General features: G+C 64.9%; 54 protein-coding genes (2 of these 54 cut by a window edge). 27 read left to right on the plus strand and 27 right to left on the minus strand.

Annotated features, from left to right (window positions below):
• Nucleotides 1–371, plus strand: the final stretch of a protein-coding gene (locus RFN30_RS17030) for a glycoside hydrolase family 5 protein (RefSeq protein WP_320263242.1). The gene continues 739 nt to the left of window position 1, outside the view; the window shows 371 of its 1110 coding nt (coding positions 740–1110); the start codon falls outside the window, past its left edge; it ends in the stop codon at nt 369–371.
• A gap of 65 nt (nt 372–436) precedes the next feature.
• A complete protein-coding gene (locus RFN30_RS17035) occupies nt 437–1960 on the plus strand; it encodes a hypothetical protein (protein ID WP_320263243.1) in 1524 nt (507 codons plus the stop codon).
• A 42-nt stretch (nt 1961–2002) separates the two neighbouring features.
• On the opposite strand, the gene RFN30_RS17040 is transcribed toward RFN30_RS17035, so the two are convergent.
• Complete coding sequence (locus tag RFN30_RS17040) at nt 2003–2887, minus strand: GNAT family N-acetyltransferase (protein WP_320263244.1); 885 nt, start codon at nt 2885–2887, stop codon at nt 2003–2005.
• A gap of 542 nt (nt 2888–3429) precedes the next feature.
• On the opposite strand from RFN30_RS17040, the gene RFN30_RS17045 reads away from it, so the two are divergent.
• The 3 genes from RFN30_RS17045 to RFN30_RS17055 are packed head-to-tail and all read left to right on the plus strand — an operon-like array spanning nt 3430 to nt 6289.
• A complete protein-coding gene (locus RFN30_RS17045) occupies nt 3430–3981 on the plus strand; it encodes a MaoC family dehydratase (RefSeq protein ID WP_320263245.1) in 552 nt (183 codons plus the stop codon).
• Entirely contained in the window at nt 3981–5138 is a 1158-nt protein-coding gene (locus RFN30_RS17050; protein ID WP_430699056.1) for a CaiB/BaiF CoA transferase family protein, read from the plus strand. The genes RFN30_RS17045 and RFN30_RS17050 overlap by 1 nt, the downstream gene beginning before the upstream one ends.
• Nucleotides 5139–5158: 20 nt before the next feature.
• Nucleotides 5159–6289, plus strand: a complete 1131-nt coding sequence (locus RFN30_RS17055; RefSeq protein ID WP_320263447.1) for an extracellular solute-binding protein — start codon at nt 5159–5161, stop codon at nt 6287–6289.
• Nucleotides 6290–6322: 33 nt separating this feature from the next.
• Here the strand turns inward: RFN30_RS17055 and RFN30_RS17060 are convergent, their stop codons facing one another.
• Together RFN30_RS17060 and RFN30_RS17065 are read right to left on the minus strand one after the other, a co-directional pair.
• Nucleotides 6323–7159, minus strand: coding sequence for an amidohydrolase family protein (locus RFN30_RS17060; RefSeq protein ID WP_320263448.1), 837 nt, complete (start codon nt 7157–7159; stop codon nt 6323–6325).
• A 120-nt stretch (nt 7160–7279) separates the two neighbouring features.
• Nucleotides 7280–8065, minus strand: coding sequence for an IclR family transcriptional regulator (locus RFN30_RS17065; protein ID WP_192254852.1), 786 nt, complete (start codon nt 8063–8065; stop codon nt 7280–7282).
• Between the two features lie 158 nt (nt 8066–8223).
• Between RFN30_RS17065 and RFN30_RS17070 the strand changes: the two genes are divergently transcribed.
• The 10 genes from RFN30_RS17070 (at nt 8224) to RFN30_RS17115 (ending at nt 17536) form a co-directional block, all read left to right on the plus strand.
• On the plus strand, nt 8224–9537 hold the full coding sequence (locus RFN30_RS17070; RefSeq protein ID WP_320263247.1) for an ABC transporter substrate-binding protein: 1314 nt from the start codon (nt 8224–8226) through the stop codon (nt 9535–9537).
• Nucleotides 9538–9643: 106 nt separating this feature from the next.
• Nucleotides 9644–10540, plus strand: coding sequence for a carbohydrate ABC transporter permease (locus RFN30_RS17075; protein ID WP_320263248.1), 897 nt, complete (start codon nt 9644–9646; stop codon nt 10538–10540).
• A 2-nt stretch (nt 10541–10542) separates the two neighbouring features.
• Nucleotides 10543–11409 (plus strand): carbohydrate ABC transporter permease, encoded by an 867-nt coding sequence (locus RFN30_RS17080; RefSeq protein WP_320263249.1) that lies wholly within the window; start codon nt 10543–10545, stop codon nt 11407–11409.
• A 4-nt stretch (nt 11410–11413) separates the two neighbouring features.
• A complete protein-coding gene (locus RFN30_RS17085) occupies nt 11414–12511 on the plus strand; it encodes an ABC transporter ATP-binding protein (protein ID WP_320263250.1) in 1098 nt (365 codons plus the stop codon).
• A gap of 2 nt (nt 12512–12513) precedes the next feature.
• The gene (locus tag RFN30_RS17090; RefSeq protein WP_320263251.1) at nt 12514–13635 is read left to right on the plus strand and encodes a mandelate racemase/muconate lactonizing enzyme family protein; all 1122 of its coding nucleotides are present in this window, start codon (nt 12514–12516) and stop codon (nt 13633–13635) included.
• A gap of 1 nt (nt 13636) precedes the next feature.
• Nucleotides 13637–13966: an L-rhamnose mutarotase gene (locus RFN30_RS17095; protein WP_320263252.1), complete on the plus strand. Its 330-nt coding sequence runs from the start codon at nt 13637–13639 to the stop codon at nt 13964–13966.
• Nucleotides 13959–15032, plus strand: coding sequence for a Gfo/Idh/MocA family protein (locus tag RFN30_RS17100; RefSeq protein WP_320263253.1), 1074 nt, complete (start codon nt 13959–13961; stop codon nt 15030–15032). Before RFN30_RS17095 ends, RFN30_RS17100 begins: the two co-directional genes overlap by 8 nt.
• Before the next feature lie 8 nt (nt 15033–15040).
• Nucleotides 15041–15493 (plus strand): MaoC/PaaZ C-terminal domain-containing protein, encoded by a 453-nt coding sequence (locus RFN30_RS17105; RefSeq protein ID WP_320263254.1) that lies wholly within the window; start codon nt 15041–15043, stop codon nt 15491–15493.
• 20 nt (nt 15494–15513) lie between these two features.
• A complete protein-coding gene (locus tag RFN30_RS17110) occupies nt 15514–16245 on the plus strand; it encodes an SDR family oxidoreductase (RefSeq protein ID WP_320263255.1) in 732 nt (243 codons plus the stop codon).
• A 13-nt stretch (nt 16246–16258) separates the two neighbouring features.
• Nucleotides 16259–17536 (plus strand): L-fuconate dehydratase, encoded by a 1278-nt coding sequence (locus tag RFN30_RS17115; protein ID WP_320263256.1) that lies wholly within the window; start codon nt 16259–16261, stop codon nt 17534–17536.
• Between the two features lie 85 nt (nt 17537–17621).
• On the opposite strand, the gene doeB is transcribed toward RFN30_RS17115, so the two are convergent.
• The 10 genes from doeB to ehuR all read right to left on the minus strand — a co-directional run bounded on the left by doeB (nt 17622) and on the right by ehuR (nt 27429).
• Nucleotides 17622–18623, minus strand: a complete 1002-nt coding sequence (gene doeB / locus RFN30_RS17120) for a N(2)-acetyl-L-2,4-diaminobutanoate deacetylase DoeB (protein WP_320263257.1) — start codon at nt 18621–18623, stop codon at nt 17622–17624.
• Between the two features lie 5 nt (nt 18624–18628).
• Nucleotides 18629–19807, minus strand: a complete 1179-nt coding sequence (gene doeA / locus RFN30_RS17125; RefSeq protein ID WP_320263258.1) for an ectoine hydrolase DoeA — start codon at nt 19805–19807, stop codon at nt 18629–18631.
• A 133-nt stretch (nt 19808–19940) separates the two neighbouring features.
• On the minus strand, nt 19941–20933 hold the full coding sequence (locus RFN30_RS17130; RefSeq protein WP_320263259.1) for a cyclodeaminase: 993 nt from the start codon (nt 20931–20933) through the stop codon (nt 19941–19943).
• A complete protein-coding gene (gene eutB, locus RFN30_RS17135) occupies nt 20930–21916 on the minus strand; it encodes a hydroxyectoine utilization dehydratase EutB (RefSeq protein ID WP_320263260.1) in 987 nt (328 codons plus the stop codon). Before eutB ends, RFN30_RS17130 begins: the two co-directional genes overlap by 4 nt.
• 20 nt (nt 21917–21936) lie before the next feature.
• Nucleotides 21937–22713: an ectoine utilization protein EutA gene (eutA, locus tag RFN30_RS17140; protein ID WP_320263449.1), complete on the minus strand. Its 777-nt coding sequence runs from the start codon at nt 22711–22713 to the stop codon at nt 21937–21939.
• Nucleotides 22714–22718: 5 nt separating this feature from the next.
• Nucleotides 22719–23378 carry an ectoine/hydroxyectoine ABC transporter permease subunit EhuD gene (gene ehuD, locus RFN30_RS17145; RefSeq protein ID WP_320263261.1) on the minus strand — a complete coding sequence of 220 codons (660 nt, stop codon included), beginning with the start codon at nt 23376–23378 and terminating at the stop codon, nt 22719–22721.
• Between the two features lie 16 nt (nt 23379–23394).
• A complete protein-coding gene (gene ehuC / locus RFN30_RS17150; RefSeq protein WP_320263262.1) occupies nt 23395–24054 on the minus strand; it encodes an ectoine/hydroxyectoine ABC transporter permease subunit EhuC in 660 nt (219 codons plus the stop codon).
• Between the two features lie 118 nt (nt 24055–24172).
• Nucleotides 24173–24973, minus strand: coding sequence for an ectoine/hydroxyectoine ABC transporter substrate-binding protein EhuB (gene ehuB, locus RFN30_RS17155; RefSeq protein ID WP_430699060.1), 801 nt, complete (start codon nt 24971–24973; stop codon nt 24173–24175).
• Nucleotides 24974–25121: 148 nt separating this feature from the next.
• On the minus strand, nt 25122–25907 hold the full coding sequence (gene ehuA / locus RFN30_RS17160; RefSeq protein WP_278074438.1) for an ectoine/hydroxyectoine ABC transporter ATP-binding protein EhuA: 786 nt from the start codon (nt 25905–25907) through the stop codon (nt 25122–25124).
• Between the two features lie 136 nt (nt 25908–26043).
• On the minus strand, nt 26044–27429 hold the full coding sequence (gene ehuR / locus RFN30_RS17165; RefSeq protein ID WP_320263264.1) for a MocR-like ectoine utilization transcription factor EhuR: 1386 nt from the start codon (nt 27427–27429) through the stop codon (nt 26044–26046).
• A gap of 81 nt (nt 27430–27510) precedes the next feature.
• Between ehuR and RFN30_RS17170 the strand changes: the two genes are divergently transcribed.
• The 4 genes from RFN30_RS17170 (at nt 27511) to RFN30_RS17185 (ending at nt 32552) form a co-directional block, all read left to right on the plus strand.
• Nucleotides 27511–27999: an Lrp/AsnC family transcriptional regulator gene (locus RFN30_RS17170; protein WP_320263265.1), complete on the plus strand. Its 489-nt coding sequence runs from the start codon at nt 27511–27513 to the stop codon at nt 27997–27999.
• Between the two features lie 377 nt (nt 28000–28376).
• Nucleotides 28377–29870 carry an NAD-dependent succinate-semialdehyde dehydrogenase gene (locus RFN30_RS17175; protein WP_320263266.1) on the plus strand — a complete coding sequence of 498 codons (1494 nt, stop codon included), beginning with the start codon at nt 28377–28379 and terminating at the stop codon, nt 29868–29870.
• Nucleotides 29871–29905: 35 nt separating this feature from the next.
• On the plus strand, nt 29906–31285 hold the full coding sequence (locus RFN30_RS17180) for an aspartate aminotransferase family protein (protein WP_320263267.1): 1380 nt from the start codon (nt 29906–29908) through the stop codon (nt 31283–31285).
• Nucleotides 31286–31451: 166 nt separating this feature from the next.
• Nucleotides 31452–32552 carry an alcohol dehydrogenase family protein gene (locus RFN30_RS17185; protein ID WP_320263268.1) on the plus strand — a complete coding sequence of 367 codons (1101 nt, stop codon included), beginning with the start codon at nt 31452–31454 and terminating at the stop codon, nt 32550–32552.
• Nucleotides 32553–32577: 25 nt separating this feature from the next.
• On the opposite strand, the gene RFN30_RS17190 is transcribed toward RFN30_RS17185, so the two are convergent.
• The 3 genes from RFN30_RS17190 to RFN30_RS17200 all read right to left on the minus strand — a co-directional run bounded on the left by RFN30_RS17190 (nt 32578) and on the right by RFN30_RS17200 (nt 35096).
• A complete protein-coding gene (locus RFN30_RS17190; protein WP_320263269.1) occupies nt 32578–33339 on the minus strand; it encodes an SDR family oxidoreductase in 762 nt (253 codons plus the stop codon).
• A gap of 36 nt (nt 33340–33375) precedes the next feature.
• Nucleotides 33376–34146: an SDR family NAD(P)-dependent oxidoreductase gene (locus tag RFN30_RS17195; protein WP_320263270.1), complete on the minus strand. Its 771-nt coding sequence runs from the start codon at nt 34144–34146 to the stop codon at nt 33376–33378.
• 119 nt (nt 34147–34265) lie between these two features.
• Nucleotides 34266–35096 (minus strand): GNAT family N-acetyltransferase, encoded by an 831-nt coding sequence (locus RFN30_RS17200; protein WP_320263271.1) that lies wholly within the window; start codon nt 35094–35096, stop codon nt 34266–34268.
• Between the two features lie 307 nt (nt 35097–35403).
• On the opposite strand from RFN30_RS17200, the gene RFN30_RS17205 reads away from it, so the two are divergent.
• Nucleotides 35404–36270 (plus strand): hypothetical protein, encoded by an 867-nt coding sequence (locus tag RFN30_RS17205; protein ID WP_320263272.1) that lies wholly within the window; start codon nt 35404–35406, stop codon nt 36268–36270.
• Between the two features lie 4 nt (nt 36271–36274).
• Here RFN30_RS17205 and RFN30_RS17210 read toward each other — a convergent pair whose 3' ends face one another.
• Entirely contained in the window at nt 36275–37477 is a 1203-nt protein-coding gene (locus RFN30_RS17210; RefSeq protein ID WP_320263273.1) for an ROK family transcriptional regulator, read from the minus strand.
• Nucleotides 37478–37699: 222 nt separating this feature from the next.
• On the opposite strand from RFN30_RS17210, the gene RFN30_RS17215 reads away from it, so the two are divergent.
• The 6 genes from RFN30_RS17215 (at nt 37700) to RFN30_RS17240 (ending at nt 43772) form a co-directional block, all read left to right on the plus strand.
• Nucleotides 37700–38938 (plus strand): extracellular solute-binding protein, encoded by a 1239-nt coding sequence (locus tag RFN30_RS17215; protein WP_320263274.1) that lies wholly within the window; start codon nt 37700–37702, stop codon nt 38936–38938.
• An 84-nt stretch (nt 38939–39022) separates the two neighbouring features.
• Entirely contained in the window at nt 39023–39907 is an 885-nt protein-coding gene (locus RFN30_RS17220) for a carbohydrate ABC transporter permease (protein WP_320263275.1), read from the plus strand.
• The gene (locus RFN30_RS17225; protein WP_320263276.1) at nt 39907–40752 is read left to right on the plus strand and encodes a carbohydrate ABC transporter permease; all 846 of its coding nucleotides are present in this window, start codon (nt 39907–39909) and stop codon (nt 40750–40752) included. Before RFN30_RS17220 ends, RFN30_RS17225 begins: the two co-directional genes overlap by 1 nt.
• 2 nt (nt 40753–40754) lie before the next feature.
• Nucleotides 40755–41771 (plus strand): SIS domain-containing protein, encoded by a 1017-nt coding sequence (locus RFN30_RS17230; protein ID WP_320263277.1) that lies wholly within the window; start codon nt 40755–40757, stop codon nt 41769–41771.
• Nucleotides 41771–42709: a PfkB family carbohydrate kinase gene (locus tag RFN30_RS17235; RefSeq protein WP_320263278.1), complete on the plus strand. Its 939-nt coding sequence runs from the start codon at nt 41771–41773 to the stop codon at nt 42707–42709. Before RFN30_RS17230 ends, RFN30_RS17235 begins: the two co-directional genes overlap by 1 nt.
• Nucleotides 42696–43772 carry an ABC transporter ATP-binding protein gene (locus RFN30_RS17240; protein WP_320263279.1) on the plus strand — a complete coding sequence of 359 codons (1077 nt, stop codon included), beginning with the start codon at nt 42696–42698 and terminating at the stop codon, nt 43770–43772. The genes RFN30_RS17235 and RFN30_RS17240 overlap by 14 nt, the downstream gene beginning before the upstream one ends.
• A gap of 49 nt (nt 43773–43821) precedes the next feature.
• On the opposite strand, the gene amaB is transcribed toward RFN30_RS17240, so the two are convergent.
• On the minus strand, nt 43822–45336 hold the full coding sequence (gene amaB / locus RFN30_RS17245; RefSeq protein WP_320263280.1) for an L-piperidine-6-carboxylate dehydrogenase: 1515 nt from the start codon (nt 45334–45336) through the stop codon (nt 43822–43824).
• Nucleotides 45337–45649: 313 nt separating this feature from the next.
• Between amaB and RFN30_RS17250 the strand changes: the two genes are divergently transcribed.
• Nucleotides 45650–46087: a VOC family protein gene (locus RFN30_RS17250; RefSeq protein ID WP_320263281.1), complete on the plus strand. Its 438-nt coding sequence runs from the start codon at nt 45650–45652 to the stop codon at nt 46085–46087.
• A gap of 44 nt (nt 46088–46131) precedes the next feature.
• Here RFN30_RS17250 and RFN30_RS17255 read toward each other — a convergent pair whose 3' ends face one another.
• From RFN30_RS17255 to RFN30_RS17295, 9 genes are all read right to left on the minus strand, one after another.
• On the minus strand, nt 46132–47406 hold the full coding sequence (locus RFN30_RS17255; protein WP_320263282.1) for an RNA polymerase sigma factor: 1275 nt from the start codon (nt 47404–47406) through the stop codon (nt 46132–46134).
• Complete coding sequence (locus RFN30_RS17260; RefSeq protein WP_320263283.1) at nt 47403–47777, minus strand: YciI family protein; 375 nt, start codon at nt 47775–47777, stop codon at nt 47403–47405. The genes RFN30_RS17255 and RFN30_RS17260 overlap by 4 nt, the downstream gene beginning before the upstream one ends.
• A gap of 111 nt (nt 47778–47888) precedes the next feature.
• Entirely contained in the window at nt 47889–48980 is a 1092-nt protein-coding gene (locus RFN30_RS17265) for a DNA topoisomerase IB (protein WP_320263284.1), read from the minus strand.
• 73 nt (nt 48981–49053) lie between these two features.
• Nucleotides 49054–49692 carry a glycosyltransferase family protein gene (locus tag RFN30_RS17270; RefSeq protein ID WP_320263285.1) on the minus strand — a complete coding sequence of 213 codons (639 nt, stop codon included), beginning with the start codon at nt 49690–49692 and terminating at the stop codon, nt 49054–49056.
• A gap of 101 nt (nt 49693–49793) precedes the next feature.
• Nucleotides 49794–50666 (minus strand): glycosyltransferase family 2 protein, encoded by an 873-nt coding sequence (locus tag RFN30_RS17275; RefSeq protein WP_320263286.1) that lies wholly within the window; start codon nt 50664–50666, stop codon nt 49794–49796.
• Nucleotides 50666–51601, minus strand: a complete 936-nt coding sequence (locus RFN30_RS17280) for a glycosyltransferase family 2 protein (protein WP_320263287.1) — start codon at nt 51599–51601, stop codon at nt 50666–50668. The genes RFN30_RS17275 and RFN30_RS17280 overlap by 1 nt, the downstream gene beginning before the upstream one ends.
• A gap of 106 nt (nt 51602–51707) precedes the next feature.
• Nucleotides 51708–52583, minus strand: a complete 876-nt coding sequence (locus RFN30_RS17285) for a transglutaminase family protein (protein WP_320263288.1) — start codon at nt 52581–52583, stop codon at nt 51708–51710.
• A 5-nt stretch (nt 52584–52588) separates the two neighbouring features.
• The gene (locus RFN30_RS17290; protein WP_320263289.1) at nt 52589–55000 is read right to left on the minus strand and encodes a circularly permuted type 2 ATP-grasp protein; all 2412 of its coding nucleotides are present in this window, start codon (nt 54998–55000) and stop codon (nt 52589–52591) included.
• 6 nt (nt 55001–55006) lie between these two features.
• Nucleotides 55007–56008, minus strand: partial view of a transglutaminase family protein gene (locus RFN30_RS17295; protein WP_320263290.1) — the 3' end only. It continues 2349 nt past the right edge of the window; 1002 of the gene's 3351 nt are visible here — the last part of the coding sequence; the start codon falls outside the window, past its right edge — the gene reads right to left on this strand; it ends in the stop codon at nt 55007–55009.

Here is a 56008-nt window from a genome sequence, read left to right on the forward strand (position 1 = left end):
AGGAAACGGCGGCGGTGAACGGGCTGCTTTCCAAATTACGCGCGGCGGGCGACGAAGAGGCAGCCAAGCTCGTTGAGGACGAGTTGTCGGCGCCTTGGACGGCGGCGCGGATCGCCCAGGACTTTGCCGATCTGGCGCGCTGGTCCGCGACCCACGGCTGCCCGGTCATGCTGAACGAGTTCGGCGTGCTCAATTTCTGCGTGGACGCCGAAAGCCGCGCCTCCTGGGTGCGCGCCGTGCGCGAGGCGGCTGAGGCGAACCATGTGGCATGGACCTATTGGGAGCTCGATCAGGGCTTCGGCTTCATCAGGAGCAGGCGGAGCGTCGAAGGGTTCGACGGCTCGATGATTGCCGCGCTGCTCGGAGGCTAGCGGGACGTGGACGACAGGCGTCATGAACGCTTGCTGGGGCAGGCAATGACCGGAGCGGGCCAGCGATGAGCACGACGCAGGCCTATTCGCCTGCCCAACCAGGCATGCCGCGCCGCGACACGCCCGAAGCCCTGCTGCATGTCGGCACGGCCTTGCTCGTCGTTGCGCTCGCCGTCTCCTCCTTTGCTGTGTGGACTCCCTTCGGGGTTGCCGCGACCTTCGTGCTGACGCTGATGATTGCGAACGCAATGCCTTCGGGCGTTCCCGTGCTGATCATCTGCGCCTTCCTCTACCAGAACCTCGTAGTCGCCTGGTTCACCCCTTACATCCCCGACAACGACACTTTCGACGCGCTGCGCGGCACCAATTTCATCATCCTGATGACCGCGTTCGGCATTTTTCTGGCTGCCTCTTTTCAGTACCGCGTCCGCGCGCTGACCGAATTGCGTCCGTGGCTGCTTCTCAGCATGGTGCTGTGCGGCACGGTTTGCTTCTATTTCGCCCTCGGCGTCGTGCATGGCGGCCCGAAGGACGCGGTCGTCTATTTCCGCAATACCATCACGCCGCTCGCCTGCTTTCACGTCGCGGTCCTCGCCGCCAGCCTTTATCCGCTCGATCTGCGCAAGAGCATGCTCTGGCTCGGCGCCGGCGCGATCGTCTATGGCTATGCGGAACTGACCTTCACCATGGATTTCCTCGGCCTCTTCCATGGCGACCAATATGTCGAGCGCAGCATATCGCGGCAGGTCGAGACCGGCGTGTGGGAAAAGGCGCTCCAGGAAACGGGTTTCGTTTACCGCGGGATCGAGGACGTGATGACCACGACCTTCTTCAACACGCCGCTGTTCAACGACATCCTGCCCAGCGTCTTCCGCATCGGCGGACCGAACTTCCATCCAATCAGTTACGCTTACGCCTTGAGCATCATTTCGGCCTGGCTGCTGTTCAAAGGACGATGGTTGCTGCCTCTCGCCGCCTTGCCGCTCCTGCTGGTCATCGGCTCCAAGGGAGCGACCTTCCTGCTCTTCGTTGCGATTGCCGTGCGGCTCATCTACCGCCCTTCCCGCGCCGGTCTGGCGCTCCTGGCCGTGATCGCCCTGGCCGTGGTCTGGACGACCGCGGCGATCGCCTATGGCGCCACGCATGGCGACTATCACGTCCTCGGCCTGATCGCCGGCATGCGCGACTTCCTGGCTAACCCGCTCGGCCAAGGACTGGGTCTCGGCGGCAACCTGTCGAGCACGAGCATCAATCTCAATTGGCAAAGTGCTCAGGCCGAGGGCGCCGCCTCCGTGCCGGTCGAGAGCGCGGTCGGCGTCATGCTTTACCAGATGGGCGTAGGCAGTCTCGTCTTCTTCGGCTTCCTGGCGGCGCTGGCCGTGGCATTGCGGCGGCAGCTCATCCAAACCGGCGACCCTGATTTCCTGTTCGGCTTTGTCGGCATCGTCACCATATCGGCCAACGCGGTGCTGCAGGAGGAGGCGTTTTACTCCCCTCTCGCCCTCGCCTTCTGCCTTTTGCTCGTGGGCATCTCGCTCGGAACACGCTGGCGCATGGCCGCGGCGGCAAGAGCCGAAGCAGCGGGCTGACGTTCGGATCGGCTGGATTCCAGGCCAGCTTCGCGACTTCGTTCAGGAACCGAACAGCACCATCTCGGTGAACGTCAGGTCTCCCGGCGAAGGCGATTTCGGGCCCTTGAAATACTTGATCCCCTTCTTCGGAAAATACCTGCCGGAGAGACCCGGAACCGGGGCCATCGCATCGACGAGGCAAAGCAGCTGCCCGCGCCGCAGGAGAAAGCGCCCCACGGCCCCGGCGCAGCGGACCAGATCCGCGTGGGAGCGGCAGTAGACGACCTGGCAGCACGGCATGATGCCATGCAATATCCGGCGCGGCTTCAGGACAAGCGGCAACGCCAGGCCGTCGCAGATGCAGATCAGCGACAGGCAGCCCAACGCGGCATGCTCGAGCAGTATGTATTTCTCATTGTCGGTGAGCTCAGCCATTTCGGCGAGGTCCGCATGGGCTTCGAGCACACGGTCCGGGCGCGGCATCGCACTCAGAACGGGAAAGAAGGCCATCTGGCCGCCGGAAAACAGGCGAAACCCGAATGCCTTGTTGAGCTTCACCGTCCCCGGCGATGGCGAAATATTGGTGTAGACCACGTCCTTGCGCATGATGACCGTGGCGATCATCCTGCTGGCATAGGGTCGGAACTCCGCATCCACGGACCAGCTCGAGAGATTGCAGCGGATTTCGTCGCCATCCACGCCCCTGTGCCTGGCATAGAGCGTCAGCACGGCGCCGACGATCCGGCCCGACTTCTCGAGGACGAAACCGTAGCGCGGAAAATCGGCGACGGCGGGCCGCTGCGACAGGCGGGTCAGCGCCTCGATCCAATAGCCGTGGCTGCGTTCCGGAAAGCCCCTGTGCAGGCAATCCGCCACGCCCGCCCAATCTCCCTCGTCGAAGGGTCGGCAGCCGACACCGGGAGGAAATGCACCGAGAACCGCCATAGTCGACTCAAGAAATAAGGCACCGGATATGATCTGTGTCCGTATTATCCTGACGATCGATTACTAACGAATTACACTGCCGTCGACGCGAATTTTATTGGCCGTATTCGGCGATGCCGCGTCGCGCTCCCTGCGCACAACCAGCAAGCCAAGCTTTACAACCGTTACGGCAGATAAGAGTTGTAGAATCAACTAATATTTCTTCCCGGGTATTTCTGGACAGAACCTCCACACGGTTTCCTGGATCGCCTGAAGGCAGGCCCGCGGCGAACCTTCGCGCACCAATGCAACAGCCGGCACCCTGGCGCCGGAGCCCTACTGCAGTCGGCTGCGGGGCGGGGGCCGGAGCCTTCGCAGTGCTTCGCGCAGCCGAGCAAACCGGTTTGGCTCAACGGGCAAATTTCTGCATGATACCGCTTGTACCGAAATCTCATATGTGAACATAATCTTCACAAGAGAAAATTTGGGGAGGATCGATCGCGTCCGGCTCCGGCCCTGCCCGGACGGCGCGGCCTATTCTCCGGCAGCGGACGACCAGGATAATGACCAGCTTCCCGCCGACCGTCGGCGTCGCTTCGACACGCCCTTCAGACATGCCGGCCGATCACGCCGAGCTGCCGGTGTGGAACGCCGAAAACTGGTTCTACGAGGATTGGCCGGTCGGCCAGAAGATCCGCTCGCTCCGCCGCACCATGGCCGAAGGCGACAGCCATCTCTTCAACACCCTGGTGCTCGACATCCACCCCTACGTGCAGGACCAGATGTTCGCCGAGCGCGAAGGCATTTTCGGCAAGCGTCTTGTGGCGGGCGCGTTCGTCTTCTCCGCCGGCCTCGGCCTCGTCGCCACCAATTGCGTCAACGCCTTTTCCTACGGCTACGACAAGCTGCGCTTCATAAAGCCGGTCTTCATCGGCGAGACCATCTATTCGATCCGCACCAACATGGAGAAGAAACCCCGTTACAAGGACATGGGGCTGATCCGCGCCAGCTACGAAGTGTTCAAGGGCGAAGGCGAGTTGGTGCTCTACTGCGAGCATCTGCAGACGGTGAAATACAAGAATCCGGCCGACTTCGCCGGCAAGACGGAGAAGTGATGATGGCCGCCGACCTGCCGCTGTCCGGCCTTGTCGTTGTCGACATGAGCCAGTTCCTGTCGGGACCTTACTGCTCGCTGAGGTTGCTCGACCTCGGCGCCCGCGTCATCAAGATCGAGCGGCCCGACGGTGGCGACCTGTCGCGCCGGCTCTATCTCAGCGACACCGAGATCGGCGGCGATTCCACCATCTTCCACGCCATCAACCGCGCCAAGGAAAGTTTTGCCGCCGATCTGAAGAACGAGGAAGACCTGAAAGCGCTGCGCGGGCTGCTTGCGAAAGCAGACGTGCTGATCCAGAATTTCCGTCCCGGCGTCATCGAGCGGCTCGGCCTCGACTATGAGCATGTGCGCACGCTCAACCCGCGCCTGGTCTATGCCTCGATCAGCGGCTATGGCGAGGAAGGCCCGTGGGTGAAGCGTCCGGGCCAGGACCTGCTCGCCCAGGCGCGCTCCGGCGTCATGTGGCTGAACGGCGACGAGGATCAGGGTCCGGTGCCGTTCGGCCTGGCGATCGCCGACATGCTGGCTGGTGCGGCCTGCGCGCAAGGCATCCTAGCGGCACTTGTCCGGCGCGGCATCAGCGGCCAGGGCGGCCATGTCGAGACCAGCCTGCTCGAGGCCTTGATCGACTTCCAGTTCGAGGTCCTGACGACGCACCTCAACGATGGAAGGCGCCTGCCGCGCCGCTCGTCCTTCCGCAGCGCTCATGCCTATCTCGCGGCGCCCTACGGCGTCTATCCGGCAAAGGACGGTTTTCTGGCGATCGCCATGACGCCGATCCCGAAACTGGCCGACCTGCTCGAGATCGAGGCGCTGGCACCCTACCGCGACCAGCCGTCGACCTGGTTCACCGCGCGCGACGAGATCAAGGCGATCATCGCGCAACGCATCGCGCAGAAATCGGTCGACGAATGGCTGGCGATCCTCGAGCCGGCCGACATCTGGTGCGCCAAGGTGCTGAACTGGAAGGAGGTGCTGGAGAGCGACGGTTTCAAGGCGCTCGACCTGCTGCAGACCGTGACGCGCGAGGACGGCGTTACGATCCACACCACCCGCTCACCGCTCAGGGTCGACGGCGTGCGCGCCAGGGTCGAGCGGGCAGCGCCACTGGTCGGCGAGCACAGCGCAAAAATCCGCGCGGAGTTTGGCCTGTGAGTGGTGTGTCGTTGAAAGGCATGACCTGGAACCATCCGCGCGGCTACGATCCGATGATCGCCTGCTCCAGGCTTTGGCAGGAAAAGACCGGCGTTTCGATCGAATGGGAGAAGCGCTCGCTGCAGGATTTCGAGTCCTTTCCGGTGGAAGAACTCGCTCGCGCCTATGACCTGATCGTCATCGATCATCCGCATGTCGGCCAGATCACCGCTGAAAAATGCCTGGCGCCGCTCGACGTGCCGGGCCGCGAGGCGGAGCGCGAGGCGCTGGCGAGGGCAAGCGTCGGCCGATCCTATCCGAGCTACAACTGGCAGGGGCGCCAGTGGGCCTTTCCGATCGATGCCGCGACCCAGGTGGAGGCCTGGCGGCCCGACCTGATCGAGGCCGCGCCGACGATCTGGACCGAAGTGCTGGAGCTTGCTGAGCAGGGCCGCGTGCTTCTGCCGCTCAGGCCGCCGCATTCGCTGATGTGCTTCTTCACTTTAGCCGCCGATCTCGGTCGGCCTTGTGTTGTCGAAGGCCCGGACGATCTGGTCGATCCCGAGACCGGCGAAACTGTCGTCGAGATGCTGCGTGAGATCGCGGCACTCGTCGACCCCGAATGCCTGACGATGGACCCGATCGCGGTGTTCGAGAAAATGGCCGAAGCCGGCTCGCGCATCGCCTGCGCGCCGCTGATCTACGGCTACGTGCCCTATGCGAAAGCCGGGTTCCGCCCCAACCGGCTGGCCTTTTGCGACATGCCGTCCGTGGGCGGCAACGGTCCGGTCGGCTCCGCCCTCGGCGGCACCGGCATCGCCGTCTCGGCCTTCTCCGCGGCCGGCAAGGAAGCGATCGACTTCGCCTACTGGATCGCCAGCGGCGATGTGCAACGCGGCCCCTATGCCGCCGGCGGCGGCCAGCCCGGCCATGCTGCCGCCTGGGAGGACGCTGCCGTCAACGCCGCGACCGGCGACTTCTATCGCGGCACGCGGGCGACGCTGGAGGGCGCCTGGGTGCGCCCTCGCCATGACGGCTACATGGCGTTCCAGCAGGCGGCATCCGACCGCCTCAACGCAGGCCTTGCCGACCGGCAGGACGCAAGCTGCGTCGTCGCCGATATCAACCGCCTTTTTCGTGAGAGTTTCGCGCCGGCCGTTGCGGCCGGCTAATGCATATACCTAGCCTGCTCGGCGGTGGGGGCCTTACAGTCGCCAGAGCTTCTTCGCGTTGCCGGAGAGCAGCTTTGTGCGCTCGGTCTCGCTCGCGCCGACGATGAGCGCATGCGTCGCCGCCACCCAGCCGAGCAGTCCGCCGCCCAGCGTGCAGACGGGCCAGTCGCTGCCCCACACGACGCGATCCCAGCCGAAGCTTGCGATCGTGTGCTCGACATAGGGCCGCAGCGTCTCCGCGGTCCAGGTCGCGGGATCGGCATAGGCGACGACGCCCGAAATCTTGCCGACGACATTGGGGCGCCGCGCGATCGCGTCGATCTGCTCGCGCCATGGATGCTCGTCCTTGCCCTTGATGTCGGGCACGCCGCAATGATCGAGGACGAACTGCACGTCCGGCGCCAGATCGACGAGCGCAATGGCCTGCATCATCTGCCTCGGCAGGACGCAGAGATCGAACGTCAGCCCGCTGCCGGCGATACGCTTGATGTTTTCACGAAAAAGCGTGCCCTCGGAAACGTCGTCGGGCACGACATGCAGCACGCGGCGAAAACCTTTGACGAAGGGATCGGCCTTCACCTTGTCCAGCCAGGCGGCGAAACCGGGTTCCTCCGGCCGGCACGACACGATCGCGCCCCTCACCAGGCTGCCGGGCTTCTTCGACAGTCCTTGGACATGGACCGTCTCGGCCTCGATATCGGCAGGGTCGACGTCGACCTCCATATGCAGCGCCAGGTCTATGCCCGCGCGGCGCGCCTCTGTGGCATATTCATCGTGGGAGAAGTTGCGATCCAGCGCCGGCACGCCGGACAGCCAGGGATAGCGCAGCGCCGCCTTATCGATGAGGTGCAGATGCGTGTCGACGATCATGGCTTCCTCCCTTGTCGCGCTCATGCATGCCGCCCAAACCCTACAGCGGTTTGAGAAAACGACATGCATCAAAACATGGACTCGATCCTCTCACGGGAGAATTCATCATTCAAATAAGAATTACTCCTTCGACCTCACATCCGATCCAGCGAGTTGCGACAGACGGGCCGCGGCGGCCTGGAGCAGCGTGATGGTCCTGGTGATATCGGGCGCGGCCGGCGCATTGACCAGGGTAATATAGGGTATCGTGAGCGCGGCGATGCCGCGTCCGTCGGGACCGAGCACTGGCGCCGACAGATTGTAGACGCCAGCCGTCTGCAGCGAAGCCATCATCTCATAGCCGCGGTCGCGCACCTGGTCGAGGCGAGCAAAGAAGTCGGGCGACAGCTTCATCTCCTCGTTGCTGCGCAGATGCTCGGCGATCATCATCTCGCGTTCTTCCGGCGAGCGGAAGGCCAGCAGCACATGTCCCGATCCGGTGTCGAACAGGCTGATATGCGAGCCGACGCGGATCGAGATACCCCAGTATCGCGGCGCTTCCTGCTGGGCGATGACCACGGCGCTGCCGCGGTCGAACACCACGAGCTGGTTTGCCTGCCACGACGTCTCGGCCAGTTCGCGCATGATCGAGGTGGCGTAGGAGACCAGCCTGCGCACCGGCGCGTGCAGCTGGCCGAGCCCGAAGAGCTTCAGCGTCAGCGAATAGCGGTCGCCGTCGGGGCGTGTGACGTAGCCGCGTTTCACCAGCCGGTCGAGCATCCGGTAGAACTCGTTCGGGCTGCGGTCGAGCCGCTTGGCGATCTCGGCCTGGGTCAGGCCGCCATCGACGCTGGCGAGCAGCTCCAGAATGTCCAGCCCCTTGTCCAGTGCCGGTGCGCGATAGCGGTCTTCCTCGTCGTCCTGCACCGGGTGCCCCTCTGGTGAATTTCCATCTTCATATACGCAAGAGCGCCTTCATTGGGAAGAAGTTTCGGCTTGACGACTTATGAATATTTTGTTTGCATATGAATGAAGCGGCTGAGCTTCAGGTCATGACGGCCCATGAGCCGTCCAGGGAGGAATTCATGAACAGATTGCTCTCCGGCGTCGCCGCCGGCGCATTGCTCATGGCATCGGGCGCTGCATTCGCGGCCGACCTGCCGGGCAAGTTTCCCGGCGTCACCATCGACGCCAAGCTGATTGGCGGCCAGCAATACGAAAAGCTCTACGAGCGCATTGGCGAGTGGGAAAAGGCGACCGGCGCCAAGGTCAACGTCATCTCCAAGAAGAACCACTTCGATCTCGACAAGGAGATCAAGTCGGACATCGCCTCCAACTCGATCACCTGGTGCGTCGGCTCCAACCACACGTCGTTCGCGCCGCAATATCCGGGCATCTACACCGACCTCGCCAAGCTCCTGCCGAAGGAGGAGATCGATGCCTTCGTTCCGGCCAACATCGCGGCCGGCACGCTCGACGGCAAGCTCGTGATGCTGCCGCGCGCGCAGTTCGACGTCTCGGCGCTCTACTACCAGAAGAGCCTCTACCAGGACGAAGCCAAGAAGAAGGCCTATAAGGAAAAATACGGCGAGGACCTCGCGCCGCCGGACACCTTCGACGAGATGGCCCAGCAGGCCGAATTCTTCGCCAGCCCGCCCGATTTCTACGGCACGCAATATGCCGGCAAGGAAGAGGCGATCAACGGCCGCTTCTACGAGATGCTGATCGCCGATGGCGGCGAATATCTCGACAAGGACGGCAAGCCGGCCTTCAATTCCGAGGCCGGCGTCAAGGCGCTCGACTGGTTCGTCAAGCTCTACAAGGCCAAGGCCGTGCCCGCCGGCACCACCAACTATCTGTGGGACGATCTCGGCCAGGGCTTCGCTTCCGGCACCGTGGCGATCAACCTCGACTGGCCGGGCTGGGCTGGCTTCTTCAACGACCCGAAGTCGTCGAAGATTGCAGGCAATGTCGGCGTCAAGGTTCAGCCGAAGGGCTCGTCCGGCAAGCGCTCGGGCTGGTCCGGCGCGCACGGCTTCTCGGTGACCGAGAACTGCGCCAACAAGGAGGCCGCCGCCTCGCTGGTCTGGTGGCTGACCAATGAGGACAGCCAGAAGCTGGAAGCCGCCGCCGGCCCGCTGCCCACCCGCACCAAGGTCTGGGAATGGGACCTCGAGCAGGCGAAGTCCGACCCTTACAAGACCGAGGTGCTGCAGGCCTTCCAGGAAGCCGCCAAGAACGCTTTCCCGGTGCCGCAGACGCCGGAATGGATCGAGATCTCCAACGCCGTCTATCCGGAACTGCAGGCCGCGATCCTCGGCGACAAGACCTCCAAGCAGGCGCTCGACGACGCTGCCGCCAAGGCGACGCAGATCCTCGAGGACGCCGGCAAGCTCTAAGGACTATCCTCCCTGCGGCGCCAGCCGTCACGGCTGGCGCCGCTTTGACCGATGCGGCCGCCATGCGATTGGATCGCCGGCCGCGCAGATATCTTTGGGACATTGCATGACGGCCAAGCGGCTTTCCGCGCCAACCCTTCTTCTGCTGCCGGCCGTGCTCGTGCTGGCGGCCGTGGTGGTCGTGCCGCTCTGCCTGTCTTTCTACTCCAGCTTCACGCCGTTCAGGCTGACGCGGCCGGAGACCTTCTTCACCGTCATCGGCCTGCGCAACTATCGCAACATCCTCTCCGACGCGAATTTCTGGTGGGCCTTCGGCCGCACCGTGCTCTTGCTCACCATCGCGCTCAATCTCGAGATGCTGCTGGGACTCGGCCTCGCGCTGCTGGTCGAGAAGGCGAGCCGCGGCCAGCGGCTGCTGCGCACCATCATGATGTTCCCGATGATGTTCTCGCCGATCCTGGTCGGCTTCCAGTTCAAGTTCATGTTCAACGACAATATCGGGCTGGTGAACAACGCGCTGCAGTCGCTGGGCATGACGCAGGACGCCATCCCCTGGCTGATCGAAGGCCGTCTCGCCTTCATCGCCATTTCGATCGCCGAAATCTGGTCCTCGACCTCGATCTTCGCGATCCTGATCCTCGCCGGCCTGCTCGCCATGCCGAAAGAGCCGGTCGAGGCGGCGCGCGTCGACGGCTGCACGCCGTGGCAGACCTTCCGCTATGTGACCTGGCCCTTCATCATGCCCTTCGCCTACATCGCCATGACCATCCGCTCGCTCGACGTCGCGCGCGCCTATGACATCGTCAAGATCATGACGGACGGCGGCCCGGCCGGCCGCACGGAACTTTTGTGGACGCTGGTCGCGCGCACCGCCTACAGCGACGCGCGCATGGGCGTCGCCAACGCGATGGCCTATTTTTCGATCCTGCTGTCGATCGTCTTCACCGTCTATTTCTTCAAGAAGCTCGCCGCGGCGCGCACCCAGATCGGCGCGGAGTGGTGAGAATGGACGCCAACGCATCTGCCCGCCTGAAGCGCCGCGCTGCAACCGTCGCGCACCGCGTCGGCCTGTTCCTCGCCATGCTTTTCATCTGCCTGCCCGGCATCTGGATCGTGCTGCCCTCGCTGCGGCCGACGGTCGAGATCCTCGCCAAGCCGCCGGTCTGGATCCCGCAGCAGGTCTCGCTAGACGCCTACGTCGCGATGTTCAGCGGCGTCGGCAAGGGCGGCATTCCCGTCCTCGACTATTTCCGCAACTCGCTGATCATCTCGGTGACGTCGACCGTCATTGCCATCGCCATCGGCATGGCCGGCGGTTACGCCTTCGCGCGCTACCGCTTCCGCGGCAAGTCGGCGATGTTCCTCGGGCTGATGCTGACGCGCACCGTGCCCGGCATCGCGCTCTCCCTGCCGCTGTTCTTCGTCTATGCGCGCCTCGACATCATCGACACTCATTTCGGCCTGATCCTGGCCTATGTCGCGCTCAACGTGCCGTTCACCATCTGGCTGATCGACGGCTTCTTCCGCCAGGTGCCAAAGGATCTCGCCGAGGCCGCGCAGATCGACGGCTGCACACGCTGGCAGGCTTTTTGGCAGGTCGAGTTTCCGCTCGCCGGACCGGGCATCGCATCCGCCGGCATCTTTGCCTTCCTCACCTCCTGGAACGAGTTCGCGCTGGCCTCGCAGCTGACGCGCTCGATCAATTCGAAGACTCTGCCCGTTGGGCTGCTCGACTACACCGCCGAATTCACCATCGACTGGCGCGGCATGTGCGCGCTGGCCGTGGTGATGATCATTCCGGCACTTATCCTTACCTTCATCGTGCAAAAGCACCTCGTCGGCGGCCTGACCTCCGGCGCGGTGAAAGGTTGATCCGATGGCGATTGTCTCGCTCAAGAAACTGACCAAGCGTTACGGCAACATGGAGATCGTCCACGGCATCGACCTCGACGTCGCCGACCGCGAGTTCATCGCGCTGGTCGGGCCGTCAGGCTGCGGCAAGTCGACCACGCTGCGCATGATCGCCGGGCTGGAGGACATCTCCGGCGGCACGATCGAGATCGGCGACCGCATCGTCAACGACCTGCCGCCGCGTTCGCGCAACATCTCGATGGTCTTCCAGTCCTACGCGCTTTATCCGCACATGACGGTGCGCGAGAATCTCGGCTTTTCGCTGAAGATCGCCGGCGCGCCGAAGGAGGAAATGGACCGTCGCGTCGCCGAGGCATCCGCCATCCTCGGCCTCGACGCGCTGCTCGAGCGTCGCCCCTCCCAGCTTTCCGGCGGCCAGCGCCAGCGCGTCGCCATGGGCCGCGCCATCGTGCGCGATCCGGACGTCTTCCTGTTCGACGAGCCGCTCTCGAATCTCGACGCCAAGCTGCGCACGCAGATGCGCACCGAGATCAAGAAATTGCACGCCAAGGTCAAGTCCACCGTCATCTACGTCACGCACGACCAGGTCGAGGCGATGACGCTGGCCGACCGCATCGTCATCATGCGCGACGGCCATATCGAGCAGGTTGGCACGCCAGACGAGGTTTTCCAGCGGCCGGCGACGCGCTTCGTCGCGGGCTTCATCGGCTCGCCTCCGATGAACCTGCAGGAGGCGACCGTGGAGGATGGCAAGGTCGTCTTCGCCGGCGGCCAGAGCCTGCCGCTGCCCGGCCGCTTCAAGGCCAAGGTCAGCGCCGGCGACAAGGTGGTGTTCGGCCTGCGTCCCGACGATCTTTATCCGGTCGGCCACGGCTTGCATTCAGGCGATGCCGCGGACGTCCATGAGATCGAGCTGCCGGTGACGGTAACCGAGCCGCTCGGCAACGAGACGCTGGTCTTCGCCGAATTCGACCGCCGCGACTGGGTCTCGCGCATGCTGAACCCGAAGCCGCTGAAAGCGGGCGACCGCGTCGCGATGCACTTCGACCTGTCGCAGGCGCATCTCTTTTCCGCGGAAACCGGCAAATCCTTGAGGAGCTGACGATGGCGAAGATCGAGAAAGTCGAGCTTGCAATGGTCGATCTGGTGCCGAAGGTGAAGCGTACCGACGCCATCCAGAGTTTTGTCAGCCAGGAGACGCCGATCGTTACCATCACCGATGCCGACGGTGCGGTCGGCATGGGTTACTCCTACACGATCGGCACCGGCGGCTCGTCTGTGATGCGGCTTCTCGCCGACCACCTCGCACCGCGCCTGATCGGTGAGGACGCTGACCGGATCGAAGCCATCTGGCACGATCTCGAATTCGCCACCCATGCCACCACCATCGGCGCCATCACGGCAATCGCGCTCGCGGCCATCGACACCGCGCTCTGGGACCTTCGGGCACGGAAGCAGAAGCTGCCGCTGTGGAAGCTCGCCGGCGGCGCCAAGGATCGCTGCCCGCTCTATACCACCGAAGGCGGCTGGCTGCACATCGAGACGGAAGCACTTGTCGAGGATGCGCTGGCCGCCAAGGAGAAAGGCTTCATCGGCTCCAAGGTCAAGATCGGCAAGCCGCATGGCGCAGAGGACTTCGCCCGGCTGTCGGCGGTGCGCAAGGCCGTCGGCGACGGCTACGAGATCATGACCGACTGCAACCAGGGCTTTTCCGTCGATGAAGCCATCCGGCGCGCCGAACGGTTGCGCGATCTCGATCTCGCCTGGATCGAGGAGCCGCTGCCGGCCGACGACATCGATGGTCATGTGCGGCTGTCGAATGCGACCGCGACGCCGGTGGCGGTCGGCGAGTCGCTTTATTCGATCCGCCATTTCCGCGAATATATGCAGAAGGGCGGCTGCAACATCGTGCAGGTCGATGTCGGCCGCATCGGCGGCATCACGCCCTGGCTGAAGGTAGCGCATATGGCGGAGGCCTTCGACATGCCCGTCTGCCCACATTTCCTGATGGAACTGCATGTCAGCTTGGCCTGCGCCATCCAGAACGGCAAATATGTCGAGTACATTCCGCAGCTGGATGAGTTGACGGGCAAGAAGATGGTGATCGAGAACGGCCATGCGCTGGCGCCGAGCGAGCCGGGCCTCGGCATCGATTGGGATTTCGATGCCATCAAGGCGCGCAGCATTGCCGAATTCAGCGTGACCGTCACCGAACGGAGGAACTGAGATGCAGCGAATGGGCATGGTGCTCGGCCTGAAGCCGGAGAAGGTCGAGGAATATGTGCGACTGCACGCCGCCGTCTGGCCGGATGTGCTGAAGATGATCTCGGCCTGCAACATCAAGAACTATTCGATCTATCTGAAGCGGCCGGAGAACCTGCTGTTCTCCTATTTCGAGTATCACGGCAGCGATTACGCTGCCGACATGGCCAGGATGGCCGCGGACCCGAAGACCCAGGAATGGTGGGCGGTGTGCATGCCTTGCCAGGAGCCTTTGCCGACCAGGCAGGAAGGCGAATGGTGGGCGATGATGGACGAAGTCTTCCACCATGACTGATGCTTTCGATCCCGCATCGCTGGTGCAGTCTTGGCCGAGCCCTGACAAGCCGCGCCCGATCGTAACCTTCGGCGCCGGCTCGATCGTTGGCGACGCGCATTTCCCGGCCTATCGCAAGGCCGGTTTTCCGGTCGCGGGCCTCTACGATCCGGACCAAGCCAAGGCGCAGGCACTGGCCGCGAAATGGGGCGTGACGGCCTTCCACTCGGTGGATGAAGCAGCGGCAGTCAGAGACGCGATCTTCGATCTGGCGACGCCGCCGGGCCGGCATGCCGAGGTGCTGAAGGCCCTCCCCGATGATGCGGTTGCATTGATCCAGAAGCCGATGGGCAACTATCTCGGCGAGGCTACCGAGATCCTTGAAATCTGCCGCGCTAAAAACCTCAAAGCTGCGGTGAACTTCCAGCTCCGCTTCGCGCCGATGATGCTGGCGCTGAAGGATGCGATCGCCAAGGGCTGGCTCGGCGAGGTCGTCGATTTCGACGCCTGGCTGGCGCTCGCCACGCCGTGGCAGCTCTGGGAATTCCTGCTCAAGGCGCCGCGCGTCGAGATCGCCATGCATTCGATCCACTATCTCGACCTGATCCGGCAGCTCCTCGGCGACCCGAAGGGCGTGCATGCCAAGACGCTCGGCCATCCCAACCACAAGGTTGCACAGACCCGCACCAGCGCCATTCTCGACTACGGCGACACGGTGCGCTGCGCGCTCTCGATCAACCACGACCACAAGTTCGGGCGCCGGCATCACGCCTGCGAATTCCGCATCTGCGGTACCGAAGGCGCCGCCTACGTCAAGCTCGGCCTCAATCTCGACTATCCGCGCGGCGAGCCGGACGTTTTGGAAATCTACCCAAAGGGCGGGTCGGACTGGGTGAGCGTGCCGCTCGCCGGCGAATGGTTCCCCGACGCCTTTGTCGGGCGAATGGCCAATGTCCAGCGCTTCGCGTCTGGAGAGGACAGCGAACTGATCAGCTCGGTTGAGGATGCCTGGAACACGATGGCGCTGGTGGAGGCAGCCTATCGATCGAGCGCCGCGCCCGCGACGCCGCTGGCCAAAAATCCGTAGGGAACGGCATGGAACAGGTCACCTATTTCGAGGACTACGAGATCGGCTCGTCACGGCTCACCAGCGGCCGCACGATCACCGAGGCCGACTTCGTCGTCCATGCCGGCCACACCGGGGATTTCTTCCCGCACCACATGGACGCCGAGTTCATGAAGACGACCCCTTTCGGCCAGCGCATCGCGCATGGCACGCTGGTCTTCTCGGTCGGCGTCGGCCTGACGGCGAGCGTCGTCAACCCGGTCGCCTTCTCCTATGGCTATGACAGGCTGCGCTTCATCAAGCCGGTGTTCATCGGCGACACGATCCGCACGCGCACGACGATCGCCGCGAAGGAGGACGATCCGAAACGGCCGGATGCAGGGCGCGTCATCGAACGCGTCGAAGTTTTGAACCAGCGCGACGAAGTCGTGCTCGCCGCCGACCACATCTATATCGTCGAGCGGCGCCCCCGGCTCGGCTGAAAGACGGAGACAAAAACAATATGGCTGATCTGACAGGCAAAGTCGTTGTCGTTACCGCAGCGGCGCAGGGCATCGGCCGGGCAAGCGCGCTTGCCTTTGCCGAGGCTGGCGCGACTGTTCACGCCACCGACATAAACGAAGCCGCGCTGGCCGAGATCAACGGCCATAAAGGGATCAAGACCCGCAAGCTCGACGTTCTGAACGACGACGCCGTGAAGGCCGCCTTCGCCGAGATCGGCCGTGTCGACGTGCTGTTCAACTGCGCCGGCTTCGTCCATTCCGGCTCGATCCTCGACATGAAAGACGAGGACCTCGACTTCGCCTTCAATCTCAATGTGCGCGCCATGATCCGCACCATCCGCGCCGTGCTGCCCGGCATGCTGGAGCGCGGCGATGGCGCGATCATCAACATGGCCTCGGTCGCCGGCGCCCCGAAAGGCGTGCCGAACCGCTTCGCCTATGGCGTGACCAAGGCAGCCGTCATCGGCCTGACCAAATCGATCGCGGCCGACTATGTCGCCAGAGGAATCCGCTGCAATGCGATCTGCCCCGGCACGGTGGAGAGCCCGTCGCTCGACAGCCGCATGCGCGCCCAAGGCGACTACGAGGCCGCCCGCGCGGCCTTCATCGCCCGCCAGCCTATGGGAAGGCTCGGCACGGCAGAGGAGATCGCCGATCTTGCCGTCTATCTCGCCGGCGCCACCTATACGACCGGACAGGCCTATAATATCGACGGCGGCTGGTCGATCTGATGAGGCACAGAACATGACCCGCATTACCGATCTTCGCACCTTCGACCTGCGCTTTCCGACGTCGCAAAGCCTCGACGGATCGGATGCGATGAACCCCGATCCGGATTATTCCGCGGCTTATGTCATCCTCGACACCGACGTGCCGTCGCTGAAGGGTCATGGGCTGACCTTCACCATCGGCCGCGGCAACGAGATTTGCTGCGCGGCCATCGAAGCGCTGCGTCACCTGGTCGTCGGGCTCGACCTTGACTGGGTCAAAGAGGATCCCGGCCGTTTCTGGCATCACGTCACCGGCGACAGCCAGCTGCGCTGGATCGGCCCGGACAAGGGCGCCATGCACCTCGCCGTCGGCGCGGTGGTCAATGCGGTCTGGGACCTGTGGGCGAAGGAGGCCGGCAAGCCGGTCTGGCGCCTGGTCGCCGAGATGAGCCCGGAAGAAATCGTGCGCATTGTCGACTTCCGCTATCTCACCGATGCCATCACGCCGGCCGAGGCATTGGAGATTCTGAAGAAGGCCGAGGCTGGCAAGCCCGAGCGTATCGCCACGCTCGAGCGCGAAGGCTATGCCTGCTACACCACCTCCGCCGGCTGGCTCGGCTATCCCGACGACAAGCTGCGGCGCCTCTGCCAGGAAGCGGTCGACCAGGGTTTCAATCACATCAAGCTGAAAGTGGGCCGCGACCGCGCCGACGATATCCGCCGTCTCCGGATCGCTCGCGAGGTGATCGGTCCGGACCGCTACCTCATGATCGACGCGAACCAGGTCTGGGAGGTCGACCAGGCGATCGACTGGCTGCGCGACCTCGCCTTCGCCAAACCCTTCTTCATCGAGGAGCCGACCAGCCCGGACGATGTTGCCGGCCATGCCAAGATCCGCAAAGCTGTGGCGCCGATCAAGGTCGCGACCGGCGAGATGTGCCAGAACCGCATCATGTTCAAGCAGTTCATCGCCGGCGGCGCGATCGACGTCGTGCAGATCGATTCCTGCCGCATGGGCGGGCTGAACGAGGTGCTGGCCGTCCTGCTGATCGCCGCCAAGTTCGGCCTGCCGGTCTGGCCGCATGCCGGCGGCGTCGGCCTCTGCGAATATGTCCAGCATCTCTCGATGATCGACTATGTCGCCGTGTCAGGCACCAAGGATGGTCGGGTGATCGAATATGTCGATCACCTGCACGAGCATTTCGTCGAGCCCTGCATCATCGAGAATGCGGCCTACATGCCGCCGGCGGCCCCGGGCTTCTCGATCGAGATGAAGCCGGACTCCATTGCCGCCTACCAATTCCGTGGTTGAACGCTACCCGCACGCAGAAGGCCTGCGTACGGCTTTGCTTCTTCAACCGCTCAGCACGACGCCCGATCTGGCGCCGTGATCGGCATCAATCGACCTCGACGGCCAGCACCGAGACGCAATCGCCGGCCTTCACCAGGCCCGGGAAATGGCGCGCGGCCAGCAGGCCCGACATCCCGGCCTTGATCTCCTGCGGTGCGACGCCGGTGCGGCCGGTCGAATGGATGCGGGCGACGACCTGGCCCTCGCTCACTGTCTCGCCGAGATCGATCATGGTCTCGATCATGCCGTCACCCTCGGCGAACGCAAAACAATCGCCCGAGGGCATGTCGAGCCATTGAGTTGGAGTCTTCTCGACCGCACCATCAACGATGCCGGCATGGCGCAGCACGTTGAGGATGCCGCGCCGGGCGATGCGCACCGTCTCGGCACGTGACGTGCCCCCACCGCCGAGCTCGGTGGTGACGAAGACCTTGCCCATCTCCTCCGCCGCCGTGTCATACATGCCGACGGCATCGATCTCGGTCATGCGCACCGAGAACGGCGCCGAGAAAGCCTCGACCGCGGCGAAAGCCTTCTTTTCCTGCGCCTTGTCCGGCAGCGTGTGCGCCGCGCAGAACGGCACGAAATCCAGCGTCTTTCCGCCCGAGTGGAAGTCGAACGCGATGTCCGCCCGCGGCAGCAATTCACGCTGGAAATAATCGGCGATCTTTTCTGTCACCGTGCCGTCGGGGCGGCCGGGGAAGCTGCGGTTCATGTTGCCCTTGTCGATCGGCGAGGTGCGCGTGCCGGCGCGGAAGGCCGGATAGTTCATCGCCGGCACGATGATGACCGTGCCGGAGACATTTTTCGGGTCGAGCGTGCGGGCAAGCTCGTAGAGCGCCAGCGGCCCCTCATACTCGTCGCCGTGGTTGCCGCCGGTGAGCAGCGCCGCCGGCCCCTTGCCGTTGCGGATCACGCAGATCGGGATCGTGACCGAGCCCCAGGCGGAATCGTCGCGGCTGTAAGGCAGGCGCAGGAAACCGTGCTGGACGCCGTCGCGCTCGAAGTCGACGGTCGGCGTGATCGGCGATGGACGCAGAGCTGACATCGGTCTCAGTCCTTCACGAACAGCTTGCGCGGCACGTTGGCGAGGCACTCGACGCCGGTCTCGGTGATCAGGATCGACTCGGTGATCTCAAGTCCCATCGTCTCCAGCCACAGGCCGGTCATGAAATGGAAGGTCATGCCGGGCTTGAGCTCGGTACGGTCGCCGGGGCGCAGGCTCATGGTGCGCTCACCCCAGTCCGGCGGATAGGAGATGCCGATCGGGTAGCCGGTGCGGTTGTCCTTGACGATGCCGTACTTCTTCAAGACGGCGAAGAAGGCATTGGCGATGTCCTCGCAGGTGTTGCCAGGCTTGGCGGCGGAAAGGCCTGCTTCCATACCTTCCAGTGTCGCCTTCTCGGCGTCGAGGAAGGCCTGCGTCGGCTTGCCGAGGAAGACGGTGCGCGACAGCGGGCAATGATAGCGGTTGTAGCAGCCGGCGATCTCGAAGAACGTGCCCTCGCCCGCTTTCATCGGCTTGTCGTCCCAGGTGAGATGCGGCGCCGAGGCGTCGGCGCCCGACGGCAACAGCGGCACGATCGCCGGATAGTCGCCGCCGATGCCTTCCACGCCGCGCGTGCCGGCATCGTAGATCTCGGCGACCAGATCGCATTTGCGCATGCCGACCTCTATTCTGTCGACGATGCGCTTGTGCATGGCCTCGACGATGCGCGCGGCCTTGCGCATGTAGTCGATCTCGGTCGGGCTCTTCACGGCGCGCTGCCAGTTGACCAGCGCGGTGGCGTCGACGAAACGGGCGTTGGGCAGGTGCTTCTGCAGCGCGGCGAAAGCGGCGGCGGAGAACCAGTAATTGTCCATCTCGACGCCGATGGTCAGCTTGTCCCAACGGCGCTCTGCCAGCACGCTGGCGAGGTAGTCCATCGGGTGCCGTTCGGTCGACTGCACGTAATGATCGGCGTAGCCGATGATGTTGTCGTGAGCGAGATAGGCGGTGCGCTTGGCGCCATTGGCATCCTGGCCGCGGCCGTACCAGACCGGCTCGCCCGAAGGCGGCACGATGACTGCCTGATGCACATAGAAGGACCAGCCGTCATAGCCGGTCAGCCAGGCCATGTTGGAGGGATCACTGACGATCAGCAGATCGACCCCCTTGGCCTCCATGGCCTTCCGCGTCTTGGCGAGGCGATCGGCAAATTCGCTTCGCGAGAATTTAAGGTTTGGCTGCATTGTTCTTGGTCCTCGTTGTTGGGCCCAGAGCCTGATTCAACCTCGTTGAATCAGGCTCGTCGCCTATTTCTGTTTGAGCGTGATCTTTTCGGAAAACCGGTTCCCACTTTTCCGGATCACGCTCTGGCCAGCATCAGCTTTCGAAAATGGTTCCGGCCTTCACCGCCCCCGCACGGTCGCGAGCTAAAGTGGCGATTGCGGTGTCCTGCACGCCGGTGCCGGTGAGGTCGGCGATGGTGACGTCGCCGGCCGAGCGCCGTCCGTGCTTTTTGCCGGCGATGATCTGGCCAAGCTCGGTGACTTCGGCGTCGGCGGCCATCACGCCTGCCTCGATGGCGTGGTGAAGCTCGCCGAGACGCCGCGTCTGCTTCGCGCTGTCGGCGACATAGAGATCGGCCATGCGAATAATGGCCGGCGCGATCTCGTTCTTGTGCTCGGCGTCCGAGCCCATGGCGGTGATGTGCTGGCCGGCGGCAACAAAGCCGGCCTTGATCAGCGGTTCGGTCGAAGGCGTTGTGGTGACGATGATGTCGGCGCCGGCTGCCGCGTTCGCCGCGTCCGGCTCGGCGCGCACCATGATGCCCAGCCTCTCGCGCAAGCGCGCGGCGGTTGCCTCGGCCTTGGCTGCATCGCGCGCCCAGATGCGCGCCTCCTCGATCGGCCGCACGAGGCGCAAGGCTTCCAGTTGGAGGCCGGCCTGCAAACCGGCGCCGAAGATCGCGGCTACGCTGGAGTCCTCGCGCGACAAATGCTTGGCCGCGACCGCGCCGGCGGCAGCGGTGCGGACATCGGTGAGATAGCCATTGTCGAGCAGCAGCGCCTCGACCACACCGGTCTTGGCCGAAAGCAGCACCATCATGCCGCCGCCGCTGGGCAGACCGAGCGCCGGGTTGTCGAAGAAGCCGGAGCTTATCTTGACGGCGAAGCCGTCTATGCCGGGCACGTAGGCGGACTTCACATCGACCTCGCCGCGATGCTCGGGAATGTCGAGCCTCAAGATCGGCGGCATCGCCACCGGCATTGTGGCTAGAGCCCGAAAGGCATTTTCGACGCAGGCGACCGCATCGAGATCGAGCATCACGATCTTGCGCAGTTCCGCTTCGGTGAGGATTGTCATGCGGCTCATGCGGCGCTCTCCTCCTGTGCAGGATCGCCGCAGACGATGCGGCGATGCAGGCTCATGTCGATATTGCGGCCGGACAGGATGAGGACGGTGGGGCCTTTCGCCTTCACCTTTCCGGAAAGCAGCGCGCCGATGCCGACGGCGCCCGCGCCCTCGACGATCTCGCGCTCTTGTTCATAGGCATGACGGATGCCGGCGGCGATCTCGTCCTCGGAAAGCAGGATCACGTCGTCGAGCAGGCCACGGCACATGGCAAAGGTCAGCCGGTTGTCGAGACCGATGCCGCCGCCGAGCGAGTCCGCCAGCGTCGGCACTTCCTCGACCTGCACGGGCCGGCCGGCATCGAGGCTCGCTTTCATGGCGGCGCCGCGCGCCATCGAGATGCCGATGACTTTGGTGCCTGGGCTCACACCTTTGACGGCCGCGGCGACGCCGGCCGCCAGTCCGCCGCCGGAAAGTGGCACCAGCACGCTTGCTGCGTCCGGCACTTGTTCCATGATCTCAAGCCCCAGCGTGCCCTGCCCGGCGATGATGTCGGGATGGTCGAAGGGCGGCAGCATGACGAGCCCCTCCTCCGCCACCAGCCTGTCGACCTCCTGCTGGGCGTCGTCCTGGCTGCTGCCGATGATGCGGATATCCGCGCCGAGGCGGCGGATGGCGTCGAGCTTGTTCTCGGGCACCAGTTTCGACATGCAGATCACCGCGCGCATACCCTCGAGCTTGGCCGCATGCGCGAGCGCGCGGCCATGGTTGCCGGTCGACGCCGCGACGACGCCGCGCGATCTTTCCTGCGGGCTTAACGCGGCGATGGCGTTGGACGCGCCGCGCAGCTTGAACGCGCCGGTGGTCTGGTGATGCTCCAGCTTGAGGTGGATAGGATGGCCCGCGCGATCCGAGAGGCTTTGCGACTGAACGGCGGGCGTCCGCTCGACCTTGCCGGCAATATTTTCGCGCGCAGCGCGAATATGCTGAAGCGTGACTGCCATTTCGTCCACTGGCATTCCGATCACTGTGCCAACGGCTTTGTCATCAACCGGCCGAACTCGGGCCGCGATACGTCGTCGCCGCAGAGCCGCAGACAATTCCAGGCGCTTGCCTGGTTGCTGGTGACGACCGGGCGGCCGATCGCCGCTTCCATGCCCGGAACGGCAAGCGCTGCACGCAGCGCCGTGCACGAGACGAACAGCGCATCGGCCTGTGCATGCATGGCCTTGCGCGCCTGCTCGACGAGGGAGGCCGGCGCAATCCGCGCCATCTCACGGTCGTCCTCGAAGCCTAGGCAAGTAAAGCTCTCGATGTCGAAACCGTGCGCGGCGAAATAGGTTGCCATCGGCCGGCTGGTCTCGACGGTGTAGGGCGTGAGAATGCTGATCCGCTTCACCCCAAGAGCCTTCAGGCCGCGCACGCCTGCCATGGGTGGCGTGACCACGGGAACGCCGGGTTTGGCCGCCTGGATCGCCGCTTCGATCTCGGCATCGCCGATCACTACGGAGGCCGAGGTGCAGGAGTAGCAGACGGCATCGAGCGGCTCGTCCGACAGGATCAGTGCTGCGCCGGCCGAAAGCGACGGCCGCATCTTGCGCAGGTTTTCCGGTGTCGTCGGATTGGCATAGGGAATACGCGCGACATAGACGCCGATCCGCTCGCTCGCCACCATGCGGCGGAAATCGACCTCACTGGTATGGTCGGTGGCCAAAGCGATCAGGCCGACGCGCTTTTCGAGCGGACGCGCATCGAGGGCGGGCCGGCTCGGCGCCAGCCGGATTTCGGGCAACGGTTTCATGACTTTCATCTTTCGATCCTGCCGTAGCGGTGCTCCAGCCAGCGCAAAAGCACGACGGAGCAGAGGCTGATGACGAGGAAGAAGGCACCGACCAGCGTCATCGGCTCGATATAGCGATAATAGCTGTTGGCGACGCTCTTGGCCTGGTTCATCAGCTCCAGCACGGTGATCGCCGAAAGCAGCGGCGTCTCCTTGAACATGGCGATGAAGTAGTTGGCCAGAGCCGGGATCATCGGCGGGATCGCCTGCGGCAGGATGACATGCGTCCAGGTGTGGTGGCCGCTCAAATTGCAGGCCTTGGCGGCCTCCCATTGGCCGCGTGGCACATTGTCGATGCCGGCGCGATAGACCTCCGCGGTATAGGTGCCGTAATGCAGGCCAAGCCCGATGACGCCCGCCACCAGGGGCGGCAACAGGATGCCGAAATCGGGCAGCACGTAGAAGATGAAATAGAGCTGCACCAGAAGCGGCGTGCCGCGGATGAATTCGGCGAACCAGCCGACGCTGCGCGAAACGGCCGGGTTCGGCGAGCGCCGCGCCAGCGCTATCGCCAGACCGACGACCGCGGCCAGGACCGAGCCGAGCACCGTCGCCAGGATCGTGATCTTCACGCCCTGGATCAGCGTCGGCATAATCTCGCGGACAAAATTCCAATCCCATTCCATTAGTGGGCCCATTCCATCAGACACGCACCCCGTCGAGACCCCGCGCCATGCGGCGCTCCAGCGAACGCACGCCCCAGGAGATGATCAGCGCGAGCACGAAATAGATGGCGAGCACGGAGACGAAGGGCATCAGCGTGCTGCCGGTCTGCGAGCGCACCACCTGCGCCTGGAAGGTGAGATCGGCGAGCGAGATCAGCGACACGACCGACGTCGCCTTGAGCAGTTCGATCGCGTTGTTGCCGAAGGTCGGCAGCATGACCAGCAGCGCTTGTGGCAGGATGACGTGGCGCATGCCTTGCCAGCGGCCGAGATTGAGCGCCGTGCAGGCCTCGTACTGCTCACGGCCGATCGACAGGATGGCGCCGCGCACCACTTCGGCGGCATAGGCGCCGACATTGAGCCCCAGCGCCAGCACGCCTGCCTGGAGCGGTGTCAGCGACAGGCCGGCGAAAGGCAGCACGAAATAGGCCCAGAACAGCTGCACGAAGATCGAGGTGCCGCGGAAGAACTCGATGTAGGTCGTGGCCAAGGCGCGCACGATGAAGAAGCGCGACACGCGGCTGATGCCGGCGAGGAAGGCCATGATCAGCGCGAGCACCGACCCCATCAGCGTCAGCTCGATGGTGACAAGTGCTCCCTGCAATATCAGGCCGAGATAGCCGGACCACTGGGTCATTGACGGCGGTATTCCCTTCCAGTGTGAATCGCCCCCTCACCCGGCCTCCACTCCGCTCGGCCGACCTCTCCCCTCGGGGAGAAGGTGGCCGCGCAGCGGCCGGATGAGGGGGTCTTCCTTACTTTGCCGCGCAGAGCTTCTCGCGCGTCGTCGACATCGCCGCCTTGGCCGAGAAGCCGTAGGGCTCGATGATCTTGGCGAACTCGCCAGACTTCTTCATCTTGGCAAGCTCGACGTCATAGGCGTCGCGCAGCGCCTCATCGCCCTTCTTGAAGGCCGCGCCGTCGCAATAGACCGGCGCGCCCTGCACCGGCGCGATCACTTCGAGGTTCGGATCATTTGCCTTCTTGATGAGGTCGTTGATCGACAGTACGGGCAGCGAATAGGCGTCGATGCGGCCGTCCTGCACCATCTTCAGGCCGCTCTGGCCATCCGGCACGACGATGACGCGATCGCGCGGCACGCCGGCATTGAGCGCCAGCTTCTCCTCGGTGCCGCCGCCCGGCGCGCCGACGGTCGCGGAGCTGTCCTTGGCGATGTCCTCATAGCTCTTGAAGCCCTTCGGATTGCCCTTCTTCACCAGCATCGCCTCGGCATCGCACAGCACCGGCTCGGAATAAGCGACCGCCGCGCAGCGCTCCGGCTTCATGAACAGGCCGGCGGTGACGACGTCGAAGCGGCCGGCCTGCAGGCCGGGGATCATGGCGCCGTATTCGGAGATGGAGGCGACGATGTCGTTGACGCCGAGGCGCTTGAAGATCTCGCGCGCCACGTCCGGCGCCGCGCCCGAGACCTTGCCGTCGGCGGCGACCGCCGTATAGGGCGGCTCATTGGCGATGGCGACGCGGGCAAAGCCCTGCCCCCTGAGCTGCTCGAGCTTGGCGTCGTCGGCCGAACGCGCGCCGGAGGCGAGCAGCATTGCGCTCGCTGCGAGGCCGGCGACGCCAGCCAGAATGACAAGTTTCTTCATCGTTCCCAACTCCTTGTTTCTCTTCTTGGTTTGCTCGGTTCGGGACAGCGTTCTCGCTGCCCGTTTGAGGACGACTACGTCGCCTCTTGCATTGCGGTCAGACGCGGTGTCCGGCCGCGATGATCTTCTTCAGGAAGCCCTGCGTACGTTCCTGCTTGGGATGGCGGAAAATCTCATCGGGCTTGCCTTCCTCGACGATCCTGCCGCGGTCGAAGAACAGCACGCGGTCGGCGAAGTCGTGGGCAAAGCCCATCTCGTGGGTGACGAGCAGCATCGTCATGTCGGTCTCGGCGGCGAGCTTGCGCATGACGTTGAGCACCTCCTCGACCAGCTCGGGGTCGAGCGCCGAGGTGACCTCGTCGAACAGCATGATCTTGGGCGACAGTGCCAGCGCCCGGGCGATCGCGACGCGCTGCTTCTGGCCGCCGGAAAGCTGCGCCGGCATCGCCTTCGCCTTGTCCGCCAGCCCGACCATGTCGAGCAGCTCCATCGCCCGCTTTTCGGCGGCGGCGCGCGCGACGCCCTTGGTCAGCATCGGCGCCAGCGTGACATTGTCCATGACGCATTTGTGCGGGAACAGGTTGAAGAGCTGGAAGACCATGCCGATCTTCTGGCGCATCTTGGCCAGGTGCCGCTCGTCGGCCGGCAGCAGCTGGCCGTTGCGCTCCATGTGATAGAGCTGCTCGCCGTCGATCTGGATGTGGCCGCCGTCGATCTTCTCCAGCGTCATCAGGATGCGCAGGATCGTCGTCTTGCCCGACCCGGACGGGCCGATCAGCGCCAGCTTCTCGCCCGGCATGACCTGCATCGACAGACCGTCCAGCACCTTGAAGGTGCCGAAGCTCTTCGAAATGGCGTCGACCTTGATGATGGGCGCGGGCAATACATTTCCCCGTTCTGGAGGAGCCTGTGCCCTTAACGATGCGGAACGCGCCAAATCATGTCAATTAGGAAAATAATATCATGACAATATTTCGGGCGCGGCACAATTTCAGGGCAATCTGCGCTTCTGTTATGCATCAAATGGCGAGCAGGAGATGCTCAGGATCGCCAAGCAGGAGCTTGGCGACAACGCTTAAGCCGGCGCGCAGTTCCCCTTCGGTGGTCGATCCGAGCGAGATACGCACGGCCGGATGCCAGGGCGTCTCGGCGATGCGGAAAGACGTGCCCGGTGCGATCGCCACACCGCGAAGGCGCGCCTGGGCGACGAAGCTCTCCTCGGCGCGATCGCCCGGCAGCTCCAGCCAGAGATGCAGCCCGTCGCGATGGACGCGATAGTCGATCCCCGTGAGCACTTCCGCGGCGATCTCCTGCCGGCGTCTCAGCGCCCCGCGCTGCCAGTTGACCAGCTCCATCGCGGTGCCGTCGTTCACCCAGCGCGTGGCGATCTCCGCCACCATCGGCGTCGCCATCCAGTTCGAGACGAGATGGCGGTTGGCGACGGCAGCGACATAGCGGTCGGGCACGGCGAGATAGCCGATGCGCAGGCCCGGCACGACGATCTTGGTGAAGGAGGTGACGTAGAGCGTCCGCTCTGGAGCGAAGGCGGCGACGGCCTGAGGCCGGCCTTCGACGAGCGGCCCAAGCACATCGTTCTCGATGATGGCGATGTCATGCTTGCGCGCGACCGCCGCGATCTGCTCGCGCCGGGTGGCGTCCATCAGGGTTGCGGTCGGGTTGATCACCGAAGGCTGGACGAAGACGGCGCGGATGTCCGACAGACGGCAGGCTTCGTCCAGCGCTTCCGGGACAAGGCCGTTGTCGTCGATCGGCAGTCCTTCGAGATTGAAGCCGAGATAGCGGGCCAGCGGCACGAGCGTGTGGTGGCCGATCGCTTCGGTGGCGACGGTCGAGCCGGGCGGCGCGACGCTCATCAGCGCCACCGTCATGCCGGCCGTGGCGCCATTGGTGAGGCAGATATTCTGCGGCGAGGCTTCCAGGCCGCAGAGCTTCAGCCACTCGACCGCCACCGCGCGGTGGCGCGGGAACACCATGTTCGGCCGGAACGACAGCGCCGAGCTCGATGGCAGGTTCTCGGCCAACCAGCCTAGCGCCTGCTTGAGCTTCTCCAGATGCATCGGCTCGCAGACCGGCTTCAGGATGGAGAGGTCGATGACCTCGCCCAGCCGCTCCGGAAGGTAGGGCGGTTCCGGCTCGCGGCGCTGCGTCTGCACGAAGCTGCCGCGTCCGACCTCGCCGGAGATCAGGCCGCGGCGGATGAGCTCCTCATAGGCGCGACTGACCGTCTGCACCGAAAGTTTCAGCTCATCCGCCAGCCGACGATGCGTCGGCAACCGCGCGCCGTTGGCGAGCCGCCCGTCATGGATCGCGCGGGCGAACTGGTCGGCCAGCGAAAGGTAGGCCGGCCGGCGGATAAGAGCAGGATCTGGCTGCCATAATGTCATGACTTATTAGAGATCGAAATCAGTGCAATTGACAATCGAAATAATGCATCGTCATGGTGTCTTGGACAAAAAGGAGCCGGCATGGCGGCAGCGAAACTCGACCCGATCGACCTCAAGATCCTGGACGCCATCCAGCGCGACGGGCGCATCACCAAGCTGGCTCTGGCCGAGAAGGTCGGCCTGTCGCCGACGCCCTGCTGGATGCGGCTGCGCAAGCTGGAGAAGGCCGGCATCGTTTCCGGCTACCACGCCGCGATCGCCATGCGCGTCATCGCGCCGGTGGCGACCGTGCTGATGGAGGTGACCTTGGCCAGCCACCGACAGGCCGATTTCGACCGTTTCGAGCGGGTCATCCGCGACATCCCCGAGATCGTCGCCTGCTGGTCCGTCGGCGGTGGCGTCGATTATGTGCTGAAGGTGATGGCGCGCGACATCGACGCCTATCAGCGGCTGGTGGATACCCTGCTGGAACGCGAGATCGGCATCGACCGTTACTTCACCTACATCGTCACCAAGACGGTGAAGGAAGACACCGTTCTGCCCGTGGCCGATCTGCTGCCGGGGCACTGAAAGCCATCGTCATCCACGGGCGGAGCAAGGAGCGTAGCGACGCGGCGAAGACCCGAGGATCCATGCCGTGACGCCGAGGCGTTGCAACGGTGCAGAATTCTGCGCAGTTGCGCCCTTCGATCAAGGTAACGGCATGGATCCTTGGGTCTCCGCGACGGAGCTTCGCTCCTGCTTCGCCAAGGATGACGAGGCTGAGGAGCCTCGGCCAATTTTCAACGCTGGCGGCAGAGGCCAACCGCAAAGCTCAGGTTAGAGAGATCGTCTGCATCCCCGGGGGAAATAGAGACAATCTCTCTACAACCGGCTGCCGAAACAGCCTCTCTGTCTCAGTCGCGCGGCTACTCTCTCCACATCGCGTTGGTACCCGGAGACAAACGATGTCCGCGCATTTTGCACGCCCGCACCGCCACGAAGCACTCGACCGTCTTGCCGATCGCCGGCTGTTGCGCGATCTCGGCTATGTCGGCGGTCACTGGACGGCCGGTCATTCGGCCGCGAGCTTCGAAGTCACCGACCCGGCCACCGGCGCCACCGTGGCCTTCGTCGCCGCGCTCGATGCCAGGCAGACGACCGAGGCAATCGACGCGGCTTCCCACGCCCTACCTGCCTGGCGCTCGGCCCTGCCGCAGGAACGCTCTAAAATCTTGCGAAAATGGTTCGACGTGATCGTCGCCGCCAAGGACGACCTGGCGCTGCTGATGACGCTCGAACAAGGCAAGCCGCTGAAGGAGTCGCTCGGCGAGATCGACTACGCCGCTTCCTTCGTCGAGTGGTATGCCGAGGAAGCAAAACGTCTCAACGCCGAGAGCGTCACCAGCCATCTGCCCAATGCCGAGATGACCGTGCGCCGCGAGCCGCTCGGCGTCGTCGGCGTCGTCACGCCGTGGAACTTTCCTTCGGCTATGCTCACCCGCAAGGCGGCGGCTGCCCTTGCCGCCGGCTGCACGGTGGTGGCGCATCCGTCCTCCGAAACGCCGCTGTCGGCGCTGGCGCTGGCCGAGCTCGGCGAGCGCGCCGGGTTGCCCGCCGGCGTCTTCAATGTTGTCACCGGCGATGCCCGCACGATTGTCGGCGCGATGTGCGCCGATGCCCGCGTGCGCGCCATGAGCTTCACCGGTTCGACCGAAGTCGGCCGGCTGATCGCCGCGCAGAGTGCTGCGACCATGAAGCGGCTGGTCATGGAGCTCGGCGGCCATGCGCCGCTGATCGTCTTCGACGATGCCGATATCGACAAGGCGGTGACGATCGCGCTCGACGCCAAATTCGCCACTTCCGGCCAGGATTGCCTCGCCGCCAACCGCATCTATGTGCAGCGGCAGATCTACGAACGGTTCTGCGCCGCTTTCGCCCGCCGCATCGAGCGGCTGCGCACCGGCAACGGGCTCTCCGGCGACGCCGATATCGGACCGCTGATGCATGAGCGCGCGGTCAAGAAGGTGGAGGAGCAGGTCGCCGACGCCCTCGCCCGCGGGGCGCGCTGCCTCACCGGCGGCGAGCGCCACGGCGCCGGACCGCTGTTCTACCAGCCGACGCTGCTTGTCGATGTGCCGGACGAGGCGCTGATCATGCATGAGGAAACTTTCGGCCCGGTCGCCGCCGTGACGCCCTTCGACGACGAAGCGGAAGTCGTGACCCGCGCCAATGCCACCGAATACGGCCTCGTCGCCTATGTCGTGACCGAGAACGGCGCCCGCCAGTCGCGTATGGGCCGGGCGCTCGACTACGGCATGGTGGCGATCAACCGGGTCAAGATCACCGGCGCGCCGATCCCGTTCGGCGGCGTCAAGCAGTCCGGCATCGGCCGCGAAGGTTCGCGCCACGGCCTCGAAGCCTTCACCGATCTGAAATACCTTTGCCTGGACGTCGCCTAGGCGCGCCGGGAGAATTCCCTGCAAGGAGAAAAAAGATGCTCGAACAGTCCAACGAACTTTCGGCCTGGGATCGCGACCACTTCTTCCATCCCTCGACGCATATGGGCACGCATGCGCGGGGTGAATCACCGGCGCGCATCATGGCCGGCGGCGAAGGCGTCACCGTCTGGGACAACACCGGCAAGAAGAGCATCGATGCCTTCGCCGGCCTCTATTGCGTCAATGTCGGCTATGGCCGCCAGAAGATCGCCGATGCGATTGCCGAGCAGGCGAAGAACCTTGCCTATTACCACGCCTATGTCGGCCACGGCACCGAGGCCTCGATCACGCTCGCCAAGATGATCATCGACCGCGCGCCGAAAGGCATGTCGAGGGTCTATTTTGGTCTCTCGGGCTCCGACGCCAACGAGACCAACATCAAGCTGATCTGGTACTACAACAACGTTCTCGGGCGGCCGGAGAAGAAGAAGATCATCTCGCGCTGGCGCGGCTATCACGGCTCGGGCGTGATGACGGGTTCGCTGACCGGGCTCGAGCTGTTCCACAACGCCTTCGACCTGCCGCGCGCGCCGATCATGCACACCGAGGCGCCCTACTACTTCCGCCGCGCCGACCGCTCGATGAGCGAGGAGCAGTTCTCGCAATATTGCGCCGACAAGCTGGAGAAAATGATCCTCGCCGAGGGCCCGGACACGGTCGCAGCCTTCATCGGCGAGCCGATCCTCGGCACCGGCGGCATCGTGCCGCCGCCCGCCGGCTATTGGGAAAAGATCCAGGCCGTGCTGAACAAATATGACGTGCTGCTGGTCGCGGACGAGGTGGTGACCGGCTTCGGCCGCCTCGGCACCATGTTCGGCTCCGACCACTACGGCATCAAGCCGGACCTGATCACCATCGCCAAGGGGCTGACCTCGGCCTACGCGCCGCTCTCCGGCGTCATCGTCTCCGACAAGGTCTGGGAGGTGCTGGTCAAGGGTTCCGACAAGCTCGGCTCGCTCGGCCATGGCTGGACCTATTCGGCGCATCCGATCTGCGTTGCCGCGGGTGTGGCCAATCTCGAACTGATCGACGAGATGGACCTGGTGAGGAACGCCGGCGAGACCGGCGCCTACTTTCGCGCCGAGCTGGCCAAGGCCGTCGGCGGCCACAAAAATGTCGGCGAGGTCCGCGGTGACGGCCTGCTGGCGGCGGTCGAGTTCGTCAAGGATCGCGACGACCGCGTCTTCTTCGATCCTTCGCTGAAGGTCGGCCCGCAGATCGCCACGGCGCTTGCCGCGAGCGGCGTCATCGGCCGCGCTATGCCGCAGGGCGACATCCTCGGCTTCGCGCCGCCGCTCTGCCTGACACGCGAGGAGGCCGACACCGTGGTGTCGAAGACCTCCGATGCGGTGAAGGGTGTGCTCTCAGCTCTTTGATTTATGACCATTGGCGCTGCCCCTCATCCGCCTGCCGGCACCTTCTCCCCGTAAAGGATGGGGAGAAGAGACAAGCTCCAGCGTTGGCGAACCCCCTCCCCGTTCTTCACGGCGAGAGGGTAAGGGTGAGGGGCAGCGCAAACCTGCACAGTTGGAAGTAACATCCATGAAGCCCCATACCCCCGTTCCCGCGACGATGGCCGCCGTGCAGCTCACCGGCCACGGCGGCTTGGAAAAACTCGTCTACCGCACCGACGTGAAGGTGCCCTCGCCCGCCGCCAGCGAGGTGCTGGTCAAGGTCAGCGCCTGCGGCATGAACAACACCGATGTCTGGGTGCGCCAGGGCGCCTATGGCACGGAGGAAGACGCGGCCGCCGTGTCGACCTGGCGCCGGCAAGGCAACACGCTTGTTTTCCCGCGCATCCAGGGCGCCGACACGGTCGGCACCATCGTCGCCGTCGGTACCGGCGTGTCGTCCGACCGCATCGGCGAGCGCGTGATGGTGGACTTCTCCATCTACAACCGCGACGACGATTCGCTCGCCGACATCGACTATATGGGCCACGGCCGCGACGGCGGTTATGCCGAATACCAGACCTTGCCGGCCGAGAACGCGCATGTCGTCGACACCGACCTCAGCGATATCGAGCTCGCCACCTTCTGCTGCGCCTATCTCACCGGCGAGCAGATGCTGGAACGCGCGGGGCTCAAGGCCGGCGAGCGGGTGCTGGTCACAGGAGCCTCCGGCGGCGTGGGTTCCGGCATCGTGCAGCTGGCGCGGGCGCGCGGCGCTATTCCCTATGCTGTCGTCGGCAAAGGCAAGGAGCAGGCTGTGCTCGACATCGGCGCCGAAAAGGTGATCACGCGCGGCGTGGCCGACCTGCCGGCTGCGGTCACCGAGGCGACCGGCGGCCAACCCATCGACGTGGTCGCCGACCTTGTCGGCGGCGCGATCTTCAACGACCTGCTGCGCATCCTGCGGCCAGAAGGCCGCTACACCACTGCAGGCGCCATCGCTGGGCCGTTGGTGCAGTTGGATCTCCGCACCATGTATCTGAAGCAGCTGCAGTTGCATGGCTCGAGCCAGGGCACGCGCGCCGATTTCCGCCGCATCGTGCGCTACATCGAGGAAAAGAAGATCAAGCCGGTGGTCGGTGGTGTCTACAAACTGTCGGACTTCCACCGCGCCCAGACCGACTTCATGGCCAAGGACTTCGTCGGCAAGCTGGTGGTGGTGCCGGACGCCGTGGCGTCCATGAATAAATAACGGTCGATAGCGACAACCTTCGCCGTCAGCCCTTGCGCTCCTGCAGGATGTTGCCGCCATCCACGACGAGGACGGCGCCGTTGACGTAGCTCGCCCCGTCGGACGCCAGGAACAGGACCGCAGCAGCGACTTCCTCAGGTGCGCCGGCGCGTCCAAGCGGCGTGTTTTGCGCGGCAACGAGCTCTTCCGGCGTCGAGGCGCCCGTCGCGATCCAGCCCGGCGCCACGGCGTTCACCGTAACCCCGCTGCGGCCGACCTCGAGGGCAAGCGCATGCGTCAGCCCGACCATGCCCGCCTTGGCGGCAGAATAGGCGGCCTCTCCTTCGTTGGAGACATAGGGTCCGGTGACCGAGGCCATGTTCACCACGCGTCCATAGCCGCGCTGAACCATGCCGCCCAGAAATGTGCGCGTGGCAAGAAATGTGGTCTTGAGGCTGACGTCGATGCCGCGGTCCCAGTCGCTCTCGCTGAGATCGAGAAATCGCCGCTGCAGCGCCGGCTGAGCGACCGTTCCCATCCCCGCATTGTTGACGAGGATATCGACCTCGCCGACCTCCGCGCGCAGCCGCTCGACATCCGCCGCGCGCGTCAGGTCGGCCACCACAGCGCGCACATTGAGCCCGCCCGCCCGCAATTCCTCGGCGCGTCGCTCGACACGCTGCGACGAGGCGGTGATCGCGACCGCAAGCCCGGCTTCGCCGAAGGCGCGCGCAACGGCGACGCCGATGCCGTCGGCGGCGCCCGCGCCGGTCACCAGCGCCGTGCGGGATTTGCGAAACACAAGCATGAACCCTCCAGGCGATGAAGCCGATGCCGCCGCAATTCAGTAGCCGGCGCTGATGCCGAAATCGATCGAAAGCGCCGCTCCGGTGATCGGCGCCGCGCCGGGCTGGCAAAGATAGTGGATGAAGGAAGCGATCTCCTCCACGGTGATGAAGCGAGCTCTTTCCCCTTGCGGGTAGTGCCCCAGGAGCCTGCGCTTGTAGCCGTCCGGGTCATTTCCGCCATAGGTCCTCGCCTGGTACTCGATCATCGGCGTCGCCGTGTCGCCGGGACAGACGGCGTTGACCCTGATGCCGCGCGGGGCAAGCTCCAGGGCGAGCGCCTTGGTCAAAAGCACCAGCCCACCCTTGGAGGCGCAATAAACCGCCGCGCCGTTGTTGCCGACGATGCCCGCGTCGGACGCGATATTGATGATCACGCCTCGCGCTGCCGACAGATGCGGAATGGCGGCCGAGATTAGGAAGAACGCACCCTTCAGATTGACATCCAGCACCCGGTCCCACTGCTCTTCGCGGACCTCGCTGGCCGATCCCTCGAGCCAGACGCCGGCGGCGTTCACGAGAACGTCCAGGCCGCCGCCCCATTCGCGGGTTTTGTCTACAACCTCCCGGCAGGCGGCGACGGAACGGATATCGAGCGGCAAGCCGATCGCCTTCGCGCCGGTCGCGGCGATCTTTGCCACGGCCTCGTCGAGTTTCACACCTGGAAGGTCGGCGAGCGCGATGTTGTCGCCGTCAGCCGCGAGGCGAAGACCGGTCGCGAGACCCATCCCTCCGGCACCGCCCGCGATCAGGACTGTCCTGCCAGCCATTCGATAGCCTCCACGAAACGCCATTCTTGGTTCCATGCGAACCATGTCTCGCGGACATGTCGCATGCACCACGCCGGACAAACAATGATCCCAATCGGTTCGGCCCTGCGGCCCCGCGATCACCCCAGTTCCAGCGTCGTGATGCCGAAAACCTTCGTCGGGGCGTTGCCCGGCTTGCCGCCCTTGTACATGCGGGTCGTCGTGAAGCCCGCAGCCATGCCGGCGGCCTGAAGCATGGCGGTGAAGCTGACCTGGGTAACCGGCACGTCGATATGCAGCGTTTCGCCCGCTGTCCTGTCCGCCAGCGCCGCCACCAGCGCCAAGGCGGTGTCCATCCCATCGGCGAACAACGGGCCGATCTTGAATCCCTCGCGGCATCGGCGCGCCGCGCCATAGCCGGCAATGCCGGTTGAGCCGGCGAACATCAGCGCGATCCGGGGCGGCTGCAGCCATTCCCGCAGGAAGGCCTCGCGCGGCGCCGGGAAGCACTGGCGGTCATAGGCCAGTATCTCAGCTGTGTCGGCGGCCGTCACCGGCAGGACGCCGCGGCCGCCGGCCAGGCGGACAGCTCCGCTGAAGCGGACGGTCTCATAGGCCGGCACGAACCCTTTGCGCTGGTAGTTGGCCCTTTGCTCGGGCACGCCGTCGAGACCGATGATCCGGTCGCCGAGCCGTGCCATGCCGGCCTCCCAGACCGCCTTGCCATGGCCTTCGCCACGCCTGTCCGACCGGCAGATGTAGAGACCGATGAAGCCGAAACCCGCGCCATAGGTGATTGCCGAAATGCCGGCCACCATCTCGCCGCCGACAAAGGCGCCAATGAACCCTTCCGGATCGGCCGCCCTGAGCGCGGCGGCATCGCCGATGCCCGGATTCCAGCCCTCCCCCGCCGCCCAGTCGACAAGCGTTTCCACCTCGCTGGCGGTCAGGGTCCGGATCGTTCTCGGCATTGCTTCACTCGGCGGCCTGAGGCGATAGATTTCCAACCGCACGATAGGTCGCGGCTCGCAGCTTGCAAAGGCCATCTCACCGCAGAGGCTTGGCAAGACCGGCGCAGCTCCGCCGGAGCAGAGTGCTCGATGAACGCAGACTTGTGGATCCAACTGTTGCTTCGAGAGGTTTTCCAAGCCGGCGCAAAGAGTTAGCGAGGAAGGCGCTGGGCGAGCATCGTTGTTCCAAAGGGCAACTGGACACGACCAACCAAGCCTATAAATCTTCATTTGCCGTTGCTTGGAATGAATGGGAGTGCCGCAGGAAATGTCGCTGAGCGCCGAAGAAATCGCCAGTCATCCAGCAGCTCTTCGCGGTGTCCAGGAACAGTCGCGCGCACTTATCCATATCTACGAAACCAGCCCGCGCCTTGCGGCCGTTTTTGCCACCCAGCAGCGCTGGCTGCTCGGCCATGTCGGGCTCGCTTTGCATTTCAGACGCGACCCCAACGATCGTCGCACCGAGATGACGGTGGCGCGTTTCATCGAGGTCGTGCGCCGCAATTCCGTCGCCAGCCGCAACACCGCCGAGGCGTTCGTCAAGGAGATGCTGCACTACAACATCGCCGAATATCTTTCGAAGAGCGGTGATGGCCGCGCTCACCCCTTGCGGGTGACCGAGGCCACCATCGAGACCTTCACCGGCTGGATCCATGCCCATTTGAGGACACTTGATCGGATCGACGGCGGGAACCGGTTGGCAACCTTTCTCGACCACCCCGATATGCTGGCAAAGCTGCAGCCCTTGATCTGCGACGGTCTGCTCGCGTCGGTTCAGGTGCGGGAACCCGAACAAACCTTCTCGTTGTTCATCTGGCTGAACAACGGCGGCATCGTCATGGACTGGCTGATGTCGGGCATCGACCCGGAGGACGCCAACCTCGAGAAGATTCCGACCGGCGTCATTTCGATCAGCGAATTCGCGCATTGGCTGAAGCTCTCGCGCACGCATCTGGCGCGCAAGCTCCATGACGCCGAGGCGCTCGGCAGCATAGGCTGGGTCGGCCAGCGCGGACATTCCGTCATGTGGGTCTCGCGGCAATTCTTCGAGGAATACATGGCCGTGCAGGCCGCCAAGCTCGCCGTCGTCGACCTGGCCTTCGAGGCCTGTTTTTCCAACGCAGGCGAAGGCTGAGCGCCTATCCGGCCTTGAGGATAGCCGAGAAGCGCGGGTCGAAAGCCCTGCTGATCGGCTCGGCCGCGGCGCCGACGGCGATGGCCCATGGATCGGTGGTGCCGAGCTGCAGACGCGGCAGTCGACGCCCGGGGCGATCGGCGATGGACGGCAACAGCGGATGCATGGCCTGCAGCAGGCGCCGGGCCAGAGGCTCGGGCGCGCCGCTGGTGAGGATGACGGTCTGCGGATCGAAGATCGTTTCGATGAGATGCACGCTCCAGCGCAGGTCGGACGCGGCGTGCTCGATCCAGGCCATGATCTTGGGATCTTCCGCAACGGCCAGGGCGGCCAATTTATCGTAGAGATTCGCATCGGCGGGGTTGAGGCCGAGATGCTGGTAGAGCGAGGCGAGCGAGGCGCGGTGCTCGAGCGGCGTCGAGCCGGGACCGGCCGGAGACAAGAGCACTCTGCCGATCTCGCCGGCATTGCCGTTGCCGCCATTATAGAGCTCGCCATTCAGGATCAGCCCCGCGGCGATGCCGTAGCCGACATAGAGGCAGACCGCGTGGTCGACACCGTGCGCGGCACCGACGATGCGCTCCGCCGTGGCGCAGGCGGCGGCGTCGTTCTGCAACCCCACATTCAGTCCGGTCCCGGCCGCCAGCGTCTCCAGCAGCGGGAATTGCTGCCAGGCAGGCATCATCCATTTGTCGTCGGATTCTCTCAGGCCGAACGGCCCCGGCATGGCAACGCCGAGCCCGACCAGCCGCCGCTCCGATTGGGCGGAGATGCCGGCCAACTCACGCCTGACACGCGCGACGAGACCGAGGATGGTCTGGACACCTGGCGATGGTTCGTCGAGCGGCAGGTTGGCCTCGGCACGCACCATGACGCTGCCGACCAGGTCGACCACCACCACCCGCGTCAGATGACGGTCGATCTGCAGCCCAATGGCGAAGGCGCCCTCCGGGACCAGTCTGTAGGGCGTGAAGGGCTGCCCCCTGCCCTTGCGCACCGCATCCAGAGCCACGACCAGGCCGTCGCGTTCGAGATCCTCGACGATGTTCGAAACCGCCTGTTTGGTGAGCTGGGTCGCCCGCGCCAGGTCGGCGCGCGAAAGCGCGCCGTTGAGCCGCAGCGCCTCGATCATGACGCGGCGATTGTGCGCGCTCGTCCCTTCCTGGTTGGTGCCGCTCTTGGCGCGGATCGGGCTGATGTCATGCACCTGCGTTTCCCCCTTGACTCCATTAAAGGATTGCATGACTAATTAAGTCAAGCGAATTGACTTAATGGTGAAGGCCGGAACGGTTTTAGAGAAAAAGACGGCAAGGCGCCGAGCCTTCGCCGCCCGCCGTCCCGGCAGATCCGGTCACGCGCGATAGCATTCGGGGAAGCGGCATGCTGCGTGCGCCGCCAACCCGCGGATTTCGAAAAATGGGAGAAAAAAATGCTGAAATCGATCGGTAGGACACTTCTGGGCGCGGTCTTCATCGGCGGGCTGCTGGTCCCCCACGCCTTCGCCGAAACCACCTTGAACGCGCTCTTCATGGCGCAGGCCGCCTACAGCGAGGCCGACGTCCGCGCCATGACCGAGGCCTTCACCAAGGCCAATCCGGACATCAAGGTCAATCTCGAATTCGTCCCCTATGAAGGCCTGCACGACAAGACCGTGCTCGCGCAAGGCTCCGGCGGCGGTTACGACGTCGTGCTGTTCGACGTCATCTGGCCGGCCGAATACGCGACCAACAAGGTGCTGGTCGACGTGTCGTCGAAGATCACCGACGACATGAAGAAGGGCGTCCTGCCCGGCGCCTGGACCACCGTCCAGTATGACGGCAAGTACTACGGCATGCCCTGGATCCTTGATACCAAGTACCTGTTCTACAACAAGGAAATCCTGGAGAAGGCCGGCATCAAGGCGCCGCCGAAGACCTGGGAAGAGCTTGGCGAGCAGGCCAAGATCATCCAGGACAAGGGGCTGCTGAAGACGCCGATCGCCTGGAGCTGGGCACAGGCCGAAGCCGTGATCTGCGACTACACCACGCTGGTCAGCGCCTATGGCGGCGACTTCCTCAAGGATGGCAAGCCGGACTTCCAGAACGGCGGCGGCGCGGCGGCCCTGAAATACATGGTCGACAGCTATAAGTCCGGTTTGACCAATCCGAACTCCAAGGAGTTCCTGGAAGAGGACGTCCGCAAGGTGTTCGAGAACGGCGATGCCGCCTTCGCGCTGAACTGGACCTACATGTACAACATGGCCAACGATCCGAAGGACTCGAAGGTTGCCGGCAAGGTCGGTGTCGTGCCGGCGCCGGGCGTTGCCGGCACCAGCGAGGTCTCGGCTGTCAACGGTTCGATGGGCCTCGGCGTCACGGCCGTCAGCAAGCACCCGGACGAGGCCTGGAAGTACATCGAGTTCATGACCTCGCAGAAGACGCAGAACCAGTACGCCAAGCTGTCGCTGCCGATCTGGGCTTCGTCCTATGACGATCCGGCGGTGACCAAGGGCCAGGAAGAGCTGATCGCCACGGCAAAGCTTGGGCTGGCCGCCATGTATCCGCGGCCGACCACGCCGAAGTACCAGCAATTGTCGACCGCCTTGCAGCAGGCCATCCAGGAATCGCTGCTCGGCCAAACATCGCCCGAGGACGCCCTGAAGACGGCGGCCGAAAACAGCGGCCTCTGAAACGACGGTGTCGCTGAACCACGGGCGGCTTTGCGCCGCCCGTGTTATCACTGAAATTTCGACGATCAGGGAGAGGCGCCTCGCATGTCAGGCACCTGGATGACGACTCGTGCGTGGCTGCTGATGCTGCCGCTTCTGGTGGTCATGGTCGCCGTCATCGGCTGGCCGCTGGTCGACACGGTCGGCCTCTCCTTCACCAACGCCCAACTGGTCGGCACGGCCGGCAATTACGTCGGCTTCGACAACTACACGAAGATGCTGACCAGCTCGAATTTTTCGCGCACGCTGGTCACCACAACATGGTTCGCTGTCATTTCCGTCGCCGCCGAAATGGTGATCGGCGTGTTGGCAGCGCTGCTGCTTAATCAGGAATTTCGCGGCCGCACTGTGTTGCGCGGATTGATGATCCTGCCCTGGGCGCTGCCGACCGTCGTCAACGCCACGCTCTGGCGGCTGATCTACAATCCCGAATATGGCGCCCTGAACGCAGCACTCACGCAATTGCATGTCATCGACGCCTACCGTTCCTGGCTGGGTGAGCCCGGAACGGCGCTGGCGGCGCTGATCGTCGCCGACTGCTGGAAGAACTTTCCTCTTGTGGCGCTGATTGCGCTCGCGGCCCTGCAGGCGGTGCCGCGCGACATCACTGCCGCCGCCCTGGTCGACGGCGCCGGTCCCTTCGCTCGCTTCCGCTTCGTCATCCTGCCCTATCTCGCCGGGCCTCTGATGGTGGCGCTGGTGCTGCGCACCATCGAAGCCTTCAAGGTCTTCGACATCATCTGGGTGATGACGCGCGGCGGCCCTGCCAACAGCACCCGCTCACTCTCGATTCTCGTCTACCAGGAGGCCTTTTCCTTCCAGCGCGCCGGCTCCGGCGCCTCGCTGGCGCTGATCGTCACCCTGCTCGTCACCGTGCTTGCCGTCGCCTATGCGGCGCTGGTGAGAAAGACCGCGGGGAGCGCTGCTTGATGGAACGCAAAAGCCCTTTGTTCACCGCCTTCATCTACGCCTGCGCCATCCTGCTCGCCGCGGTGATCCTGGCGCCGCTCGTTTGGCTCTTTGTCATGAGCATTTCGCCGGCGGCCGATCTCGCCGCCAAACCCTTGCGCTGGTGGCCGCAGAGCGCCGACTTCTCCCGCTATGCGCAGCTTCTGTCGACGGCCGAAAACAGCGCCGGCGCCGCCTTCACCGCATCGCTGCGCAACAGCATCGAGGTCGCGGGCATGGCGACGCTCGCCGCCATCCTGCTTGCGGTGCCGGCCGGCTGGGCCGTCTCGCGCACGCCCGCGGTCGGCTGGTCGCTGTCCACGGTGATCGCCACCTACATGCTGCCGCCGGTGGCGCTCTCGGTGCCGCTCTATATGGGCCTCTCCTATCTCGGCCTGCTCAACAATGTCTTCGGGCTGGCGCTGATCTATTTGACGATCCTGGCGCCCTTCACCACCTGGCTGATGAAATCGGGTTTCGATGCCATCCCGCGCGAGATCGAGGCGGCTGCCATGATCGACGGCGCCGGGCTCCTCCAGACCTGGCGCATCCTGACTTTGCCGTTGGCCGCGCCCGTGGTGGCGACATCGGCGCTCTTTGCCGTGCTGCTTGCCTGGGACGAATTCTTCTACGCCCTGCTCTTCACCTCGGACCAGCGGGCAAAAACGTTGACAGTCGCCATTGCCGATCTCGCCGGCGGCCGCGTTTCCGACTACGGGCTGATCGCCACCGCCGGCGTGCTTGCGGCGCTGCCGCCGGTGCTGATCGGCCTTGTCATGCAACGCGCGTTGATTTCGGGCCTCACCAGCGGTGGCGTGAAAGGATAATGATGACTGTTGAAAAACCGCGCCCGGCAGGGCTCATGGCCATCGATCGCGAGATGGCGCGTCAGCATGGCGATGCGATCGCCTCATTCGAGAACAACGCGGACATCGCCGGCCAGGTTGCTGCCTCGATCAGGCGCAACGGCAGGCTGGTCCTGCTCGGCATGGGCGCCTCGCATGCAGTTGCCCGGGCCGTCGAGCCGCTTTACCGCGCCCACGGTTTCGATGCCGTCGCATTGCCGCTTTCCGAGCAGCTCGGCCAGCCATTGCCGCTCGCGGGCAAGACGGTGCTCGTCACCTCGCAATCCGGCGAAAGCGCCGAGGTGGTGCGGTGGTTCTCCGAGACAGGCCAGCGCACCGATATTTTCGGCCTGACGCTGGAAGCCGGCTCCTTCCTCGGCCGGACAGTCCCTTGCCTCGTCGGTGCCGGCGGCACCGAGCTTGCCTTTGCAGCGACCCGCAGCCTGACCGTGACCTTCGCCCTGCATCTGGCGATCCTGGCCGCACTCGGCGACGATCCCGCGCCGGCGCTTGCGGCGCTGCAAGCTCAGGAAGCTGTCGAGATCGACGCCGCGCTAGCCGCCTTGAGCGAGGTGGCGACCGTCGTCACCTCCGGCCGCAGCCTGCAGGGGCTGGCCGAAGCGTTGGCGCTCGGCCTCACCGAGCTGTCGCGCCTGCCCTGCTATTCGCTCGAAGGCGGTCAACTCCGCCATGGACCGATGGAGATGCTGGGCCCAAGAATCGGCGTCGTCCTCTTTCGCGGCAATGATCCGACAGCCGATCTCGTCACTGCGATGGCCGTTTCTGTGGTCGAGACCGGTGCGCGGCTCGTCATCTTCGATTCCTCGGGCAAGCCGCCCATCGCCGGCGCGGTCACGCTGGTCTTCAGGCCGGCTTCCGGACTAGCGGCGATCTTCGCCATGCTGCCGGTGGCGCAGCGCCTGATGATCGCCTTTGCCGATGCCCGCGTCGAGAATGCCGGCACGCCGGTCCGCACCGCCAAGATCACGCGGAGCGAATGATGCGGCCGCTTGCGGTGATCGGCAACGTCAATGTCGACCTGATCGTCGGGCCGGTCGCGCCGTGGCCGAAGGCGGGGACGGAGACGGTCGTCGACCATGATGATCTGCGCGTCGGCGGCCAGGCCGGCAACAGCGCGCTTGCCTGGCAGGCGCTAGGCATCGATTTCGAGATCGCAGCCAATCTCGGCGACGACCAGTTCGGCCGCTGGCTGCGCGACGCCTTCGGCTCCCGCGCGGAAAAATGGCCGGTTCATCCCGAGGGCACGACACTATCGGTCGGCATGACCCATCCCGATGGCGAGCGCACCTTCTTCACCACGCGCGGCCATCTGCCCCGTTTCAGTTTGAACGACGTGCTCTCCGTACTGGACGGCAAGCGGCTTTCCGATGGCTACGCGTTGCTCTGCGGCTCCTTCCTGACCGACGATCTCACCCGCGACTACGACGCCTTGTTCGACTGGGCCGAAGCGCATCATATCGCCGTTGCGCTCGACACCGGCTGGCCGATCGACGGCTGGACGGCGGCGAACTGCGCCGCCGCGCGCGGCTGGCTGTCGCGCTGCGAGTTGGCTCTCTTCAACGAGGTCGAGACGACGACGCTGGCCGGGCTTGAAAACCCGGCGGACGCCGCCCGCAAGATCCGCGGCGGCATGAGGAAAGGCGCGACCGTCGTGGTCAAACGCGGGCCCGACGGCGCGATCGCCATCGGCGCCGACGGCCGGCTCATCGAGGCGCCGGCGCCGCGCGTAAAGGTCGTCGACACGATCGGCGCCGGCGACGTCTTCAACGCCGCCTTCCTTGCCGCATTGGCGCAAGAGCGGTCGCTGGAGAGCTGCCTGTCCGCCGCCATCCGGGTGGCGTCGCGCGCCATCTCCACCTTGCCCCGCGACTATGGCGGGCCGAAGCTTTTCGAGGACGTTGTCATTGAGCGCGCTTGAAATCCGCGATGTCCGCAAGAGCTACGGCAGCGTCGAAACGCTGAAAGGCATCGACATCGCGCTGGAGAGCGGCGAGTTCCTGGTGCTGCTCGGCTCGTCCGGTTGCGGCAAGTCGACCTTGCTCAACATCATTGCCGGGCTGGCCGAGGCAACCAGCGGTGACGTGCTGATCGGCGGCCGCTCGGTGCTTGGCGTGCATCCAAAGAACCGCGACATCGCCATGGTCTTCCAGTCCTATGCGCTCTACCCGAACCTGACCGTGCACAGGAACATCGGCTTCGGGCTGGAGATGCGAAAAGTCCCCGCGACCGAGCGCGACAAGGCGGTGCGCGAGGCGGCAAAGCTTCTGCAGATCGAGAGCCTGCTCGACCGCAAGCCCGGCCAGCTCTCGGGCGGCCAGCGCCAGCGCGTTGCCATCGGCCGGGCGCTGGTGCGCAAGCCGCAGGTGTTCCTGTTCGACGAGCCGTTGTCCAATCTCGACGCCAAGCTGCGCCTGGAGATGCGCACCGAGCTCAAGCGCCTGCACGAAATGCTGCGGACCACGGTCGTCTATGTCACGCACGACCAGATCGAGGCGATGACGCTGGCGAGCCGGATCGCCGTCATGCGCGACGGCCGCATCGAACAGCTCGGCACGCCGGAAGAAATCTACAACCAGCCGGCGACGCTCTATGTCGCGGGCTTCGTCGGCGCCCCGTCGATGAACATGCTGGAAGCGGCCGTCGAGGATGGCAAGCTCAAAATCACCGGCATCGACGCGCGGCTGGCGCTGCCGGCGCGCTATGCAGGCGCGGCCAGCAACGGCGCGAAAGTCGTTGTCGGTATCAGGCCCGAAGCGCTCCGCCTTGGGACGAACAGCGGCGCGGAACCGTCGCTGCCCGTCGAGATCGACGTCGTCGAGCTGACCGGACCTGAGCAGGTCACCACCGCCCGAATCGGCGCGCAAAGGCTGACGGCAACCCTGCCGCCGCAGGCCCGTGTCGCCAAGGGCGAGCGATGCGCCTTTGTCTTCGACGAAGACGCGCTTCGCCTGTTCGACCCGGCGACCGGCAAGACTTTCTGAGGAGCATATCGAGCGGTTCAGCTTCTCCAAGCTGAACCGCTCGCATGTCTCAGTCGATGTCGAACGACACACCCTGCGCCAGGGGCAGCGCCTTGGAGAAGTTCACCGTGTTGGTGGCGCGGCGCATATAGGCCTTCCAGGCGTCCGAGCCGCTCTCGCGGCCGCCGCCGGTTTCCTTCTCGCCGCCGAACGCGCCGCCGATCTCGGCGCCCGAGGTGCCGATATTGACGTTGGCGATGCCGCAATCCGAACCGTCGACGCCGAGGAAGCGCTCGGATTCCTGCAGGTCGCGGGTGAAGATCGACGACGACAGGCCGGCGCCGACCGCATTGTGCAGCTCGAGCGCCTCGTCGAAATCGGAATATTTCATCACATAGAGGATCGGCGCGAAGGTCTCTTCCGTCACCGGCGAAACCTGGGCGGGCATCTCAACCAGCGCCGGATGCACATAGTAGGCGTCGGGATGGCCGTTCTCGACCCGCGCGCCGCCGGTCACCTTGCCGCCATGCGTTTGCGCTTCCTTGAGCGCCTTCTGCATGTTGTCGAAGGCGGCCTTGTCGATCAGCGGACCGACCAGCGCCGAGGTCTCCAGCGGATTGCCGACCGAAACGCTCTGATAGGCCTTCTTCAGGCGCGGCAGCAGCGCGTCATAGACGCTCTCATGCACGAACAGGCGCCGAAGCGTCGTGCAGCGCTGGCCGGCGGTGCCCATCGCGCCGAAGGCGATGGCGCGCAGCGCCATGTCGAGATCGGCGGTCGGGCAGACGATGCCGGCATTGTTGCCGCCGAGCTCCAGCACCGCGCGGGCGAAGCGCTTGGCGAGCCGCGGACCAACCTCGCGGCCCATGCGGGTCGAGCCCGTGGCCGAGACCAGCGGTACCTTCGGATGGTCGACCAGCACCTCGCCGACGGCGCGGTCGCCGATCAGCACCTGGAGCAGGCCTTCCGGCGCGTCGGCGCCAAAACGCTTGGCGGCGCGCTTGAAGATCGCCTCGCAGGCAAGCGCCGTCAGCGGCGTCTTTTCCGACGGCTTCCACACCACCGCGTCGCCGCAGACCAGGGCGAGCGCTGCATTCCACGACCAAACCGCGACGGGGAAGTTGAAGGCCGAAATCACGCCGACGACGCCGAGCGGGTGCCAGGTTTCCATCATGCGGTGACCGGGACGCTCGGTGGCGATGGTGAGACCATAGAGCTGGCGGGAAAGGCCGACGGCGAAATCGCAGATGTCGATCATCTCCTGCACTTCGCCGAGGCCCTCGGACGGGATCTTGCCGACCTCGATCGACACCAGCCGGCCGAGCTCAGCCTTGTGCGCGCGCAGTTCCTCGCCGAGCAGGCGCACCAGCTCGCCGCGCTTCGGCCCCGGCACCAGCCGCCAGGCCTGGAAGGCCTTGTGCCCGGCATCGATGGCCTTGCCGGCATCGGCGGCTGAAATCGACTTCAGCGCCGCGATCTGTTCGCCAGTCACCGGGCTGCGCACGATGAGGTCGCCGCCCGAAAGCGCGTCCTTGGCGACACCCAGTTTCTCCAGAAGTGAGGCCGTTTCCTTCGCTATCGTCATTTTTTTTCCTTTCAGATCCCGCCGTTGATATGGCGCGGGTGGAAGCCCTGCGCCATGCCTTTGGCCGTGCCATACGGCGCGTCCAGGCGCTTTTGATGGCGTGGCATTACTCGTTTCAGGAAAAAACCGCCACCCCGGCATGGTCCAAGCCCGGCACGCAAAATTGGGCCAGGCAGTGGACCCGGGGCTAAGGCATGTCGAGATTCAGGTCAGGCCGGGTCGGAGCCGAAGACGGGCGCGAAGCGACCAGACTGGGCGCGTATTGCACAAAGGGTCCCTTGTTAGACCAGACGGCACCTTCTAGCTTGGGCACATGGCGCTCAAACGGATGGACAACGTAGGAATCGTCGTCGATGACCTCGAAGGGACGATCGATTTCTTTCGCGAGCTCGGCCTCGAGCTCGAAGGGCGGGCCACGATCGAAGGGGAATGGGCCGGACGCGTCACTGGGCTGGGCGACCAGCGCGTCGAGATTGCCATGATGCGCATGCCGGACGGCCACGGCCGGCTCGAGCTATCCCGCTTCCTCACGCCGGCTGTCGTCGCGGATCATCGCAACGCCCCGGTGAACGCTCTGGGCTACCTCCGCGTCATGTTCGCCGTGGACGACGTCGACGAGACGCTTGAAAGGCTCCGCCAGCGCGGCGCGCAGCTCGTAGGCGAAGTGGTCCAGTACAAAGACGCATATCGGCTCTGCTACATCCGCGGGCCTGAAGGGCTTCTCATCGGACTCGCCCAGGAACTCGGCTGAGCGGACACGCGCCAGAGCCGGCATCACCCGAATCTCAATAGGCCTCAGCGTGCTTTCTGGATCGACGACGTCCCGGTGCTCTCCTTGATCAGCCGATCGATATGCATGCGGATATGGGCGGCCTCGGCGGCGGTGTTGGCAAGTGCGATCGCGCGGTCGAAGGCCACGCGCGCCTCCTCGCCACGGCCAAGCTGCATCAGCAGGCCGCCCTTCAGGCCGAAGAAGTGGAAATAGCCCGCCAGCCGGTCTTCCAGCGGCTCGATCATGGCCAGCGCCGCCTCCGGGCCGCGCACCTTGCTCACCGCGACGGCGCGGTTCAGCGTCACCACCGGCGACGGCTGCATCTGCTCGAGCAGGCCGTAGAGCAGGTCGATCTCGGTCCAGTCCGTATCCTCTGGCGTCGCCGCCCGCGCATGCAGCGCCGCGATTGCCGCCTGCACCTGGTAGGGGCCGGGCTTGCGATGACGCAGCGCCTTGTCGACCAGGGCCAGCCCCTCGTCGATCATCTTGCGGCTCCAGAGCGACCGGTCCTGGTCCTCGAGCAGTACGATCTCGCCATTCCCGTCGAAGCGGGCCGGCGCGCGCGCATGCTGCAACAGAAGCAGCGCGGTCAGCCCCATGATCTCCGGTTCCTGCTGAAACAGCCTCAGCAGCAGCCGGGCGAGCCGGATCGCTTCCTCGCAAAGCGGGGCGCGGGCCGGCGCCTCGCCGCCATTGGTCGAGTAGCCTTCGTTGAAGATGAGATAGATCATCGCCGCGACCGCCGCGAGCCGCTCCGAGCGCTCGACCGCGCCCGGCGTCTCGAACGGCACGCCCGCCTCGGCGATGCGCGCCTTGGCGCGGGTGATGCGCTGCTCCATGGCGCTTTCACCGACCAGGAAGGCGCGCGCGATCTGCTTGACGGTGAGGCCGGAAACGATACGCAACGCCACCGCGATCTGCTGCGTCGCCGGCAGGTCGGGATGGCAGCAGATGAATAGGAGCCGCAGGATGTCGTCACGGTAGTGCGCGCCATCCAGCCGCTCGGCCATATCGCCTTCGGCGTCATCGAGGTCCGAAATCTGGTCCTCTTCCGGCATCGGCGCCTGCTTGGCGCGCTTGCGCACCGCGTCGATGCCGCTGTTGCGGCCGACGAAGATCAGCCAGGCCGCCGGATCGCGCGGCGGCCCGTTCTTCGGCCAGTTCTTCAGTGCCCTCAGGCATGCGTCCTGGAAAGCTTCTTCCGCGGCGTCGAGGTCGCGGAAATAGCGCAGCAGCGCGCCCATCGCCTGCGGACGGGCGGTACTGATCGCGTTGCTGATCCAGGTCAGGTCGGTCATGCGGGAACCTTGGTCGGATTGAAGATGGAGATCGGCCTGATCTCGTAGGAGCCGCCGCTCGGATTGACCTCGGAGAGCTCGCGGGCGAACGCGACGGCCTCGTCAAGGTCGCGGCATTCGAGCGTGTAGAAGCCGAGGAACTGCTCCTTGGTCTCCGCGAACGGGCCGTCGAGCACGATCGATTCGCCCTTGACCTTGCGGAGTGTCGTCGCGGCGGTGGTCGGCAGAAGACGCGCCACCGGCCCTAGCCGGCCTGCCTTTGCGTATTTGTCCTGCACGTTGAGGAGCTTTGCCATGACCTCGTCGTCCTGTTCCTTGCTCCAGGAGCAGACGACGTCTTCGGAGGCATAGCAGAGGATGGCATAGAGCATGGTTTCGTCCTTTTCCTATCAGAGGACGCGACAGTAGGACCCTTCCCGACACAAGGTCGATAAAAAATTTGTAGGTCGATCACAGACTTACCCCTGTCCGCCTGGCGTTCGTCAGGCTCCGCGCGCCTTAAGCCATCTGAGCACCAGCGTCTCCTCCTCATCGAGGCCCGGGATAAGGCGCTTTCGGTGGTTGGCTTCCGCCATTTCGCCGCGCAGCTTCCCTTGCGCCCACGCCTCGAAGACGAGCGGATGGATATAGCACCGGCGGCAGACGGCTCGCGTGTTGCCGAGCCGTTCGGCAACCTGGTCGACGATGTCGTTCATCACCCGCTTTTTCCGGGTCATGCTTTCGGGACGCTCCGCCTGCGCAAACAGGGATGCCGCATGGATGGTGCCGCCCCAGGTGCGGAAATGCTTGGAGCTGAACTCGGAGCCCAACGCCTCGCGGATGTAGCGGTTGACGTCCTCCGAGCGCAGCGGCCGCCGAGCGCCGTCTTCATCGAGATACTGAAACAATTTCTGGCCCGGCAGATCCTGGGCGCCGCGCACGATTTTGGCCATGCGGCGGTCGACGAGCTTCAGCTTCCATTCCTTGCCGGATTTGCCCTTGAAGGCGAAGCGCAGGCTGGAACCGGTGATTTCGACATGGCGGTCGCGCAGAGTGGTCAGCCCGAAACTCTTGTTGTCGCGGGCATAGGCGGCATTGCCGACACGGATCATGGTGTTGTCGAGCAGCCAGACGATCGCGGCAACCACGCGTTCCAGCGGCAGGCCATGCCGGCGCAGGTCGGCATCGATCTGGCGCCGGAGATCGGGCAATGCCTCGGCAAAGGCGACAAGGCTGGAATATTTGACGCCGTCCCGCTCCTCGGTCCATAGCGGATGATAGCGGTACTGCTTGCGTCCGCGCTGATCCCGGCCGGTCGCCTGGATATGGCCGTTCGGGTCGGGCGAGATCCATACATCGGTCCACGCCGGCGGAATGACGATCGCTTTGATGCGGTCCAGCGTCGCCGCGCCGACCGCGCTCCCGTTTGGAGCGACGTAGGAGAATCCCTTGCCTTTCCTCAGCCGCCGGATGCCCGGATCGGCATCGCTGACATAGCTGAGCGACGCGCTTTCAGCCGAATTTTGTGCCCTGTTCCTGCCGGCTTCGCCGGCGCTCGCCGAACGGTCAAGGGACGGATGTGATCGCTGCAGCATGATGGCTCCACGGAACTTTGTCCGTGGATAAGCCGCGCAACGGCTGGCCGGTTCCCTCCTCTCGTGGAGCGCTTCAGCCCCGCCGGTCAGCGGACACGTCCGCCATCCAGAGCCCGCCGTCGTCGACATGGGCTGGAAAGTAGTCCCGCCCGGCCGGTATCGCTTCCAGAACCGCTCCCGACTCATCCGCCAGATAGTCGTAGCCGATCTGCTGCAAACGGCGGTCCGGATCGAGATGATTGTAGAGGTCGCGACGTGCCGCGCGCCGTTTCGGCTCGATCATCTTCAAATGATAGAGATTGAGGCCGCTGTCCCGGAGCTTGAAGCCCAGGTCTTCGGGGAACCAGGCGCCATGCAAATCCATCGAGCGAAATTGGTCCGGGTGATAGGCTCGGAAAAGCCGGTGCTGCATCTTCCGACCCCATGGCCCGTCGACGCGATAGCTGGCCGCTGTGTACATCTCCCGGCAGTGGAACCCCCAGGCGATGCGCCTGGATCCGCCGGTCAGTTGGCCGATCCGGCTCGCCACGGCATTTTCCATTCGTTCGTCCGGGTCCATTGCCAGAACCCAATCGGCGCCCGCCTCATAAGCCGCCGCGATAAGCGCGCGCCGCCTCTGCGGTTCACTGCTGAAAACCGCGTCCACCGCCCGATCGTCATAGGCGATCCAGCCATCGACGATTGGGTCGAGATTGGCGAGAAGGTCGGGCACCAGATGCGCGTCGTAGCGATAGCTGAAGACGGCGACGATCCTTTGCCGCGACCAGAGCCATCGACCGCGCCGCCGGCGCGGCTGCTTCATCTCCAAGGTGATCATGGGCGCCTGCCCGTCCTATCGCCATACCTTGCGCCGACGGCTGCCCCCAGCGATTTGGCGAACAATGCCACCCACACGATCGGCAGCGACAACATCGCGAAACGTCTATCCTCTTCAGCCAGGCCTTCCTTTGCCAACTTGCCGACATTGCGCCGGTCCCGAAATACCCCTTTGAAAATCCGCAATGGCTTTTGGCGTCCAACGGATTTGAGATAGGCGCCATATCGGCGTCCGCGCAGATACTGGTCGGCAATCAGCCGGATCAGCCGTGTCTCGTTGCGATGGACGGTAAGCACCGCCGGCTCCCATAGCGGCACCATCGCCTTCGGCAGCCTTTCCATGAATTCCGTGTCTTCCCCCGACGCCATTTGTTCGTTGAACAGGCCGTACCGATCGAACAATTTTCGGTCGAAGGAAACGCCGTAGCGAAGTGCTTTATGGGCGGGAAGACCCGGCAGGCGCCGCATGTAGGTAACGAGATGGGCCGCGCACGCCACCAGATTGCGCGGATGACTGTTGGCGATAGCGCTTGCCACGGCCGCGACGCCTTTTCGGTGATGGCGCAGCCGCACCTCGGCCCACCCCGGGCAAGCCAGACAATCATCCGCGAGAAAAGCAATGAAGGGAGCCTTCGTCGCCGCTATGCCGCGGTTTCTCGCGGCACCGACAAACAGCCTGTGCTCGAATTCGATGACTGGCACGTCGAGTCCGGCATCGCCCAGAAGCGCCTGGGCACTCCCGCCGCCGGAATTCACGACCACGACCTCGAGCGGGATGTTCTGGCCGAGCACCGACCTTACCGCCGCGACCAGATCGGTCGGAGCCCGGAAACCTATCACCACGACTGCGAGTTCCGGCCCGTCGGGCATCAGGCACTTTGCAACTGGATGCGATGGGCCGAGAACCGGCGCCGCGCTGCGATCTTCAGCCGGTAGCGCATGCAGCGCCAGATGTCGGCGGAAACCTTGGGGGCGGCCTCGGCGACCGCCAGGAATTTTGCCGCCGTTTCGAGATCGCCGCGAGCGTAGTGAACGCGCGCGATCTTGAGCGCCACAAGGCCTTCCCTCGCTTTCAAGGAAGACTTCGGGATGCCGCAGTCGGCGAGTTCGCGCAGCGCCAGGCGCCATTCGAGAAAGCGCCGCGCAGGCTTTATCGCGAAGCGGTCGTCCGAGCGTCCCGACGACACGAAGTAGATCATGATGGGCTGTGTCACGACCGCGAGCGAGGCCTTGCTCATCACCCGCGCCCAGAACAATGTGTCCTCGTCGTAGGCAAGCCCGGTCGGGAATCGGTTGTCGCCGACCGTGCGCCGCGACACCAGCGCACTGCCGACGGCAATCGACCGGATCCTGCCTTCCAGATAGGCGGTGGCATTGGCGAGCCCGGCAGCTATGTAGCCGGCCGGCGTTTTGAACTGTCGGTCCCGACCGTCGGTCCGCCGGCGGTATGCGCCGACCACCATGTCCGCGCCTGGCTTGGTCCTGGTCTTGGACAGCAGCGTCCGCAACCCGCCCTCAAGATGCAGATCGTCGGCATCGATCATGTAAATCCAGGGAAAGCGCGCCTCGGTCAGCGCGAGATTGCGGGAGCCGCCTGCGTCCCGACAACCCGACTGGATCACCCGGAACGGCAGGGCCAGCCGCGACGCTGCGTCCGCGGCCACAGCCGCCGTATTGTCCGTCGAGGAATCGTCGACCAGTATCACTTCGCCAATGATCTCGGCCTCCGAGCGCAAGGTTGCCAATGTGTCGGCAACGGTTGCCGACGCATTGTGTGCTGGAATGATGATGCTGACCGCTGTCAACAATTAAACTCCAAGCCAGTGCCCGGCCGGCCGGTCCACGCCCCGGCGGCAAGATAGCGGTGGGATCGCGATTTGAGAAGCAGCCCGCGCAACCGATCCTACGTCTTCAGGCAGCGACCGGGATGACGTCGACGGCCTGCTCGCCGACCTGCCCGCCGGTGGTCTTCAGGACGCCGACGATCGGCGCTACGTCGGAATAGTCGCGGCCGTATCCGACCGTGATATGGTCGTTGCTCGCCCGCATGCCGTTGGTCGGGTCGAATTCCTGCCAGCCGGCATCGCGCCCGCACCAGGCTTTCACCCAGGCATGCATGGCGTCGGCGCCTTCGAGTCTCGGTTTTCCTTTGGGCGGAATCGTGCGCAGGAAGCCGCTGACATAGCCGGCGGGGATGCCAAGCCCGCGCAGCCCGGCGATCATGATATGGGAAAAATCCTGGCAGACCCCGCGTTTCAGCGCGAAGGCATCGCTGGCCCGCGTCTGCACGGTTGTCGCCTTGCCGTCATAGGTGAAATCGCGGTGGATGCGGTTGCAGAGATCGACCGCCGTGGCGACCGCCGAACCGGCAAGGCTTTCCCGCGCATAGGCGGTGATCGCCGCATCGATGCCGGCATAATCGCTGGCCGTGAGGAAATGATGCGGTGCGTTGGGGGACAGCGAACGTACCGCGTCGAGTTCCGCCCTCAAGCCGTGGATATCGGGCGAGACGTCGAGGCCGGGTTCCGGCCGCGACACCGACACCCGCGCGCTCATCCTGATGTCGAGCTCCTCATGCGCGTCGCGAAAGGCGATCGCGGTGACGTTGTTGCCGAAGAAATCGGAAAAATCCGCCCGCTCGGCCGGCATCGGCTGGAACGACAGCGAAGCAGCGATAACCCGCTGCACGCCGGCAATCGTCTGCGGCAGCACACGCACCTGATGCCTGCCGCCACCGGCAGCGGCGGCGTATTCGTAGTGCAGATGGAGCCTGATGTCGTAAAGCATCGCCGCTACCCGAAATAGGCCTTGGCGAGGCTGCTGTAGAGATCGCCGATCTGGTTGGCGAGATCGTCGAGCACCTTCGCGGTCATGTCCTGGGGCTCCATCACGGCAATCGCCGTGTTGAGCTGCAGGATTTCCTTCGCCGCGGGCGACATATGGCCCTCGCCGCCGACCGAAGGCAGCATGCCGATCTCGGCCTTGAGCCGCTCGAGCTGGAACAGGATCGAGCGCGGATTGAGCGGGTCGAGCGCGAGCAGGTCGATCACCGTGCGCCGCCCGGCCTGCACCGGATATTGCCGGCGGTGGGTCATGACGCTGTCGCCGATCTCCAGCATCATGTCGAGCGCGCCGTCCGGAGCGCCGTTTCCGGTCAGCCGCGCCAGCGTGCGGGCGATCTGGATGCCGCGCTCCAACCGCCGGCCGATCTCCAGGAAACGCCAGCCGGTGAAGCGGTACATGTTCTCGTGCAGCAGGCCTGAGAAGCCGGCGAGCTTGCGCAGCATGACCGTCATTGCCCGCGTCGCATCGTCGCCGGGAGCCACGGTGCCGGCGAATTTGTGGATGGTCTTCGACAGGTCCTTCAGCGCCAACCAGCCGTCCGGCGAGAAACGGTCGCGGATCTGGCCGGCGCTGTAGACGGCGCTGTCCAGCGTGCTGATCAGTCCCAGCGGGATAGCGGATTCGACCTCGATGCCGAACGGTTCGAGATAGTCCCTGATGTCGGCGAGCAGCGGCATGTCGGGATCGGACGTCTCTGCCAGCCGCACATGATAGGCGCGCAGGATGCGTACCGTGTCTTCCGAACGCTCGATATAGCGCCCGAGCCATGTCAGGTTCTCCGCCGCGCGGCTCGGCAGGCTGCCCGGCATGGTGCGGGTGAAGCTGTCATGCTCCTGCGGCAGCAGCGTCTCGCGCTCGACCGGCCTGTCGCTGACCACCCAGACATCCGCCGCCTGGCCGCCGCGCTGCATGGCGATCGCGGTCGGATCGAGCGAGAAGCCGACACGCGCAAAGCCGCCGGGCATTACGGTCCAGCCTTCTTGTGTTCGCGCCAGATAGACACGCAGGCTGGCGGGCCGCGGCTCCAGCCGGCCGCCGGCAAAGACCGGAGTGGTCGAGAGCGTCACGGCTTCCTGGCCGACAAAGCCGGCACCGTCGGCCTCGATCCGCGCGATCAGCTCCGCCCGCTCCCCGGCCGAAAGCGCCGAGCCGAGCCTGGTCGCGCCATCGTCCTCGAAGGCGAGCCGGGTAGACAGCGCTGGACCGATCACCATGCGGTCGACATTGGCCAGCACATGGTCGCGCTCGGTCTGCTGCCCGCACCACCAGGTGGCGATGTTGGGCAGCTTGAGCTCCTCGCCATGCAACTCCCGCGCAATCCGCGGTAGGAAGGAAAGCAGCGCCCGCGTTTCCGCCAAGCCCGAACCGAGAGCATTGACTGCCGAGACTGTGCCGCGCCGGATCGCCTCGACCAGTCCCGGCGTGCCGATCTGCGAATCCGGCTTGAGTTCGAGCGGATCGGCAAAGGCCGCATCGAGCCGCCGCCACAGAACGCCGATCGGCATCAGGCCCGAAACGGTGCGCACCATCAGGCGGCCGCCAGAAACGGTCAGGTCCTCGCCTTCGAGCAGCATGATGCCAAGATAGCGCGCGATATAGGCGTGTTCGTAATAGGTCTCGTTGAGCGGCCCCGGCGTCAGGATGGCGACGCGGCCGCCCGAGTCCTTGGCCATGCCGTTCAGCGCATCGCGGAAACGGCGGAAGAAGCCGGCAAGGCGATGCACATGCAGCTCGCCATAGATGTCCGACAAGGCGCGTGTGGTGGCGACGCGGTTCTCCAGCGCGAAGCCGGCGCCCGACGGCGCCTGCGTGCGGTCGCCCAGCACCCACCAGCGGCCGTCCGGGCCGCGGCCGAGTTCGAAGGCGACCATATGCAGGAAATGACCGCTGGCCGGCCGTATGCCGACGACAGGGCGCAGATATTCCGGGCTGGCAGCGATCAGCCCGGCCGGCAGGATGCCGGTCTCGATCAGCCGGTTCGGCCCGTAGATGTCGGCCAGGATCGCCTCGAACAGGTCGGCGCGCTGGACGAGGCCGGCGCTGATCTCGGCCCACTCCTTTTCATCGATCAGCAGCGGGACATGCGCCAGCGGCCATTCGCGTTCGTTGGCGCCGGCCTTGTCGTAGACGCGGTAATAAACGCCGGCGTCGCGCAGATACTGGTCGGCGCGGGCAAAGCGCTGTCCGAGCGTCTCCGCCCCCAATTCGTCCAGCGCTTCGATGAAGGACCGCCAGGCCGGGCGCGGATTGCCTCTCGCGTCGACCATCTCGTCGACGACGCCGTCAATCGGCCGGTAATGCTCCAGCAGGCTCTGCGCCCGCGGCCTGCCGCCCGCCCGCTTCTGATTCCCCTTGGCCATGGTGGATCAGAGTCTCGCCGGCCGCCTGAGGTCAAGGGTCATCGGGAAGTCTTCAGAGCCTTCTTCGTCGCGCAGCACATAGCCGCCCGGCGTGTGGCCGCGCGGCTCGAAGCGGGCCAGCCGCCGCGCTTCGGCCTCGTTGCCGTTGACCGGGAAGGTGTCGTAGTTGCGGCCGCCCGGATGCGCGACATGGTAGACGCAGCCGCCGATCGAGCGGCCGGACCAGCGGTCGTAGATGTCGAAGACCAGCGGCGTGTTGACCGGCAGCGCCGGATGCAGCCCCGACGCCGGCTGCCAGGCCTTGAAGCGCACGCCTGCCACGGCGACCTCTCTGCTGTCGGTCACCTTCATCGGCACGATGCGGCCATTGCATACGACCGCGTGACGCTCCGGATTGAGGCCTTCCGTCCTCACCTGCAGCCGCTCGACCGAGGAATCGACGAAGCGGACCGTGCCGCCGATCGCGCCCTGCTCGCCCATCACGTGCCAGGGCTCAAGCGCTTGCCTGAGCTCCAGCTTGACGCCACCATGCTGCACCTCGCCGCAGAACGGAAAGCGGAATTCGAGTTGGGCTGCGAACCATTCCGGACGGAAGTCGAAGCCGTTGAGCTTCAAGTCTTCCAGAACGTCGAGGAAATCCGCCCAGACATGATGCGGCAGCATGAAACGGTCATGCAGCGACGTGCCCCAGCGCACGAAGCGACCGTCGAGCGGGCTCCTCCAGGCGCGGGCGATGATGGCGCGGACGAGAAGCTGCTGCGCGAGCGACATGCGCGCATTGGGCGGCATCTCGAAGCCGCGGAACTCGACCAGCCCGAGCCTGCCGGTCGGACCGTCCGGCGAGAACAATTTGTCGATACAGATCTCCGATCGGTGCGTGTTGCCGGTCACGTCGGTAAGCAGATTGCGGAACAGACGGTCGACCAGCCATGGCAAGGGCGCCTCGCCCTTGTCGGGATGCGGCACCTGAGCCAGCGCGATTTCAAGCTCGTAGAGCGAATCGTGGCG

This window comes from Mesorhizobium dulcispinae (assembly GCF_033977345.1).
In the GTDB taxonomy this organism is placed as follows: domain Bacteria; phylum Pseudomonadota; class Alphaproteobacteria; order Rhizobiales; family Rhizobiaceae; genus Mesorhizobium; species Mesorhizobium dulcispinae.

Bases quoted from the DNA above. Each gene is read 5' to 3' on its own strand.
- RFN30_RS17290 (WP_320263289.1), bottom strand. From the start codon at position 55,000: ATGGCCAAGGGGAATCAGAAGCGGGCGGGCGGCAGGCCGCGGGCGCAG.
- RFN30_RS17105 (WP_320263254.1), top strand. From the start codon at position 15,041: ATGGAACAGGTCACCTATTTCGAGGACTACGAGATCGGCTCGTCACGG.
- RFN30_RS17220 (WP_320263275.1), top strand. From the start codon at position 39,023: ATGTCAGGCACCTGGATGACGACTCGTGCGTGGCTGCTGATGCTGCCG.
- ehuB (WP_430699060.1), bottom strand. From the start codon at position 24,973: ATGCTGCTCGCCTCCGGCGCGCGTTCGGCCGACGACGCCAAGCTCGAG.
- RFN30_RS17085 (WP_320263250.1), top strand. From the start codon at position 11,414: ATGGCGATTGTCTCGCTCAAGAAACTGACCAAGCGTTACGGCAACATG.
- doeB (WP_320263257.1), bottom strand. From the start codon at position 18,623: ATGTCAGCTCTGCGTCCATCGCCGATCACGCCGACCGTCGACTTCGAG.
- ehuR (WP_320263264.1), bottom strand. From the start codon at position 27,429: ATGACATTATGGCAGCCAGATCCTGCTCTTATCCGCCGGCCGGCCTAC.
- RFN30_RS17185 (WP_320263268.1), top strand. From the start codon at position 31,452: ATGAAGCCCCATACCCCCGTTCCCGCGACGATGGCCGCCGTGCAGCTC.
- RFN30_RS17130 (WP_320263259.1), bottom strand. From the start codon at position 20,933: ATGAGCCGCATGACAATCCTCACCGAAGCGGAACTGCGCAAGATCGTG.
- RFN30_RS17195 (WP_320263270.1), bottom strand. From the start codon at position 34,146: ATGGCTGGCAGGACAGTCCTGATCGCGGGCGGTGCCGGAGGGATGGGT.
- RFN30_RS17075 (WP_320263248.1), top strand. From the start codon at position 9,644: ATGACGGCCAAGCGGCTTTCCGCGCCAACCCTTCTTCTGCTGCCGGCC.
- RFN30_RS17170 (WP_320263265.1), top strand. From the start codon at position 27,511: ATGGCGGCAGCGAAACTCGACCCGATCGACCTCAAGATCCTGGACGCC.
- ehuD (WP_320263261.1), bottom strand. From the start codon at position 23,378: ATGGAATGGGATTGGAATTTTGTCCGCGAGATTATGCCGACGCTGATC.
- RFN30_RS17215 (WP_320263274.1), top strand. From the start codon at position 37,700: ATGCTGAAATCGATCGGTAGGACACTTCTGGGCGCGGTCTTCATCGGC.
- doeA (WP_320263258.1), bottom strand. From the start codon at position 19,807: ATGCAGCCAAACCTTAAATTCTCGCGAAGCGAATTTGCCGATCGCCTC.
- RFN30_RS17265 (WP_320263284.1), bottom strand. From the start codon at position 48,980: ATGCTGCAGCGATCACATCCGTCCCTTGACCGTTCGGCGAGCGCCGGC.
- RFN30_RS17050 (WP_430699056.1), top strand. From the start codon at position 3,981: ATGATGGCCGCCGACCTGCCGCTGTCCGGCCTTGTCGTTGTCGACATG.
- ehuC (WP_320263262.1), bottom strand. From the start codon at position 24,054: ATGACCCAGTGGTCCGGCTATCTCGGCCTGATATTGCAGGGAGCACTT.
- RFN30_RS17230 (WP_320263277.1), top strand. From the start codon at position 40,755: ATGACTGTTGAAAAACCGCGCCCGGCAGGGCTCATGGCCATCGATCGC.
- RFN30_RS17095 (WP_320263252.1), top strand. From the start codon at position 13,637: ATGCAGCGAATGGGCATGGTGCTCGGCCTGAAGCCGGAGAAGGTCGAG.
- RFN30_RS17200 (WP_320263271.1), bottom strand. From the start codon at position 35,096: ATGCCGAGAACGATCCGGACCCTGACCGCCAGCGAGGTGGAAACGCTT.
- RFN30_RS17175 (WP_320263266.1), top strand. From the start codon at position 28,377: ATGTCCGCGCATTTTGCACGCCCGCACCGCCACGAAGCACTCGACCGT.
- RFN30_RS17260 (WP_320263283.1), bottom strand. From the start codon at position 47,777: ATGCTCTATGCCATCCTCTGCTATGCCTCCGAAGACGTCGTCTGCTCC.
- eutB (WP_320263260.1), bottom strand. From the start codon at position 21,916: ATGGCAGTCACGCTTCAGCATATTCGCGCTGCGCGCGAAAATATTGCC.
- RFN30_RS17070 (WP_320263247.1), top strand. From the start codon at position 8,224: ATGAACAGATTGCTCTCCGGCGTCGCCGCCGGCGCATTGCTCATGGCA.
- RFN30_RS17100 (WP_320263253.1), top strand. From the start codon at position 13,959: ATGACTGATGCTTTCGATCCCGCATCGCTGGTGCAGTCTTGGCCGAGC.
- RFN30_RS17190 (WP_320263269.1), bottom strand. From the start codon at position 33,339: ATGCTTGTGTTTCGCAAATCCCGCACGGCGCTGGTGACCGGCGCGGGC.
- RFN30_RS17055 (WP_320263447.1), top strand. From the start codon at position 5,159: ATGACCTGGAACCATCCGCGCGGCTACGATCCGATGATCGCCTGCTCC.
- RFN30_RS17060 (WP_320263448.1), bottom strand. From the start codon at position 7,159: ATGATCGTCGACACGCATCTGCACCTCATCGATAAGGCGGCGCTGCGC.
- RFN30_RS17255 (WP_320263282.1), bottom strand. From the start codon at position 47,406: ATGACCGACCTGACCTGGATCAGCAACGCGATCAGTACCGCCCGTCCG.
- RFN30_RS17250 (WP_320263281.1), top strand. From the start codon at position 45,650: ATGGCGCTCAAACGGATGGACAACGTAGGAATCGTCGTCGATGACCTC.
- eutA (WP_320263449.1), bottom strand. From the start codon at position 22,713: ATGAAACCGTTGCCCGAAATCCGGCTGGCGCCGAGCCGGCCCGCCCTC.
- RFN30_RS17090 (WP_320263251.1), top strand. From the start codon at position 12,514: ATGGCGAAGATCGAGAAAGTCGAGCTTGCAATGGTCGATCTGGTGCCG.
- RFN30_RS17205 (WP_320263272.1), top strand. From the start codon at position 35,404: ATGTCGCTGAGCGCCGAAGAAATCGCCAGTCATCCAGCAGCTCTTCGC.
- RFN30_RS17235 (WP_320263278.1), top strand. From the start codon at position 41,771: ATGCGGCCGCTTGCGGTGATCGGCAACGTCAATGTCGACCTGATCGTC.
- RFN30_RS17080 (WP_320263249.1), top strand. From the start codon at position 10,543: ATGGACGCCAACGCATCTGCCCGCCTGAAGCGCCGCGCTGCAACCGTC.
- RFN30_RS17035 (WP_320263243.1), top strand. From the start codon at position 437: ATGAGCACGACGCAGGCCTATTCGCCTGCCCAACCAGGCATGCCGCGC.
- RFN30_RS17180 (WP_320263267.1), top strand. From the start codon at position 29,906: ATGCTCGAACAGTCCAACGAACTTTCGGCCTGGGATCGCGACCACTTC.
- RFN30_RS17225 (WP_320263276.1), top strand. From the start codon at position 39,907: ATGGAACGCAAAAGCCCTTTGTTCACCGCCTTCATCTACGCCTGCGCC.
- RFN30_RS17040 (WP_320263244.1), bottom strand. From the start codon at position 2,887: ATGGCGGTTCTCGGTGCATTTCCTCCCGGTGTCGGCTGCCGACCCTTC.
- RFN30_RS17275 (WP_320263286.1), bottom strand. From the start codon at position 50,666: ATGCCCGACGGGCCGGAACTCGCAGTCGTGGTGATAGGTTTCCGGGCT.
- RFN30_RS17285 (WP_320263288.1), bottom strand. From the start codon at position 52,583: ATGCTTTACGACATCAGGCTCCATCTGCACTACGAATACGCCGCCGCT.
- amaB (WP_320263280.1), bottom strand. From the start codon at position 45,336: ATGACGATAGCGAAGGAAACGGCCTCACTTCTGGAGAAACTGGGTGTC.
- RFN30_RS17110 (WP_320263255.1), top strand. From the start codon at position 15,514: ATGGCTGATCTGACAGGCAAAGTCGTTGTCGTTACCGCAGCGGCGCAG.
- RFN30_RS17045 (WP_320263245.1), top strand. From the start codon at position 3,430: ATGACCAGCTTCCCGCCGACCGTCGGCGTCGCTTCGACACGCCCTTCA.
- RFN30_RS17115 (WP_320263256.1), top strand. From the start codon at position 16,259: ATGACCCGCATTACCGATCTTCGCACCTTCGACCTGCGCTTTCCGACG.